Source organism: Streptomyces sp. NPDC004542 (genome assembly GCF_040610035.1).
Lineage (GTDB): Bacteria > Actinomycetota > Actinomycetes > Streptomycetales > Streptomycetaceae > Streptomyces.
This window is the reverse complement of record NZ_JBEXLP010000063.1, coordinates 1-43,538: the sequence shown is the minus strand read 5'-3', so window position 1 is coordinate 43,538 and position 43,538 is coordinate 1. Positions and strand designations below refer to the sequence as shown.

Genomic DNA, 43,538 nt, shown 5'->3' with positions numbered 1-43,538 from the left:
GGCCGCCCGGCGGCGGCCCCTGGCGCGCGGGTTCGGCCGAGAAGGTGCCTGCCGATGCCCGGTCAGCCGTCGATGCGGTGCGTGGACCAGAACGACGTCAGGTCCGTGGTGGTGGCCGCCTGTGCGGCGGCCTTGAACTCGGCGGTGGTCGAGACGCCGTACCAGTGCGAAGTGGCGTAGTCCTTCAGCAGTTTCGCCATGGCGGTGTCGCCGAGGACGCGCCGCAGGTCGTGCAGGGCGCACTTGCCGTAGCCGTAGACGACCGTGGAGTACCGGGAGGAGTGGGCGTCCCAGTAGGCCATCGAATTGGTGATCTTCTCCGCCGACGAGGCCCAGGACACGCTGTTCCAGCAGTTGGTGCCGGTCTTGCCCTGCGCCAGGTCGGTGGCGTAGTCGGTGAACGACTCGTCCAGCCATGGGTTGTTGTACTCGTCGTCACCGACGATGCCGTACCACCACTGGTGAGCGGTCTCGTGGGTGAGCGCGGTGGTGCTGACCAGGTCCAGGACGAAGCCGGGGTACTCCATGCCGCCGAACCAGAAGTTGTTGTCGAGCACCGCGTCCAGCTCGCCGTACGGGTAGGCGCCGAACCGTGCCGCGTGGGCGTCCACGGCGGACTCCGCGGTGGTGAGCATCGACTGCGCGCTGGAGGAACTGATCCCGGAGACGGAGTAGACGTTCACCGGGACACCGCTCGACGAGGTGCCGGAGATCTTGGTGAAGGGCCCGGCGGCCCAGGCGAAGTCACGGACCCTGGTGGCGGTCGCGGTGGTGACGGTGCGTCCGCTGGAGCCTGGGGTGTCGACCGAGGTGCCCGTGGCGGGCACCAGCAGGGTGGTGGGGTGGTCGAGGGTCACCTTGAAGTCGGCCGCCAGCGAGTAGAACGACTCGCCGTTGTTCGTGTACGGGTCCAGGTGCCAGCCGGCCCCGTCCTTGACGGCGAGCACGGGCAGGGCGTTGCCGATGAAGCTGAAGGCCCCGTCGTGGCCGAAGCGGTCGGCGCCGCTGGGGACGGTGATGCCCAGGTCGAAGCCGATCGTGGCGGTCTGCCCCTGCGCGAGGGGCGTCGGCAGGCTGATCTGGAGGGCGGTGCAGGAGACGGAGAGGGCGCCCGCGGTGCCGCCGGTGACATGGGTGACGGTGATCGGCGGGGCGGAGCAGGTGCCGTGGTAGTTGTCCCACAGCCGCAGGTACACCTCGCTGAGCGCGGTGGCCGAGGCGTTGGTGAAGGTCGCGCTCTCGTGCCCGGTCCAGACGGTGCCGGCGGTGTCGCTGCTCAGACTGACGGTGTACGAGGGCGCGGCCGGGGTGCGGGTGGAGTCCGCGGGCGGGGCCGTGTCGCCGGAGGTGTCGAGGGCGACGTCGTCGACGACGAAGCTGGTCTGCAGGCTGGAGTCCTCGGTGCCGGTGAAGGCGACGCTCACGGTCTGGCCCGCGAACGCCGACACGTCGAAGGACTTCTGGACGTAGCCGGTGTTCTTGTCGAGGTTGGAGTACGTCGCCAGCGTGGTGCTGCCGATCTTCGCCGTCAGCTTGTCGTACGCGGTGGAGGAGGTGGTCTCGGCGGTGTCGACGTGCAGCCAGAAGGTGAGGGTGGCGCTGCCGCACCCGGTCGGGATCGTGACGCTCTGGGTGAGCGTGTCGGTGTGCGTACTGCCGACACCGTCCAGCCAGGCGAAGGAGGTTCCGCCGTGGGCACTTTCGCCGGTGCGGCTGGTGATCACACTCGTCGAGGACTGGCTCCACGGCGAAGTGCCGTTCTCGAAGCCGCCGTTGGACACCACCTGCGCCGGGGTGCAGGTGGCGGCCGCCCCGGCGGCGGCCCGCCCGGCGGTGGCCGGCGCGGCTGTCGCCGGGGTGCCCGGCAGCGTGACGGCCGCGGTGGCGGCGACGGCGAGCGCGCCCGCGGCCAAGGCCTGGCGGACGGTTCTGCGGGGGGTCGGTCTCACGCGGAACTCCTTTGCGGCGGCCGGGATTCCGGCCTGCTCGGCGGCCGTCCGGCCGGCTGGGGTGCGCCGGGACGGCCGTGCGCTGCGTGTGTCGTTCGAAGCGTGACAGATTTGATGAGGACATGCCAGATGGCGCGGAGGGCGGCGGGCGGCACCAAACTGCGGGAGGTCGCGCAGCACGTGGTGCGGTCGGCCCATGAGGGCCGGCTGCCCGAGGACATCGACCACGCACTGCGCACCGTGCTCACCGCGGCGCGCCGGACCCGGGAGGATCAGCCGCCGCGGCGGGACGACCCCGACGCCCGGTACTGCGCCGGAGCCTGCTGAGACCGAGGAGACACGCACCCGGCGACGGCCGCCGGTGCTCGCCTCACCGGGCGGCGGCCGCCACCGCGGCGGGGTCCTCGCCGGTCAGTTCCACGACGCGGTTCAGGGGAACCCCGGCCGCCAGGGCCCGCCCCAGCAGGGCGTCCCGGCCGTCGGTGCAGTCACGGTAGGCCAGGAGCTCCTTCTCGACGCGGGCCACGGCCTCCGGGCCGGTGTGCTGCCGCAGCCGGCTCAGCTCCTCGTCCCCGAGCGGGACCGGCAGCCGCTCCGCGTCCTCGGGGATGGCCGCCGTTTCCTCGGGCGGCACCATCCGCAGCCGCGGGGACGTCGCCGTCACGCCCTGCGCGTCCAGCCACGCCCGCACCGCCGGAGTCTCCATGCAGGCCGGCTCACCGACGGCCGCGGGCGGTGCACCGAGCGGCGTGGCCGGTTCGGTGAGCAGGAACAGGTAGGCGTCGTCGGTCATCTCGAGCCTCCTCCGGGGTATGTGAACGACTGATCACTGCTTCCGATACCCCGTCGCGGCCGGATCACCGCACGCGGCGTATCTCGCCGCGGACACGGTAGAAGCCGCCGGCCGCCGCGTGGACGGCGTCGACCACGTAGCGCGCTCCCGGCTCCCGGATCTCGCGCGGGAACTGTACGTTCCAGCCCGGTTCGAAGCCCTCGGAGACGACGTGGACCCGCATCCGGCCGGCCTGCTGGACGCACTCGACGACCACTCCGCCGGCGGGCGGAGTGCTGACGGTCGCCAGGGCGGAAACGGAGGTCGCGGGGTCGTAGGTGGGCAGGGCGGCGGCCGACTTGACGTCGACGGCCACGGGCACCGAACCCTGCTGGGCGGCGGCGATGGCCGCCTCCGACGTGTCGACGCACACCAGCGCCCCGTCGGTGGTCACCAGGTACAGCCGCTCGTCGAAGTACTGCATGGACAGCGCCGAGCCGTTGCCCGTGCGCAGCTTCCACAGCCGGGTGCCCGAGGCGTCGAAGCAGTAGACGGAGGAGGCGTTGTCACCGGCGAAGACGTACCGGCCTTGTGGAGCCGTGGCGCACGAGTACACGACGTTGTCGCACGCGTAGACGCCCTCGACCCGCCCGCTCGCCTTCGACAGCCGCTGCACCACGTGGCGGTCCGTGCCCGCGTACACCGCCGTCGCCTCCTGCCACCCGAACAGCACGCCGCCGCGCGTGTCGGTGTGCCACAACTGACCGCTCCCGTCCGGCGCGTAGGCCGTCACACCGCCGCCGTGCCCGTGGTAGACCGCCCGGTCGTCGGCCCGCACCATCCAGCCCGACCGGCCGGACGACCGCCTGGACCACTGGTGCTCGTCCTCGTGGTCGATGACGGTGAGACCGCCCGACTCGTCGGAGACGTCGAGGACGCCCTCGTGGATGTCCAGCCAGAAGATGTCGACGTTCGCCGCTATCTCGTACGCCGCGAAGGGCAGCTTCGACGACAGGTCGTACACCCTGCCGTCGTCACACCCCGCGTAGATCCAGAAGTCGTCCGCCACCAGGCACTTGACGCCGTCGGGCAGCCGGTAACGGGCCAGCACCTCGCCGTCGTGGCCCAGCGTGTGGACGTCGCCCGCCTGATTGCCCACCCACACGCGCTCCTCGTCGACATGGATGCCGAACGCGGCGGAACCGGTGCGAAAGCGCCACAGCACCGGCGCCGTGGCACGCGCCGTGGACGGTGCGGAACCGACCTGGCGCCGGGTCACGGGGCGCGGTGCCCGGCCCCCGGGAACGGCCGTCGCGTAGCCCTTGCGCACCTTCTGGTCGATCTTCTTCTCCGCGGCCGTCCGCGCCTTGGCCGGTGTCGCGAACGACGACGTCTGCGCCTGGCCCGGCGTGCCGATGCGGCCGTAGCGCACCGTGACGGCGGTCCCGTCGACCGTCACTTCGTAGAACTTGTGCGCCCCGCCACCGTCCTCGGACAGCTCCAGATACGTCGTCTCCACCACGACAGGCCCCTCCCGTACGCATACGTCCCCACCAGCGGACCGGCGATATCCGGCCGTCCGCTCTCGATGACGGGACCATACGGGAGGGCACTGACAACCGGTCCGTGCGGCGGGGACGGGGGACCGGGTGCTCAGTGGTCGGCGAGGCGGCTCAGCAGGGTGGTGACCTCCTGGCGTACGACGTCCCGGGCTGCGGCGGGCAGCGCCCCGACGTCCGTGTGCCGCAGGGCGTCGAGGGCCTGCCCCGCACCGGTCCCGCACGGAACGCTCTCGCTGAGCACCTCGTGACCGTCACGGACGGCGACCCGGAGGCGGCGGGCCCCGTCGCCGGCGCCGTGCACGGCGCCGGCGACCACCAGCGGCGGCTGCCCGCCCGCGTCGCCGGACAGCTTGCGGTACCCGCTGACCAGCGGTTCGCGCCAGTGCAGGCTGAGCAGCAGGGGGCGCTTGGCCAGCACCTCGGCGAGGTCGGTCTCGTAGCGGCCGTGCGGCTCGAGCACCGTGCACCGGGCGTCCAGCACCAGCGCCGGGGGCAGCAGGCAGCGCAGCGTGCTGCCGACGAGGTTGCCGCCGACCGTGGCCGTGCGGCGTACGGCTCCCGTCCCCACCGAGCCGGCCGCGCGGCGCAGCACCTCCGGCACCGGGCCGGCCGCCACTTGGTTCAGGACCGCGGCCGCGCCCAGTGTCTCCCGTCCGACCACGTTGGCCTCCGGGAGGCCGCGCAGGGACAGCGCCAGCTCCGGAAAGCCGTCCCGCTGCCAGGTGGCCCACACCAGGGTCGCGCCGCCGATCGGCACCGCCCCTTCGGCCAGGCACTCCTGCGCTTCGGACACGGACGTGGGCAGTCGCAGGAGCACGGCGCCGACCTGCCTTCCTGGAGAGGGGCGACGGACCGGGGCATCCCGGCCGTCCGGCCGCTGACGTGGCGCATTCTCCCCAGGTACGCGGGGGCGCGTACAGGGCTCACCCCGGTATCCGGTGCGCCCCTCGTGACGAGGCCGGACCGGACGGGGCGAGGCATGGTGGAGGTGTGATCGTGCTCGCCGTGCTCTTCGCCGTCCTGGGTGCCGCCAGCAACGCCGTGGGTACGGCCTTCCAGCGCAAGGCCGCCTCCACGGTGTCCCGGGGCGGTGGTCTCCGTCTCCTGGCGGCCCTCGTACGGCGCCCCGCGTGGATGATCGGCATCGCCGGTGTCGCGGGCGCCGCGGTGTGCCAGGCTTTGGCCCTGGTGAACGGGCCCATGGCGCTGGTCCAGCCGCTGTTCATCCTGGAGCTGCCGTTCGCCCTGCTGATCGTCGCTCCGCTGCTGCACCGCCGGCTGCCGGGCGCCGCCTGGCGGGCGGTCGCGACAGTGGTCGCGGGGCTCGCGCTGGTCCTGGCCGCGGCGGATCCCTCGGGCACCAGGAACCAGGCGGCCATGGAGCGGTGGGTACCGGTGCTGGTGCTGTGTCCGGCGGTGATGGCCGCGGCCGTCGTCCTCGCCCGCCCCGCACGCTCCCCCCTGTTCCGGGCGGCCGCGCTGGCCTCGGCCGCCGCGATCGGCAACGCCCTGACCGCGGCCCTGATGAAGTCGGCCACGGACCGGCTCGCCGACGACGGTCTTCCCGCCTTCCTGACCACCTGGCAGACGTACGGCTTCGCGCTCGTCGGCATCGGCGCGGTCCTGCTGCTGGAGAACTCCCTGCAGGCCGGTCCGCTGGTCGCCTCGCAACCCGCGCTGACCATCGGTGACGCGACGGTGAGCCTCGCGCTGGGCGTGACGCTGTTCGACGAGGAGATCCGGACGGGCTGGTGGCTGCTGCCCGAGCTGGCCGGGGCCCTGCTCATCCTGTGGGGCGTCCTCCGCCTGACCCGCGTGGTGCCCCGGCTCGCCGATCTCGTCCACTGAGCGAGCCCGGGGCGCACACATGGGGCGTCCGGGCCGGTCGGCGGGGACCGGCCCGGACGCCCTCACGGGACTACGGCCCGATCAGACGAGGTCGAACCGGTCGAGGTCCATGACCTTGGCCCACGCGGCGACGAAGTCGCGCACGAACTTCTCCTTCGCGTCGTCGCTCGCGTAGACCTCGGCGAGCGCCCGCAGCTCGGAGTTCGAGCCGAAGACCAGGTCGGCACGGCTGCCGGCCCACTTGACCTCGCCCGTGGCGGCGTCGCGGCCCTCGAACGCGGTCTGGTCCTCCGAGGTCGCCGACCAGGTGGTGCCCAGGTCGAGCAGGTTGACGAAGAAGTCGTTCGTCAGCGCGCCGGGCGTCCTGGTGAGGACACCGAGCTGCGAACCCTGGTGGTTCGCGCCCAGGACGCGCAGGCCGCCGACGAGGACCGTCATCTCGGGGGCGGTCAGGGTGAGCAGGTTGGCCCTGTCGAGCAGCAGGAACTCGGCCGGCAGCCGGTTGCCCTTGCCCAGGTAGTTGCGGAAGCCGTCCGCGGTCGGCTCCAGCGCCTCGAACGACTCCACGTCCGTGTGCTCCTCGGCCGCGTCGACACGGCCCGGCGTGAAGGGCACCTCGACCGCGAAGCCGCCCTCCTTGGCGGCCCGCTCCACGGCGGCGGCACCGCCGAGGACGATCAGGTCGGCCAGGGAGACCTTCTTGGCGCCGGAGGAGGCGTTGAACTCCCGCTGTACGTTCTCGAGGGTGCGCAGCACCAGCGCGAGCTGGTCGGGGTCGTTGACCTCCCAGCCGCGCTGCGGCTCCAGGCGGATGCGCGCGCCGTTGGCACCGCCGCGCTTGTCACTGCCGCGGAAGGTGGACGCGGACGCCCACGCGGTGCTGACCAGCTGGGACACGGTGAGACCCGAGTCGAGCAGCTTGGCCTTGAGGGCCGCGATGTCGGCGTCGTCGATCAGCCCGCCCTCGCGCTCCGGCAGCGGGTCCTGCCACAGCAGGGTCTCCTCGGGGACCTCCGGGCCGAGGTACAGCGACTTCGGGCCCATGTCGCGGTGGGTCAGCTTGTACCAGGCGCGGGCGAAGGCGTCCGCGAACTCCTCGGGGTTCTCGTAGAAGCGGCGGGAGATCGGCTCGTAGATCGGGTCGAAGCGCAGCGACAGGTCGGTGGTGAGCATCCGCGGACGGTGCTTCTTCTCCGGGTCGAAGGCGTCCGGCACGATCTCCGGGGCGTCCTTGGCGATCCACTGGTGCGCGCCGGCCGGGCTCCGGTCGAGCTCGTACTCGTACTCGAAGAGGTTCTTGAAGAACCCGTTGCTCCACTGGGTCGGGGTCGCGGTCCAGATGACCTCCAGGCCACTGGTGATGGCGTCCTTGCCCACCCCCGTGCCGTAGGTGCTCTTCCAGCCCAGGCCCTGCTCGGCCATCGTGGCGGCCTCCGGGTCGGCGCCCACGTGGTCGGCGGGGCCGGCGCCGTGGGTCTTGCCGAAGGTGTGGCCACCGGCGATCAGCGCGACGGTCTCCTCGTCGTTCATCGCCATCCGGCGGAACGTCTCACGGATGTCGCGGGCCGCCGCGATCGGGTCCGGGTTGCCGTTCGGACCCTCGGGGTTGACGTAGATCAGACCCATCTGGACCGCGCCGAGCGGGTTCTCCAGCTCGCGGTCGCCGGTGTAGCGCTTGTCGTCGAGCCAGGTGGTCTCGGGGCCCCAGTAGACGTCCTCCTCGGCCTCCCAGACGTCCGCACGGCCGCCACCGAAGCCGAAGGTCGAAAAGCCCATCTGCTCCAGCGCGACGTTGCCGGTGAGGACCAGCAGGTCCGCCCAGGAGATGCTCTGGCCGTACTTCTTCTTCACCGGCCACAGCAGACGGCGGGCCTTGTCCAGGTTGCCGTTGTCCGGCCAGCTGTTGAGCGGGGCGAAGCGCTGCTGCCCGGCGCCGGCGCCGCCGCGGCCGTCGCTGATGCGGTAGGTGCCCGCGCTGTGCCACGCCATACGGATCATCAGCGGGCCGTAGTGGCCGAAGTCGGCCGGCCACCAGTCCTGCGAGGTGGTCAGAACCTCAGCGATGTCCTGTTTCACGGCCGCCAGGTCGAGGGCCTTGAAGGCCTCGGCGTAGTCGAAGTCCCCACCGAGGGGGTTGGCCTCGACGGGGTTCTTCGCGAGGATCTTCAGATTGAGCCGCTCCGGCCACCACTGGCGGTTGCCGCCGCCCTGAGTCGGGTGGAGGGCACGCCCGTGCGCGACGGGGCAGCCACCGGCCTCCTCCGGCTTGGGATCCGTGACGATCGCGTCGTGGTTCTCGGTCATGGGAGTGTCCTTCCGAACGGGGTGGATCGCAATGCTCAGGAACTACGGGCGGGGGGAACAGCCGGGGCACAGGCCCCAGTAGGTGACCTCGGCCTCGTCGATCGAGAAGCCGTGGTCGTCGGAGGCGGCCAGGCAGGGGGCGTCGCCGACCGCGCAGTCGACGTCGGCGACGGCACCGCACGACCGGCACACGACGTGGTGGTGGTTGTCCCCGACACGTCCCTCGAACCGGGCCGGGCTGCCGGCCGGCTCGATCCGGCGAATGAGACGCGCCGCCGTGAGCGCGTGGAGCGCCTCATAGACGGCTTGCAGGGAAATATGGCCCACGCGGTCGCGGACCCCGGACGCGATCGCCTCGACGTCGAGGTGGTCGCCGGCCCGGACGGTCTCGAGGAGCGCGACGCGGGCGGCCGTCACGCGGAGGCCGGCGCCGCGCAGCTCCTCGGCGGGCGTCGGAGTCCGGGGTGCGGTCATGACGCTCAACCTACCGCGACAAACACGAGCTGTGTAGTAAAACGAACCATTCAAGTTTGAGACGTCTCGTGCTCCGGGTGACGGCGGGGCTCAGGGGGGTGGACCCCGCCCGTTCCGGGGCGGGGTCCGGGCGGTGCCGGGCGGCCGGGCCCCCGGCGAAGGCGCGCGGGAGGTTCTCCGTCGTGCGGGTCACGAAGGTGCGGGTCCGGGCGCCCATGCCGTGGTCGCGGCCCCGTTCACCGGTGCCGGCCACCAGGGCCTCCACCCAGCGGGAGGTGACCGCCGTCGCCCGTGCGGGCCGACGGCGGGCGCGGGTGTGCTCGCAGGCCGCCGCGCCCAGGCCGGCGCCCGGGCACAGGCACAGGAAGCGGCGCCGGGACACATCGGATCCGCCGGGACGCACCGGGTGCCGAGCCGAAGCCACACCGCCTCCTCGCCCCCTCCGGTCCACCGCTCCGGCGTCGAGGCGCCCCCGCGACCGGTCTGGGCCGCCCGTCACCCGGCGGACATGCCCTCCCGCATCGCCTTCGCGGTGCCGGCCGCGTCGTACCCCTCGGGCACCCCCTGGACCAGGATGATGTCGCCCTCGATGTGCCGGTGGCGCAGTGGCGCGATCTCCTGGTACGCGGGCGAGTCCCACCAGGCCCGTGCCTCGGCGATGCCGGGGAAGCCGATCACCACGGCGTGCCCCGGCCAGCTGCCCTCCTTCACCTCGTGCTGGGCGGCGTGCACCAGGAAGCGGCCGCCGTACGGCTCGAAGGTGGCGGTGATGCGCTCGATGTACTCGGCGATCTCCGGGTGCGGCGCGGCGTCCCGGAGGTGGCCGATGACGTAGGCGCTCATGGTGTCCTTCCCCTTCGGTCGGGCGTTCGGATTCCGTACGCCGCCGATCTTGGCACGCGGACGTCGGAGGGCGCGATGACCCGGCAGGTAAGCGGCGGAGCGCTCCACCGGTCCTCCACCGCCCTCACGGCGTCGCGTGACCCGGATCACATGGCCGAAGTGCATCGCACAGCGGGGGCCAACGTCTTTCACAAGGCGTAGGGGGATGACCGAAGCGGGGGAAGGTGCGGATGGAGCAGAGCCGGGCCGACGGGTTCGACGGGTTCGTGGCAGCCCGTTGGTCGGCGTTGTTCCACCTCGCGCGGCTCCTCGTGGGAGGCGACCGGCACCGGGCCGAGGACCTGCTCCAGGAGGCGCTGGTCGGACTCTGGTTCGTCTGGCCCAGGATCGCGGACGAGGCGCCGGAGGCGTACGTACGCAGGACCCTGGCCCGCGCGGCGGCCCGCTCGGCTCGGCGGCGCTGGTGGGGAGAGCGCCCGGTCGAGCAGCTGCCGGACCGGGCGGAGGCGGGTGACGTGTCCGCCTCCGTCGCGGAGCGCTCGCGGCTGGAGGCCGCCCTCGCCCAACTGCCGCCCAGGCAGCGGGCCGCGGTGGTGCTGCGCTACTACCAGGACCTGTCGGAGAAACAGGTCGCGGAGGTGCTGGGGTGCCCGGTCGGCACCGCTCGGTCCCATGCGTCACGCGGCGTGGCACGGCTGCGCCGGATCCTGGCCGACGTCATCGAGCCGGTGGGGTGAAGGGGAGCTGATGGATCACTTCGAGCGGGAGCTCGCGCGCATGATGCGCGACACCCAGGAACACACCCCCTTCGAGGCCGAACAGCAGGTGCGCCTGCGGTGCAGGGTGCGCACCCGTCGGCGCACCCGCCTGGCACAGCGGGCCGTCGGCTCCGTCCTGGCCGTCGCCGGACTCGGCGTCGGCCTGTTCCTGCTGCCCCACGACCGTGTCGAGAACAGGCCGCAGGCTCCGCTGCCGAGGCCCGCGCTCAGCCCCGCGTCCGCCGGTCCGGCCTCCCCGGGCCCGGCACCGTCGCCGACGCCGGAGAACTCCCCCGTCGGGACCGTCACCGCGTCCCCGCCCGGGACCGCCGAGGAGACCTCCGCCCCGCCCGAGACGCCGCCCACCACCCGGAGTCCGGGCACGAAGTCCCCGCCCCCGACCGCGCCCTCCACGTCGCCGCCCTCTGCGTCGTGGACGCCGAGCCCGTCGGCCACGCCCTCGCGCACCGCATCGACCGTCGGACCGTCGGCGTCGACGGTCTCGGCGGACCCGGGGCAGTAGCAGCCCGCCAAGGACCTGCGACCGCCCATCCGTGACCCTGACCGCAGCACACCGTGACCGTGACCGCAGCACTGCCGCCTCACCTCGCACACCCTGCGGCAGGCCCGAACCTGGATACGTCTTGACAAACATAGGCCCGACAGCCATGACGGACCCTCTCGCCCCCGGCCGGCTGCCACTGCGCACCCCGGTGCCGGCGCACCAGCGGGAACCCGTCCTGGACGTGGTGGTCCCGGTGTTCAACGAGGAACGGGACCTGGAACCGAGCGTACGGCGCGTGCACGCGCACCTGCGCGAGACCTTCCCGTACCCGTTCCGGATCACCGTCGCGGACAACGCCAGCACCGACGAGACCCCCAGGATCGCGGCCAGGCTGGCCGGGGAACTGCCCGAGGTCCAGTGGCTGCGACTGGCCGAGAAGGGCCGGGGCCGGGCCCTGCGGACCGCGTGGTCGGCCTCGCCGGCGCCGGTGCTCGCCTACCTGGACGTGGACCTGTCGACCGATCTGACCGCACTGTTCCCCCTGGTGGCCCCGCTGATCTCCGGGCACTCCGACATCGCCATCGGCACGCGCCTGGCACGCGGTTCACGGGTGGTCCGCGGCCCCCAGCGGGAGGTCATCTCCCGCTGCTACAACGCCCTGTTGCGTTCCACGCTCGCCGTCGGGTTCTCCGACGCGCAATGCGGGTTCAAGGCCGTGCGGCGCGATGTCGCCGAGCGGCTGCTGCCCCTGGTGAAGGACTCGGGCTGGTTCTTCGACACCGAACTGCTGGTGATCGCCGAGCGGGCGGGACTGCGCATCCACGAGGTGCCGGTCGACTGGGTGGACGACCCCGACAGCCGGGTCGACATCCTGTCCACGGCCCTGGCCGATCTGCGCGGTGTCGCCAGGATCGGCCGGGCGCTGGCCCGGGGCGCGCTTCCGATGGCCGGACTGCGCCGGAGCGCCGACGGCGACCCGCCGGGCGGCCCCGGGCTGGCCGGCCAACTGCTGCGGTTCGCCGCGGTGGGAGCCGTGAGCACCCTCGGATACGTGCTCCTGTACGCCCTCGCGCGGCCTGCGGCGGGGCCACAGGCCGCCAACGCGCTGGCCCTGCTGATCTGTGCGGTCGCCAACACGGCCGCCAACCGGCGGCTCACCTTCGGGCTGCGCGGCCGCGGCGGTGCGATGCGCCACCAGGCCAAGGGCCTCCTGGTGTTCGCGATCGGCCTGGCGCTCACCAGCGGCGCGCTGGCCGCGCTCCACCGGGTGGCCCCCGATGCCGGGCGCCGTACGGAGCTGGCCGTGCTCGTCGCCGCCAACCTGGCGGCGACCCTCCTGCGGTTCCTGCTCCTGCGGGCCTGGGTGTTCCCCGCCCGTCGCCGCGGTACGGGAGGCACGGCCGCATGACCGACACGATCACCCCGGCCACCGGAGCGGGCACCGAGGTGCCCGGGACGCCGGCCCGCACCGGCGAACCCGACCGCGACCAGGGCTCACGGCTGCGCCGCACGGTCCGTCACCACGGTCCCGTGCTCGCGCTCTACGGCGTGCTGAAGCTCATCGGCTTCCTGGTCTTCATGTATCTGCTGGACTCCTCCGGGGACTTCCGGAAGAAGAACCCGCGCTTCGGCGGCGGCGCCCACGCCTGGGACGTCCTGGCCAGCTGGGACGGCTGGTGGTACCAGCAGATCGCCACCCACGGCTACCACCCCGCGCTGGTCCCCGTGCCCGGTGCGACCGGACTGATCACCCTCGAGGGCAACTCGGCCGCGTTCTTCCCCCTCTACCCCGCCACGATGCGGCTGGTCTCCGAGTGCACGGGCCTCGGCCTGTACGGCGCCGGCATGGTGGTCTCCGTCGTCGCCTCGTTCGTGGCCGCCCTCGGCGTCTACGCGGTCGCCGCCCGCTTCGGCGGCAGAGGGGCCGGGCTGGCCGCGGCCGGACTGTGGGCGGTGTGGCCGGGCTCCGGCCTGGAGTGGTCGGGCTACTCTGAGTCCCTCTACGTCGCGCTCGCCGTCTGGGCCTGCCACGCCGTGATGCGCCGCCGGTGGCTCACCGCGGGCATCCTCACCTTCCTGGCCGGCCTCAACCGCCCCACCGCCGCCGCGCTCGTCGCGGGCCTCGCCGTGGCCGCGCTGCTCGCCCTCAGGCGGCGCGAGGACGGTGTCGCACGCCCGCTGGCCGCGATCCTGACCGCCCCGCTCGGGCTCGCCGGCTACCTGCTGTGGGTCGGCCACCGGATGGGCGACCACGGCGGTTACTTCGCCCTCCAGAAGGGTGCCTGGGCCCACACCTTCGACTACGGGAAGCAGACCCTCGACGTCCTCACCTCGATCGCGGTGGGCCGCTTCGACTACCTCTTCGCGTTCCCCTTCGAGGACACCATCGGGGTGGGTGTCGTCCTGCTGGGCCTGGTCCTGATCCCGCTGCTGATCCAGCTGCGCCCTCCGGCCGTCCTGACCGTCTACACGCTCCTCACCTTCGCCCTGGTGCTGGGGAGCCAGCAGATCTTCGGCAACGTCTCCCGCTACCTGCTCCCCGCCTTCCCGCTGTTCATCCCCGTCGCCCTCGCACTGCGCCGGCTGCGGCTGCCCCTGCTGTGCACGGTGCTCGGCATCGCCGCGGTGGCCTCGGGCTCGTACGCGGGGTACGTGCTCTTCGAAGCGGGGGTCCCCTGACCGGCTCCGCCGGCCGGGGCGCCTGATTCTTCCTCCGATTCTTCCTGGTCCGCCCGGCGCCGCGGTGATGGGATCGTCCCGTGTCCCAGACGCTGTCCACGGCGCCGCTGGCCGCCTCCGAGCGGGAGGAGTGCTGGCACGACGTCGTCTCCCGCACCTTCGTGCCGCTCGATGTCACCCTGCTCGAGAAGGAGCCGTCGCCCGGCACGATCGTCAGCGAGCGGCTCGGAGAGCTGCGGATCGTCCAGGTGCGGGCGGGTCCCCAGGCGGTGACGCGGAGCAGGCGGCTCATCGCCCGGGACGACCACGAGTACCTCACCCTCAGCATTCAGCAGCGGGGCACGGCGGTGACGGAACAGGACGGACGGCGAGCCCGGCTCCACCCGGGTGACTTCGCCCTCTCCGACACCTCCCGCCCGTTCCGGAAGTTACTCGAGGGCGAGTTCGCCTTCACCGCCTTCCACTTCCCCCGGCGGGAGTTGCACGTCGGTGACGAGGACCTGCGCGCGGTGACGGCGACCGCCTTCAACGGTGACAGGGGGAGCGCCGCACTGGTCGCCACCTACTTCATGGGCATGGCGCGCGGGGCGGCGGGCTTCGACGACGCGGTGCGCCGGCGCGTCGCCGTCACCGCGCTGGACCTGCTGGCCGTGCTGATCGAGGAGCACCGCGGGCGTGGCGGCTCACGGGCCCCGGAGACCGCCGAGGAGGGCCTGGCGCGGGTGAAGGACCACATCATGCGCCACCTGGCCGACCCCGGTCTGTCGCCCGCCACGATCGCCGCGGCGACCTTCATGTCGGTCCGCCGCCTGCACAAACTGTTCGAGTTGGAGGGGGCCACGGTGGCCGGCTGGATCCGGACGCAGCGTCTGGAACGCTGCCGCCGCGACCTGCTGAGGCCCACGGCCCTGGAGATCGGGGTGGCGGGCATCGCCCGGCGCTGGGGTTTCGTCAGCCCCAGCCACTTCAGCCGGGCGTTCCGCGCGGCGTACGGGATGAGCCCTCGTGAGTGGCAGGGGAGCCCCGACACGCGCGGGTCTCTTCCCGCAGATCACCCGGGACTCCGTCTTCCCTCGCGAGCACGGCGCGGTGGCCCCTTCCCTGCTGCCCCTTCCGCGGTACCCGGGCGGCCAAGCCCGTGAGGGCCATGGGCGGCGGGGACGGGGTGTCCGGCGGCGCAGCGTCTGTATGACCGGGTTCGTTACCCCCGGGAGCCCCCGGCACCGGGTCCGCGCCCGCGGCCCTCGACGTGCGCCGCGTCACCGGTCCGCGCCTGTACGGACGACCTCCCGCTCACCCCCTCCTGACGCACGGGCTCGCGGGGGGCGGTCCGGTCACCTCCACGTGGGCGGGGCGCAGCAACTGGTCGCCGAGGCGGTAGCCGGGGCGGAGCACCGCCGTGCACACCAGCCGGTCGACGTCCTCGCGGACGTGGTGGGCCAGGGCCTCGTGGCGGGCGGGATCGAACGTGTCGCCCGCCTCCCCGAAGGCCACCAGCCCCAGGGCGCCGGCCTGGCTCTCCAGCGTGTCGGCGATGTCCTTCAGCCCCGGGGTCAGCGGCTCGTGCGCACACGCGCGGTCGACGGCGTCCAGCACCGGCAGCAGACCGGTGAGCACGTTGGCGGCCGCGATCTGCCGCACGGCCAGACGGTCCCGGCGCACCCGCTTGCGGTAGTTGTCGTACTCGGCCTTGACCCGCTGCAGATCGGCGGTGCGCTCCTGGAGCAGGCGCTCGAGTTCCGCCGTGCTCCGCGGCCGGCTCTGGGTCATCTCAGCCCGCCTCGTCGTCCTTCTCGCCCTGGTTCGCCGACGGTCCCGGTGTCCACCCCGTCTTCGTCCGCGGCGCCTCCCCGCTCGGCGCAGGGGTGCGCTGCCCTCATTCTTCCGCCGCACCGGCGCCCGCTGCGAGCCGGGACGTCCGGCCGGGTTCCGTCCGGGCGCCCCGGCCCGGCCCGGACGCGCCGTCGAGTTCGTCGACTTCGTCGACCAGACGGCGCAGGAGCGGCGCGTACCGGGGGTGGGCGAGGGCGAAGGCCATCTGGGCGACCAGGTAGTCGGCGGGGTTGCCGGTGTCGTACCAGCGGCCCTGGATGACCTGCCCGTACACCGCCCGGGTGGCGGCGTAGGCGTTGATGGCGTCGGTCAGGTAGACCTCGCCGGTCCGGTGCTCGTACCAGCGGCGGGTCTGCTCACGCAGTTCGTCGATGATGCCGGGGGTGACGACGTAGCCGCCGATGGCCGCGTACGAGGAGGGCGCGGCCGCGGGCTCCGGCTTCTCGACCAGGCCCGTGATGCGCAGCGTGCCGCCCCCGAGGTCCTCCTTGACGAGGGGCACGCCGTACCGCTGGGAGTCGCCCGGGTCCATCGGCATCAGGGCCAGCACCGGGCAGCCGGTCTGCTCGTGGGCGCGGATCAGCTGCTGGGCCCGGGGCACCTCGGCCACGAACACGTCGTCCGGCCAGAGCACCAGCACGGGTTCGTCGCCGATGTTGCGGGCGGCGTTCAGCACCGGGGTGCCGTTGCCGTACGGGCCGTGCTGGTCGAGGTAGGTGATGTGGCCCTTGTGGGCCAGCTCGGCGACCTCCTCCACGGCGTCGGCGTAGGCCGTCTTGCCGTCGGCCCGCAGTTGGGCGACGAGTGCGGGGTTGGGCCGGAAGTGGTCCTGGATCAGCGACTTGCCACCGGAGACCACGATGGTGATGTCGGTGATGCCGGAGTCCACGAGTTCGCGCACCGTGTGCTCGATGACCGGCTTGTCGCCGACCGGCAGCATCTCCTTCGGGGTGGCCTTGGTCAGGGGCAGCAGCCGGGAGCCGAGGCCGGCGGCGGGGATCACGGCCCTGCGGATCGTCGGGGGCATCGGATCTTCCTCGGTCGGACGGCCACCGTGCCGGGCGGCACGGCTCACCCCGACGCTACCAACGCACGTTCCCGCACCCCGGGCGGCGCCGGTGGCCGGCGCCGTCGCCCCCGGGCCACGCCCGGCCGGGCCCGCTCAGGACTGGTGGGGCTGCTGCTGCGGCTGCCCGTACGGCTGACCGGCGTGGGCGCCCGCGGCCTGCGCCTGCAACTGCTCCGCCTGTTCCTTGGCCAGTCGCTGCTCGGCGCCGCAGAAGGTGCACTGGGTGGTGTACTTCGTCGCGATCGGGAACAGCGGCACGAAGAACAGCGTGAACTTCGTGACACGCTTGCGGAGGGTGTGCGCGGCGGGATTGCCGCAACGGCCGCACACCAGCGTGAGTATCGCGAGCTGGTACAGGTATCCCCTGGTGCCGAAGATGATCACGTCGTTGGTCCTTCCCGGGTCGGTGCTGTCCGTACAGTACCGGCGGGCGTCGCGGTGCGGTCAGGGGTGGCGGGAATCGGGGGAGCGCGGGGGAGCCCCGACGATCAGTTTCCCAGTGCCTGACGCAGGTCCGGGTAGCAGGGGATGAGCCGGTCGATCCCGACCAGCCGCATGATGCGCACGACGGATTCCCGGGGACCGGCCAGACGCAGCCAGCCGTCGGCGTCCACGGTGGCGTGATGGGCGTTGATCAGGGCGTTGATGCCGCTGGAGTCCATGAAGGTCACACCGCTGAGGTCGATGACGGTACGCGGGCGCGCGGCGTCGTCCGGCGGCAGCAGGGCACGGCCGAGGCGGTCGCGGACGGTGTGGTCGATCTCCCCGCTGAGGGTGACCACACGGATGCCGTCGACGGTGGAGTGACCGATCGCCGGCCGGCCGGAGTGCGCTGCGTCGTGGGTGTCTGTCACCGTCTCCTCACCAACCTGCTCGCTGACATCGACTCGGTCCGTACGTGCGTCGGTAGCCTGCCCCGATGCCACGCGGCCATACCTGCCTGTGGCCTGCCTGCGTCGCGTGAGGCATATGACGCGGTCCGCCGGGTAGACGCACGCGCGTGAACGGGGGAACAGCTATGGAACCACTGGAGTCGGCCCCTGGCGGTGAAGGCGTGCGAGACGCCGACCTGCAGGAGATCATCGCCCTTGGCGAAGACGGCAGCTGCATCGCGGAGGCCCGCCACCGGGCGGCCGGCTTCCTCGCCCGGGTCCGGACCGAGTACGGGCTGCCGGTGTCCGACCGCGCCGTGGACCTGACCCAGCTGGTGGTCAGCGAGCTGGTGACCAACGCCCGCAAGTACGCTCCCGGCCCGCTGCTGATGGAGCTGCGCATCGCCGGTGACCTGGTGGAGGTGCAGGTGTGGGACAGCGACCCGGTCCTGCCGGTGGCGCGGGCCGCCGACCCGGGCCGGGTGGGCCAGCACGGGCTGGAGATCGTCATGGCCGTCGCCCAGGGCTTCGAGGTGCAGCGGGAGCCGGTCGGCAAGCGCGTCACCGCCCGCATCGCCCTGTCCGACGAGCCCGGTCGGTGATCCGGTCGAGGATCCCGGCCGGCAGCCGGACGCGTGGGGGCGACGCCCCGGGCCTCCTGCCGGTCGCCGCCGCCCGGCAGGTGTGCCGCCGCGCGGTCGGGCCCGGCCGGGTGCCTCCTGCGAGCGTCGTGACAGGGAGTCGATGACCACCGCGGCGAACAGGACCCCGCCCGTGATCACGAGCTGGACGGCGGTGGGGGTGCCGGTGAGCGCCATGCCCGACGCGATCGACTGGATGACCAGGATGCCCAGCACCGCGGACCAGGTCGTTCCGCGGCCGCGTCCGGTCGTCGTCGGTGGTCATGGCCCAACGGTGCCACATGGTGCGGCGGCCAGGCTCGGCCGGCCGGAACAGCCCGTGTGCGCCGACGAGTTGGGGGCATCCGGGACGGGACCGCACGCACCGCCTCGCGTTGCGGCGACTTCCTCCCGGCGAAGGGACGCATCTCATGCTGGCCATCATCTCGGCGGTTCTGTTCTTCATCTCCTTCCTGATCAACGCGGCCGACATATCCACCAACGACACCTTCACCTCGACCAACGTCATGCTTCTCGGCCTCACCCTGCTGGCGCTGCACCTCGCGGGCATCGGCAGCGCCTGGACCGTGCGCGGCAGACGGTGACACCCCGCCGGTGATTCCGGCGTGCTCACCTCTGCGGCCCGGCAGCCGCACAACCCAACGGGCGGGCCGGACGTCAAAGAGGTGACGCATCGCGGGATGCACCACAGCAAGGGGGAACACCATGCGCAAGGGACGACGGGCGGCGGCTGCGGCGGCCGTCCTGGCGGCAGTGGGATCTCTGGCCCTGGCGGCCCCGGCGGCATCCGCCGCCGGGGCCGCCACCGCGGCCACGACCACGTGCCCGGCGGGCTGGGGCAGCCTGCCCGAGCAGAGCACGGCCGACGTGGCGCCGCACTCGCTGACCGACATCCGCACCGGGCAGCACGACTGCTACGACCGCATCGTCTTCGACGTCGGCTCGGGCACCGCGCCGCTGAGCTACTCCGTCGCGTACGTCGACGCGTTCCGTCAGGATCCGTCCGGCGCGGTGATCCCGGTCTCCGGCGGGGCGATCCTCGACATCCACGTCGGCGCCACCGCGTACGACCCCGAGACGGGCGGGGCGACCTATCCCGGCCGGCCCGGCAAGGCGCTGCCCGGCGTCGACCTGACGGGCTACCGCACCTTCCGCGACACCAAGTTCGGCTCCAGCTTCGAGGGGGTCACGCAGGTGGGGCTCGGAGTGCGGGCGCGGCTGCCGTTCCGGGTGCTGACGCTGCCCGGTCACCTGGTGGTGGACGTCGCCCACACCTGGTGAACCGTACGGCTCCGGCCGCGGCGAGCCCTCAGTGACCCCTCGGCGCGGACAGGGCCGGCCGGAAGCAGGCGTGGACCGTCTTCCCGTCCGGGCAGGGACGGGCCTGCCAGGTTTCCGCCAACGCCTCCACCAGGAGCATGCCCCGTCCGCCCGTGCGCTCGGCGTCGGGCGGACGGGGGGTCGGCAGCCGGGGCGAGGTGTCGTGGACGCTCACGTGCAGGCACCGGCTGTCCCAGGCCAGTACCAGGTGGGCGGCGCTGTGCGCGTGCACGTGGGCGTTGGTGACCAGTTCCGAGATGGTCAGCAGCACGTCGTCCACGGTGTCGGGCGCCGACTCCGTCCAGCCCAGCGAACGCAAGTGACCGCGCGCCCAGTCACGTGCCGTCTTGACGCTGCTGTCGAGCGGCAGGGACCGCGCCCAGCCCACCGCCCTCAGTGAAGATTCGCTCACACCTGTCGCCTCCCTGCTGTGGCTGTGTCAGCGCGTCTACCCGCCCGGCACGCTTTGACGCGAGGGCGCCGTCGGGTCCGGACTCCCGGACGAACGCCCAGTCCATCCGGGGTTCCACCGCGAAGCGGAAGACCCGGCGTACCGGAGCGGTGCACAGCGTGGTGACCACCAGGCCCGCGACGAGGGTGGCGGTGATCTCGCCGAGGGGCTCATGGGCCCAGCCGGGCCGGGACCAGTGCCAGTGGTTCGCGGCCTGGACGACGAAGCCGTGCAGCAGATAGCCGTAGAGGGTGCCCGCGCCCAGCGTGGTGAACCAGGTGCGACGGCCGGGCACCCAGGCGAGGAAGCAGGCGGCCAGGGTCAGGGAGCAGCCGAAGACGGCCAGGGTCATGACCGGCCCGTACCAGGCGGGCACGCCCAGTTCCACGGCGCTGTCGCGGTGGAAGAACCAGGCGTAGTCGAACCGTGGGGCCGCCCAGTAGGCCAGCGCGAGCGCCCCCGCGAGGACCACGGCCGCCGGGACGCGCACCGCCCGGCGGCGGACCAGCCGGAAGTGCTCGGGCCGCAGACACAGACCCAGCACGAAGTAGGGCAGGAACTGCACGGCCCGCTGCAGGTCGAGGTCGTTGCCGATGGACGGCGACAGCGTCGCGAGCATCGCGAGGGCGAGCGCGAGCGGCAGCGGACGGCGCACCCGCAGCCACAGCGGCGTGGTCAGCCGCCAGAGGAACAGCGCGGCCAGGAACCAGGTCAGGTACAGCGGGTCGAGCAGGCTGACCGGCCGGTCCGGGACCCCGTCGCTCCACCGGGTGAAGAGGGTGTACGCCGTCTCGAAGACGACGTAGGGCACGACCACCCCGGTGACCAGGCGCCTGATCTTCGCCGGACTCGCGTCGAAACCCCGTGAGAAGAAGCCGGAGACGACGATGAACGCCGGCATGTGAAAGGCGTAGACGACCGTGTAGAGCGCGGTGACGGCCCGGCTGCCGGAGCGCAGCGGCTCCCAGGCGTGGCCCATCGCCACCAGCACGATCGCCAGGTACTTGGCGTTGTCGAAGAACGCGTCGCGCCCCCGTGCGGCGGCCGGTGCGGTCTCGCTCACCGGACCGCCTGCGCAGGATGCATGCCGACCGTCTCACCGCTCGCGGACGGCGCAAACGTCCCCCGGGAGCCCTCCCACGGATGTGATTCCGGACAGGTCTGGATAAATGCATGAGAAGGGCATACGTTGGTGCTCACCTCTGCCGGACCCGTCCATCCGTGCCACCAGATGGAGGGCACCGTGAACTGGCGTACCTGGGCTGCCTGTCGCTCCGAGGACCCCGAACTCTTCTTCCCGGTCAGTGAGGAAGGCGCGTCGCTGACGCAGATCGAGCGGGCCAGAGACATCTGCCGCCGCTGCCCCGTGCTGCACGAATGCCGGGCCTGGGCCCTGCGCAACCGGGAGTACGAGGGGGTGTGGGGCGGACTGACCGCAGGGCAGCGGCGCGCACTGTCACCGGCGAGGGACACCGCCCGGCCCGCCGAGGTGCGGTGACCGGCCGACTTCAGCGCGTCGCGTGTCCCGGCGGCCCCGCCGCGGCGGGCGCGGTCACCACATCCACGTCGCTCGCCCGGACGTAGGCGAGCCGGTGGCCGAACTGGATCTCGTAGTACTGCTCCCGGCCGTTGATCACCGGGCTCGGTGTCTCCACGAAGGACGACCTGTCGACGTCGGTGCCGGTCACGCTGGACTGCGTCACGTACCGCTGGCCGGCCAGGAGGCTGTACGGCAGCGGGGACTCGGTCTGCTCCGGGAACCCCTCCGGGTAGGCCTCCTCCTCCGGGAGGGCACGCCCGAACACCGGGATCTCGCTCAGCCCCTGCTTGGGGGTCACCATCCGGCCGCTCGCGCCGACGGCCGTCGGGTGCTTCTTCGGGTTCTTGAACCAGGCCTTGTGGCCCAGGTACCAGATCGCCGTCCAGTCGCCGCTGCGGCCGGCGACCGCGTAGGTCTGGCCGGTGGAGATCCGGGAGCCCAGGTCGCTGACGTCCTCCGTGGAGGGCTCGCCGTCCGGGCGCCTGCCGGGGTCCTGGATCAGCGGGGCGTCCTCGCGCGGCTCGGTGTGCAGACGGACGGCGCTCGAGCCGTGCGGCGCGCACGGCACGCCGTCACCCTTGCACCCCGTGTACCGCGGCTTGTAGGCGGCGTAGTCCGGCAGCACCATCACCATGGGGCTGTCCGGCCCGGCCGTGGCCCGCAGCGGCGCGCCGAGGAGGTCGAAGTAGTGCCGCCAGTCCCAGTAGGGGCCGGGGTCCTCGTGCATGTCGGGGATGCTCGAAGCGGTTGGCGCCGGCACGTTGTCGTGACCGAAGATGTGCTGCCGGTCGAGCGGGATCGCGTACTTCTTCGCCAGGTACCGCACCAGGCGGGCCGAGGCCCGGTACATCTTCTCCGAGTACCAGGCGTCGGGCTGCGTGAGGAACCCCTCGTGCTCGATGCCGATCGAGTGGCCGTTCACGAACTGGCTGCCCGAGTGCCAGGCCGAGTCCTTGGTCCTGACGTGCTGGGTGACGTGGCCGTCGCTGGAGCGGACCGAGTAGTGCCACGACGCCTCGGTCGGATCCTGCACCGTCTGGAACATGGACTTCAGGGACGCCTCGGTGTCGTGGATGACGATGTACTCGATCTTCTCGTCCCAGGGCCGGTCGGCCAGGTCGTGGTTGCCGTAGGCGTCGTCGGTCCGCTCGTACGGCGCGCTGAGCCAGGAGCAGGCCAGCTCCGGCGGGCACTCGACCTCCTTCGGCCGGCTGCCCGCCGGGCGGGTGGCGCGCGGCCGCACCTCGGGATCGGCGGGGAGCGTGACGTTCTGCGCCGCGTCGGTGATGCGGTGCGCACCCTTGCGGATCACCTCGAACACGTCGTTGGCGTAGGTCGCCGCCGCGTCCGCGTCGCTGGTGCCGGAGAAGCGTGCCACCGCGTCCCACCAGTCCGCCGGCCGGTCGCTGAGGGGTTTGCCGAGCTGTCGCTGGGTCGCCGCCAGGAGGGCGGCCCCGCCGCGCACGTTGGCGGCGTCGTCCGTGCGCAGCCGCTTCGCCGGGACCCCGATCAGGTCGGCGGCGCGGCGCAGTTCGGCCGGCGGCTGGGCGCGGCCCGTGCCGGGCTGTCCCGCGGGCGGCCCCGCCTCGCCGTGGCTCTGCGGCGCCCGGGGCGGGGCGGCGCCGGGGTCCACCAGGTGCATCGGTCCGTAGCCGCCGCTGACGCTCGGGACGCCGGGATGGGAGTCCCAGCGCGACTGCAGGTACGACACACCCATCAACACGCCGCGTGGCACGTGGAACTCGTCCGCGGCGGCCGTAAAGTCGTTCTGGAGACGTTGGTCGGCCGCCTCCTCCGCCGCATCGGTCGGTGGGAAGGCCAGTACCGGGATCAGCAGCGCCGCCGACGCTGCCACGCAGGCCGTCAGACGGTGCTCGCGTACGGCGATGCGGACACGGGGGGCGACGCGTCTTCTCATTGCAATGTCTCCAAGGGCTCGTCGCAACAGGACAAGCGCAAGCAGGACAAGGGAGTTGCCCTTCACGCCACCCCTTGTACGTTTCCGTGCCCCGGGCGCCGCGTCGCGCCGAGCGTCAACCACGTGGACCAGCCGCCCGGCACACGCCACTCGGTCGGCGGCAGTACGAGGGCCGTGGCGGCCGGGTGGCTCAGTCCTCGACCGGGTCGGTCCGCCAGCCGGGATGACGGGGCATCGGCGGGGTGCGGTCCCCGTACAGCCACGGCGTCAGAAACCGTGTCAGATCCCTGCCCGCGACCGCGGAGGCGAGCGCGACGAAGTCCGCGGTGCCGGCCGCCCGGCCCCGGTACCTCGTCACCCAGGAGCGCTCGATCCGGCCGAAGGTCTCCTCACCGACCTCCTCGCGCAGGGCGTAGAGCACCAGGGCCGAGCCGTCGTACCGCATCTGCCGGAACAGGGTCGGCCCGGTGGGTTCGGCGGGCGCCCCGTCGTCGTGCCGCCACTGGTCGTGCCGCTCGTACGCCGCCCGCATCGCGGCCTCCATGCTGTCGCCGCCGTGCGCGTCGGAGTAGAGGCGTTCGTAGAACTGGGCGTGCCCCTCGCTCAGCCACAGGTCGGACCACCGCCGGATGGCGACGCTGTCCCCCGTCCAGTGGTGGGTCAGTTCGTGCACGAGGTTGCGTTCGGCGTGCACCCGGTCGCCCAGCAGATCGGCGCTCGGCAGGACGGACAACGACTGCGTCTCCAGGGCCACCGGCAGGTCGGTGTCCCCGATCAGGACCCCGTACCGGCTGAAGGGGTACCGGCCCAGCCGCTGTTCCAGCCAGGCCAGGTGCCCGGGGGTGAGCGAGCGGTAGTCCTCGGTGCCGGTCACCAGGTCTTCGGGGACCACGTCGCGCACGGGCAGCCCGTGCGGGCCGGTGGTGTCGACGACCGTGAACTTCCCGATCGCCATCTGGACCAGTTGCGCCGCGACGGGCTGCTCGGAGTCGTACGTCCACCGGGTGCGTCCGCCGGGCCGCCGGACGCGTTCGACGAGCCGGCCGCTCGCGACGGCGCTGACACCCGGGGGAGTGGTGATGCGGAAGGTGACCGGTGCGCGCAGGCTCGGGTGGTCGTCGGCAGGGAAGATCATTTTGGCGCCGTCGGGCTGTGGACACAGCACGGTTCCGTCGGGCGTGGGCACCCAGCCGTAGTCCGCGATGGCGTCGCCGCGGTGGCGTTGCTGCGTGGGGTCGGCCGTGTAGGCGACCCGCACGGTGAAGCCGGCACCCCGGGGGATCGGCCTGGCAGGGGTGATGACGAGTTCGTCGCCCTGGCGCACGGCGCTCGCCGGCCCGTCGTCGACGGTGACGGTGCGCAGGGTGTTGCCCGCGAAGTCGAGGTCGAAGCGGGACAGGTCCTGGGTGGCGGTGGCGCTGATGGTGGTGACGGCGTCGAAGGGGGTCCGCGGTGCCCGCCAGTCGAAGCCCAGGACGTAGCGGCGGACGCGGTAGCCGCCGTTGCCGTCGAGCGGCGCGAGCGGGTCGCCGATGCCGGGGGCGCCGGGGGAGGGGGCCGCGCCGGGCGAGGCGGCCCGGGGGCCGGGGGCCGGAGGGCGGCGGCCCCCGGGCGTGAGGATGCCGAGGGCGACGGCGACACCGGTGATCCCGACGGCGCCGGCGACGGCCAGGGCGAGAACCCGGCGCCTGGTGGAGGAGGTGCCGGCGAGCGCGATCTGCATAGCCGCACTATCGGCCGCGCGGCCGTCGGCGACGGCGATTCGGGAGACGCGCCGCGCCAGTTCTCACACATATGGTCATAAAACGTGTCTTATTCATTCATGCAGACACACACACGGCGCACAGTGCTCGGTGCCTCGATCGCGGCCGCCGGCTCGGGGATCCTGGCCGCATGCTCCGGGTCCGCACCCCGCACGGAGTCCGGCTCCCACCCGGCGGGCAGCCCCCACGCCGGCACGGCCCCCCGCCCGGCTCCGGGTTCCGGTCCCGGCTCCGGGACCGGACGGGGGAGCCACCACGGCGAGGTGTTCGTCCCCAAGGGGCCCGAGGGGTACGTGAACCCGTCCGATCCGGAAGTCCTCGCGGTCGAACGGGAACGCGGGTCGGGACCGGTGCGCCGGTTCCGGTTCACCGCCGACGAGACGTTCCTCGACCTGGGCGGGCGGACGGTGAGGTCATGGGCGTACGACGACAGACTCCCCGGCCGGGAGGTACGCATCCACGCGGGTGATGTCCTCGACCTCACCCTCGCCAACCGCCTGCCCCAGTCGACCACGCTGCACTCGCACGGGGTGCGCATGCGCAACGACATGGACGGCGTACCGGGTCTGACCCAGTACTCCATCGAGCCCCGCACGGACTTCAACTACCGCTTCACCGTGTCCCACCCGGGCACCTACTGGCTGCACTCCCACTCGGGGATGCAACTGGACCGCGGCCTGTACGCGCCGCTCATCGTCGAGGACCCCCAGGAACCCCTGTCCTACGACAAGGAATGGGTGGTGGTCCTGGACGACTGGCTGGACGGCGTGCAGGGCTCCACCCCGGACGGAGTCCTCACCGAACTGCGCCACGGCAAGCGCGCGTCGATGGACATGGACATGGGAGAGGGAGAACACGACGGTTCCGGTCACGACCCGCAGGACGGATCGCGTGCGGGGGCGCCCGGCAAGTCCAAGGGCCCCTCCCGCCTCCTGCACGGCTCCCACAGCCGCATGCTGCACAGCGAGGGCGGCAGCGTCGCCTTCCCGTACTACCTGGTCAACGGGCGCATCGCACAGGAGCCTTCGGTCTTCCGGGCCCGCCCCGGGGACCGTATCCGGCTGCGGATCATCAACGCCGGCGCCGAGACGGCCTTCCGGGTCGCCCTCGGCGACCACGAGATGACGATCACGCACACGGACGGCTACCCGGTCGAGCACAAGCGGACGGACGCGCTGCTGCTCGGGATGGCCGAGCGCTACGACGTGCTGATCACCGCCAAGGACGGGGTGTTCCCGCTGGTGGCGCTGGCGGAGGGCAAGAACGACAGGGCTCTGGCGGTGCTGCGTACCGGCAGCGGGAGCATGCCCAGGGCCTCCGTGCATCCGCGGGAGCTCGAGGGGATGGTCGTGCCGGCCAGACGGCTCGTGCCGGACGAGTCGGTCGCCCTGTGCGACCGCGAGCCGGACCGTGAGATGCGCCTGAGGCTGACCGGCAACATGAAGGCCTTCAACTGGGGCTTCGACCACCACCCCTACTCCGTCCGGCGACGTCACCCGGTCCGGCAGGGCGAGCGGGTCCGGGTGACCCTCATCAACGCGACCAGCATGTGGCATCCCGTCCACCTGCACGGCCACACGTTCGCCCTCCGCGGCCTCAACGCGGTCGGTGCCCGCAAGGACACCTCCATCCTGCTGCCGCACCGCAAGATGGTCATCGACTTCAACGCCGACAACCCGGGCCTGTGGATGCTCCACTGCCACAACCAGTACCACTCCGAGTCCGGCATGATGACCCTCCTCGGCTACCGCAAGTGACCGTGATGCCGGCCGCTCGGCGGGCGGCCGGCCGGAGCCGCCTCAGGCGGAGGCACCGGCCGCTGACGCGACGTCAGCGCACCGGCGGCCCACGGGCGGCGCGGGGCCCGGCCGGCTCAGGCCCGCGCGCCGCCGTCGACGGGGAGGACCGCGCCGGTCCTCGTCCGGGTCGGCCGAACGGCGCGGCGGCCGGCCGTACGGGTCCACGGCGCGCCGTGTCCCCGCCGGCCGGCCCCGTCACCGTCGACGGCGACGTCCTGTCCCTCACGGACCGGGACCAGCGGGTCGTGATCTGCACGGCGGAACCCGGCTCACCGTCCGAGGAGGCGCTGCGGCTGCCGTGGGTCACCGGCACCCGGCGCACGGCGGTCACCGAGGGGTGGGGCGGCCCCTGTGGACGTGCGGGGTCCTGGGCCGGGTGCTGCAATGGCTTCAGGGACCGTCCGCCGCCGAGGAGTGGCCATGACCGATGACCTCGAGGAAATGGGACCCGTCGACTATCTGATCGTCGAGTTCCCCGGCAACCGCAGGACGGGGGAGGGCCTCCCCCTCCTCGTCGACCTGGTGGAACGCGGCATCATCCGGATCATCGACCTCGTCTTCGTCCGCAAGGAAACCGATGGGACGGTCGCCGCGCTGGAACTGCGGGAGATCGGGGACGAGATCGACCTCACGGCGTTCGAGGGAGTCTCCTGCGGGGTGCTGGACCAGAGCGACCTGGACGACGCGGGTGCCGCGCTGGAGCCGGGCAGCACCGCCGCGATCCTCGTGTACGAGAACGTGTGGGCCGCGCCGCTGGCCCGTGCCCTCCGGCGGGGCGGCGCCCAGTTGGTGGCGAGCGGCCGCATTCCCGTGCAGGCGCTGCTGACGGCGCTGGACGCGACCGAACCGACGACGCCGAGCGGGCCCGTGGCCGCCTGATGCCCGAGAGGAGATGAGTGAGCATGCCGGGACTCCTTCGGGGTGCCGCCCGCACGGCGGTGGTCGCGGGTACGGCCACCGCGGTGTCCAACCGTGTCTCCCGACGCCAGAGCGGCCGGTGGGCCGAGCAGGACTACGAGCGGCAGCTCGCGGCCCAGCAGGCCGCGGCCCCTCCTCCCGCCGCCCCGCCGCCCGCCGCCGCGCCGTCGGCCGCCGACGACATGACCAGCAAGATCGACCAGCTGAAGCAGCTCGCCGACCTGAAGGCCCAGGGAGCGCTCACCGAGGAGGAGTTCGAGGCCCAGAAGCGCCGGGTGCTCGGCTGACACGCCGTACCCGCGGAGAAGGCCCCGCCCGGCCGCCCTGCGCGTGCCCGCAACGGGCGTATCCACCGGGCGCGCGCGCCGTCCACGACGGATAGTGGTGGGGGGACGACGCCCCAGCCAGCCCTCACCCCGGCACAGGAGGCCCGATGCCCGTTCCACGGTCGCTGGCCGCGCTCACCGGCATCGCACTGCTCGGGCTCGCGTCGACGGCCTGCGACGAGCAGGCGCTCGGCACGATCGACGCGCGCAACGGGGTCAGGCCCGTCGAGACGATCTCCAACCCGTCGGTCGACGGCTGCCACCGGTTCCGCGCGGGGGTGACCCACGTCGCCAACTACTCGCAGAACGACATCATCCTGTACCCGACGGCCGACTGCACCGAGCCGCCGGGCGCGGCGAGTGTCTACCTGCCCACGCAGACCTCGGACCAGGTGGTCCGCTCCACGGGGCTGTGGCGCAGCTTCACCATCGTCCACTGAGCGCCGGGAGACCTGTCACCGCGATGACCGTTCACCATGACGGGCCCCAGGAGGGCCCCGACGCGGACCACCGGCGGCCCGAGCGGCTGTCCGACGAGACGGTCGAGGCGCTGGGGGCGCTGTCGAAGGCGCTGGAGACGACCGAGCGCGCCCGCGGCCACCTGTACTCCTTCCACCAGCTCACCGGCAGCGCCGACTTCGAGCTGGACCGCGCGGTGGAGCTGCTGCGCGCGGCCGGCCACCACGACTGGGCGGACCGGGTGCGGCGGGAGATCCTCGGCCGCAACGTCATCCCGGGGCACTGGACGTTCCAGCTCGTCGAGGCGTACAACGCCACCTACTACCGGCCGTTCGCCGCACTGGAGGCCCGGGCGCGTGAGGAACTGGCCGACGGCAAGGACCACCTCTTCGAGGCGGAGCTGAAGGAACGCCGCCGCACGTCCGGCCACCCGGACCACACCGCACGCCCCGGACAGGTCGACCCGCGGGCGCGGGACGGGGAGTGAGCCGGCGCGGTGGCTAGTGAGCCGGCGCGGTGGCTGTTCGGCCCTCGTGACGGGCAGTCGTGCTCTCTCCCCGGTGCCCGCAACCCGTCGGCCGGACCGTAGGGAACAGGGAGCGTGATCCCGCCCCGCAGAGCGGGACATCCCATGAATGACACCTCCGCGGCGAAGGCAGGTGGGAACCGCTCCCGCCCGGACACCGCGGGCCGCTCAGGGCCGCTCTCCGGGCGGGTGAGGGCCGAAGGGCCCTGACCAGGTCCCCGGTCGCGGCAGACGATGGAGCAATAACGCCGAACCAGGTGAAAGACGGACCGGCCATGTATGCCAATGACGGATTCCGCGAACTCGACCGGCAGGAGTGCCTCTGTCTGCTGACGCAGGTGCCGGTCGGCCGCATCGTGCACACGCGCCACGCACTGCCCGCCGTGCTACCGGTCAACTTCTCCCTGGACGGCGACGGCGCGGTGCTGCTGCGCACCTCGGCGGCCTCGGAACTGGCCCACGCGGTCGACGGCGCCGTGGTCGCCTTCGAGGCGGACGAGGTCGACGCGGCCAGGAGGGCGGGATGGAGCGTCGTCGTCACCGGCCGGGCCGCCGTCGTGAGCGACCCCGCCGAACAGCGGCGGCTCACCCGGATCGGCCCGCGCTCCTGGGCCCCGTCCCCCGAGGAGGTGTTCGTACGCATCCACCCGGAGCTGGTCACCGGGCGCGAGCTCACCGGCGGGCGGACGCTGTACGGGCTGGGCCCCGGGCCCTGAGCCGGACCCGTACGGGCGGCTCGGCCCGTGGAGGTGGACCGAACGGCCCTGTCGGGTACCCGCCGGTCCACCGGAGGGTGGGTCTCGTGCCGGATCCGGCACGCGCCACGCCCCGACCGCCGTCCGACCCGGAAGGAACCCCGATGTCCGCCGACACGCAGCAGGCGTCCACCGAGCTCACGGACGAGGAGCTCGCCACCCTGGACGCCCACTGGCGCGCCGCGAACTACCTCTCCGTGGGCCAGATCTACCTCATGGCCAACCCCCTGCTGACCGAACCGCTGCGCCCGGAGCACGTCAAGCCGCGCCTGCTCGGCCACTGGGGCACCTCACCGGGCCTCAACCTGGTGCACACCCACCTCAACCGCCTCATCAAGGCCCGTGATCTGAACGCCCTGTGCATCTGGGGGCCCGGCCACGGCGGACCCGCCGTCCTGGCCAACTCCTGGCTGGAGGGGTCGTACACCGAGACCTACCCGGACATCACCCGGGACGCGGCCGGCATGGCGCGGCTGTTCAAGCAGTTCTCCTTCCCCGGCGGGGTGCCCAGCCACGTGGCCCCGGAGACGCCGGGCTCGATCCACGAGGGGGGCGAGCTGGGCTACTCCCTCTCGCACGCCTACGGCGCCGCCCTCGACAACCCGGATCTGCTGGTCACCTGCGTGATCGGCGACGGCGAGGCGGAGACCGGGCCGCTGGCCGCCTCCTGGCACGCGAACAAGTTCCTCGACCCGGTGCACGACGGCGCCGTCCTGCCCGTCCTCCACCTGAACGGCTACAAGATCGCCAACCCGACGGTGCTGGCCCGGCTGCCCGAGAGCGAACTCGACGACCTCCTGCGGGGCTACGGCCACGAACCGATCCACGTCACCGGCGACGACCCGGCGGCCGTGCACCGCGCGATGGCCGCCGCCATGGACACCGCCGCCGACCGGATCGCCGCCTTCCAGCACGCCGCCCGCGTCGACGGGGTCACGGACCGGCCCCGCTGGCCGGTGATCGTGCTGCGCACCCCGAAGGGCTGGACCGGCCCGGCCGAGGTCGACGGACTGCCCGTGGAGGGCACCTGGCGCGCCCACCAGGTGCCGCTGGCCGCCGTCCGGGACAACCCGGAACACCTGCGGCAGCTGGAGCAGTGGCTGCGCTCGTACCACCCCGAGGAACTGTTCGACGAACACGGCGCCCCGCGCCCGGACGTCCTCGCCTGCGTCCCGCAGGGCACCCGGCGGCTGGGCGCCACCCCGCACGCCAATGGCGGCCTGCTGCTGCGCGCACTGCCCCTGCCGCCCCTCGAGCGCTACGCCGTCGCGGTCGACAAGCACGGCGCGACCCTGCACGAACCGACCCGCGTACTCGGTGACATGCTCCAGGATGTCATGGCCGCCTCCGCCGACCGCCGCGACTTCCGCCTCGTCGGCCCCGACGAGACCGCCTCCAACCGCCTCCAGGCCGTCTACGCGGCCAGTGGCAAGGCCTGGCAGGCCGGCACCCTGCCGGTGGACGAACACCTCGACCCGCACGGGCGCGTGATGGAGATCCTCTCCGAACACACCTGCCAGGGCTGGCTGGAGGGCTACCTCCTCACCGGCCGGCACGGGCTGTTCTCCTGCTACGAGGCCTTCGTCCACATCGTCGACTCCATGGTCAACCAGCACATCAAGTGGCTGCGCACCACCCGTCGCCTGCCCTGGCGCGCCCCCGTCGCCTCGCTCAACTACCTGCTCACCTCGCACGTGTGGCGCCAGGACCACAACGGCTTCTCCCACCAGGACCCCGGCTTCGTCGACCACATCCTGAACAAGAGCCCGGAAGCGGTGCGGGTCTACTTCCCGCCGGACGCCAACACCCTGCTGTCGGTGGCCGACCACGTGCTGCGCAGCCGCGACTACGTCAACGTCGTCGTGGCCGGCAAACAGCCCTGCTTCGACTGGCTGTCGATGGAGGAGGCCAAGGCCCACTGCGCGCGCGGCGCCGGTATCTGGGAGTGGGCCGGCAACGAGGACGGCTCCCGGGAACCGGACGTGGTACTGGGCTGCGCGGGCGACGTCCCGACCCAGGAAGTGCTGGCCGCCGCCCAGTTGCTGCGCCGGCACCTGCCCGGACTGGCCGTGCGGGTGGTCAACGTCGTGGACATCGCCCGGCTGCTGCCGCGTGAGGAACATCCGCACGGGATGAGCGACTTCGAGTACGACGGGCTGTTCACCGCCGACAAGCCGGTCATCTTCGCGTACCACGGCTACCCGTGGCTGATCCACCGCCTGGCCTACCGGCGCACCGGCCACCCCCATCTGCACGTGCGCGGCTACAAGGAGATCGGCACCACGACCACGCCGTTCGACATGGTGGTCCGCAACGACCTTGACCGCTACCGCCTGGTGATGGACGTCATCGACCGCGTCCCCGGCCTGGCGGTGCGGGCCGCGGGCGTACGCCAGCTCATGGAGGACACCCGGCAGCGCCACCACCTGTGGATCCGAGAGCACGGCACGGACCTGCCCGAGGTGGCCGACTGGTCCTGGAACGGCTGAACGGGTCCGCCGGACGAAGACCGGTCCGGGGCACCACCACGCGGCCGGCGGTGCCCCGGCGAACAGGGCCGTCCGGCCCTGGCGCCGGGGCACCGCGGCGGGAAGGATGCCACTGGGCGGCGAACACATCACAAGGAGCGACCGATGGCGGAGCGTGAGCAGGCCGGCCCCGGCACCCCGATCACAGTCTTCCTCCTCGACGACCACGAGGTGGTGCGGCGCGGGGTGCACGACCTGCTGAACGACGAACCGGACCTCACGGTCGTCGGCGAGGCCGGCACCGTCGAGCAGGCCCTGGTACGCGTTCCCGCGCTGCGCCCGGACGTGGCCGTCCTCGACGTCCGCCTGCCCGACGGCGACGGCGTGACCGTGTGCCGGGAGCTGCGCTCGCGCATGCCGGGGCTGGCCTGTCTGATGCTGACCTCCTTCGACGACGAGGAGGCACTGCTCGACTCGATCATGGCCGGCGCGTCCGGGTACGTGCTGAAGCAGATCCAGGGCTCGGACCTGGTGTCGGCCGTGCGCACCGTGGCCCGGGGCCAGTCGCTGCTCGACCCGAGTGCCACGACCAGACTGATGGCCAGGCTGCGGGGCGGACAGCAGCAGGAGACACCGGACGCCCTGCCCGGTCTGACCGAGCGGGAGCGGGAGATCCTCGCCCTGATCGGCGAGGGCCTGACCAACCGTCAGATCGGCCGGCGGCTGTACCTGGCCGAGAAGACGGTGAAGAACCACATCTCCCGCCTGCTGGCCAAGCTCGGCGTCGAACGCCGCATCCAGGCCGCCGTCATCGCCACCCAGGCCCAGGACCGGCAGCGCACCGAGGGCCGCTGAGCCCGCTCTGCCCGCGCAGCCGGGCACCGGGTCAGGCCAGGGGCGGCCGCGGTCCCGTGACGCCGCGCCGTGCCGGGACCGGAGTGCGCGGCGTGGTCCGGTCAGGTTCCCGTCAACTCGCGTCCGGTGACCACCTCGGACACGATCCGCACCAGCACGCCGTCCCGGACGGGCATCCAGGAGTCGGGTCCGCCCCGCGAGAGCCGTTCGTGCTCCGCCGGATCGGTCACCAGGGTGGCGCGGCCGGTCACGACCACGCTCCAGCCGGAACGGGTCACCGCGTCGAACTCGTCCGCCTCGAAGGCCACCACGGCACCGTCGACCGCGCGCACGAGGTCCGAGCCGGCCGAGGTCCGCAGCAGTACCGAGGAGTCCTCGTCGAGGCAGAAGTTCACCGGGAGCACCGCGGGCAGCGCCTGCTGGGTGTACACGACGCGGCCCACCGGCACCTTGGCCAGCAGGCGCAGGCACGTCTGCCTGTCGAGCGCGCGAAAGCCGTTGTTCTGGAGCACCAGGCCATCGTCCGGGAGGGGGCCCGCCGCGGATAGGGCCGGTCGGCCCTTCTCGGTCCCGCCGCCCCCGTCCGGCCCGCTACCGTGACACCTGCGTCGAACGACCACGGAAGGTCGGCAAGGGGCTGGGAGGATCGCCGGTGGGAAGCGCCGAGGAGGCCCGGGAAGCACGGGTACGGCTGCCGCTGCTGAGGCTGGACGAGCTGCTGGAGGAGGTGCAGGCCCGGCTGGACGCCGCCCGCGGCACCCGCGACCGGGTGCACAGCCTGCTGGAGGCGGTGCTCTCCGTCGGCCGGGACCTGGACCTCGAGCACGCGCTGCGCAGCATCGTGGAGGCCGCGGCCGCGCTGGTCGACGCCGAGTACGCGGCGCTCGGCGTCATCGGTTCCGACGGCCGGCGGCTGTCGGCGTTCATCACGGTCGGGGTCGGTGAGGAGCAGATCTCCCGGATCGGGCCGTTCCCGGAGGGCCACGGCATCCTCGGCGAGCTGATCCGTCATCCCGAGCCGCTGCGGCTGGCCAAGCTCTCCGAGCACTCCTCCTCCTACGGCTTCCCGGCCCACCACCCGCCGATGAACTCCTTCCTCGGGGTGCCCATCCGGGTACGGGGCCAGGTCTTCGGCAACCTGTACCTCACCGAGAAGCGCGGCGGGCAGCAGTTCGACGAGGACGACGAGTCCGTGCTGTCGACCCTGGCCGTGGCGGCGGGCGTGGCGATCGACAACGCCCGTCTGTACGAGGAGTCCCGGCTGCGCGAGCGTTGGCTGCAGGTCAACGCGGAGATCACCAGCAGCCTGATGTCCGGCGCCGGTCAGCAGGAGGCCCTCGCACTGATCGCCGAGCGGGCGCGGGAGATCACCCGGGCCGCCCTCGCCGCGGTGGCGATCCCGGTGAAGGACACCGACACCCTCACGGTGGAGCTGGCCATCGGCCGGGAGGCGGAGGCGCACCAGGGTCTGGTGCTGCCCCTTGAGGGCTCGCTCACGGGACGGGCCTTCGCCCTGGGCACCCCCGTGCGCAGCCCGCACGTCGCGCGCGACGAGCGGATCTCCGCCGGGCCGCCGAGGTTCGACGGCCTGGGCCCGGCCGTGGCGGTTCCGATCGGCCTGAGCGAACGGGCCCGGGGAGTGGTCCTGCTGGCCCGGGAGGAGGGCGCGGCCGACTTCTCCGAGAACGAGACGGACCTCCTCAAGGGGTTCGCCGCGCAGGCCGCCGTCGCCATGGAGCTCGCCGAGCGCCGCCGCGACGCCGAACAGATCGCGTTGCTGGAGGACCGCGACCGGATCGCCCGTGACCTGCACGACCTGGCGATCCAGCGGCTGTTCGCCACCGGTATGACGCTGCAGAGCGCGGGGAGGTTCATCCAGCACGCGGAGGCCTCCGAGCGGGTGCTGCGCGCCGTGGACGACCTCGACGAGACCATCAAGATCATCAGATCGACCATCTTCGGCCTGCGCACCCGTGACGACACCGAGTCACCCGGCCTGCGGGCCCGGGCGGTGCGCCTGGCCGGAGAGGCCGCGCCGGTGCTGGGCTACGCGCCGAGCATGCGGATGGAGGGCCTGCTCGACACCCATGTGCCGCAGGAGACCGCCGACCACGTGGTGGCCGTGCTCTCCGAGTCCCTCACCAACATCGCCCGGCACGCCCGTGCGGACCGCGCGGAGGTGGTGCTGGAGACCGACGGGAGCGAGGTGCGGCTCACCGTCACCGACAACGGCGTCGGCATCCCGCCGCAGGGCCGCCGCAGCGGCCTCGCCAACATGACGGAGCGGGCCCGGAAGCTGGGCGGCGACATGGAGATCACCACCCCGGAGGGCGGCGGGACCAGGCTGGTGTGGCACGTGCCCCTGAGGTGACTCACAGCCTCGGGGTGCACCAGGTCGTCCTGCCCTCGTCCTCCGCGGCGGTGCGGGGCCGCCAGGCCGGGCCGGGCGACCTGGGGCAGGCCCGAGGGGACGGCACCGATCACCGCGACGCCGTAGCGCTCGTCGAGGCCGAACGCGGCCACGGCCGCCGTGCCGAGCGCCACCACCGCCAGCGGTGCGGGCACGCCCGGGACCACCCGCGGCAGCGCGAACAGCAGGACCACCGCCACGGCGGAGAGCAGGAGCGTGGCCGGGTGGACGTCCGGCAGCCGGCCGAGGAAGGACCACAGCTGCGGGAAGAACTCCGTTCCCGTCGTCGGCACCCTGGCCAGCCGGGGCAGCCGGTCCACGACCATGATCAGGGCCAGACCGGCCAGATAACCCGTCAGAACCGGCCGGGACAGCAGATCCGCGACGAAGCCGAGCCGTGCCGCCCAGTCCACCAGGCACAGCAGCCCGACGGTGACCGCGAGCGCGGCCGCCAGCGTGGCGTACCGGCCCGCGTCCCCGCCCGCGAGCGGACCCACGACGGTGGCCGTCATCAGCGTGGTCGTCGACTCGGGACCCGTGGACAGCAGCCGGGCCGAGCCCAGCGGGGCGTACACGGCGAGCGCGGGCAGGATCGCCCACAGTCCGGCCACCGGCGGCAGTCCGGCCACCGCGTACGCCATCACCTGCGGCACCAGATACGCGGCGACGGTCACACCGGCCAGCGGGTCACCCCGCAGCCACGCCCGGCGGTAGTGGGCCAGACCGCCGTCCCGGGCGCCAGGCGGCGCAGGCGGGCGGCACGCCCGTCCGTGCTCGGGGCCATGGGTCCCCCCTCCTCGTGTCCGCTTCGGCATCCGCCGGTTCCGGTCCCCGCACCGTAGGGCCGTTCGGGCCCACCCGGGGACCTGCGGGCCCTGCCCGCCGGCCGCCGCCGGCCGGGAGGCTGTGGGCGACCCCGAGAACAGGAGGTGGCCACCATGTCCCGCTCCATCACCGTCGGCCTCGACGGCTCCCCGGAGAGCCGCGCCGCCGCCGAGTGGGCGGCCCGCGAGGCCCGGCTGCGCGATCTGCCGCTGCGGCTCGTGCACGTCGGCGAGCCGGTGCCGGAGCCCATGGCACACGCTCCGCGGACCGGTGCCGAGACGTACCGGCACTGGACCGAGCGGGTCGCGCGCGAGACCGCCGAGGGGCTGCGGCTGCGCCACCCCGGAGTGGAGGTCACCGCGCAGCAGCGCGCCGGCAGCCCGCAGGAGGTGCTCACCGCGGAGGCCCGCGAGGCCGAACTGCTCGTGCTCGGCTCCCGGGGACTGAGCGGGGTCGGCGGCTTCCTGGTCGGCTCCGTCGGGCAGGCGGTCCTCGCGCACGCCGAGCGGCCCGTGGTGGTGGTGCGGGCCGGGGAACAGGCCGCCGACGAGCACGACAAGGACGCGGTCGGCATTCCGTCCGCCGCCACCCCGTACCGGCCCGTCGTGCTCGGGGTGGACACCGCGGCTGCGGACGACACGGTGCTCGCGTTCGCCTTCGAGGAGGCCGCCCGGCGCGGCACGGCCGTGCGGGCCGTGCACGCCTGGGACCTGCCGGCGTACTACGCCTACGGACTCGCCGTGGATCCCGTCTTCGACGAGGAGTACTCCGACCAGATCAAGGCCGAGCTGGTCGAGGTGCTGCGGCCCTGGCGGCACAAGCACCCCTGCGTCGAGGTCGTCGCGGACTGCGGGTCCGGAAGCGCCTCGGCGCGCCTGGTCGACGCCGCGCGCGACGCCTCCCTGGTCGTCGTGGGCCGCCGCACCCGCCGGGCCCCGTTCGGCCCGCACATCGGCCCCGTCACACACGCCGTCCTGCACCACGCCGCCACACCCGTCGCCGTCGTCCCCCACGGCTGATCCCGGTCACAGGTGCGCCGAGTGGTCCGGGACGTAGGTCTGCAGATCGCGCGGCGGACGCTCGTACCCGGTCGACGCCGGCCGCTCCGGCAGCTCCAGCACCGGCGGCGGCACCTCGTGGTACGGGACGGACGCCAGCAGGTGGGCCATCATGTTCAGCCGTGCCCGGCGCTTGTCGTCGCTCTCGACGACGTACCAGGGGGCTTCGGCGATGTCGGTGTGCACCATCATCTCGTCCTTGGCCCGCGAGTACGCCTCCCAGTGGGTGATCGACTCCAAGTCCATCGGCGACAGCTTCCAGCGCCGCAGCGGATCCGTCAGCCGGCGCCGGAACCGCTCCTGCTGCACCTCGTCGCTCACCGAGAACCAGTACTTGCGCAGCAGGATCCCGTCCTCCACCAGCATCCGCTCGAAGAGGGGGCACTGGCGCAGGAAGAGCTGGTGCTCCTCCTTGGTGCAGAAGCCCATGACGTGCTCGACACCGGCCCGGTTGTACCAGGACCGGTCGAACAGCACGATCTCCCCGGCGGCCGGCAGGTGCTCGACGTACCGCTGGAAGTACCACTGGGTGCGCTCCCGCTCGGTCGGCTTGGGCAGTGCGGCGATACGGGCGAGACGGGGGTTGAGGTACTGGGTGACCCGTTGGATCGTGCCGCCCTTGCCGGCCGCGTCCCGTCCCTCGAAGACCACGACCAGCCGAGCGCCCTCGGCCCGCACCCACTCCTGAAGTTTCACCAGCTCCGTCTGCAGACGCAGCAGTTCGCGCTCGTACGTCTTGCGGGGCAGCGCCGCCGCCTTCTTGTCGGCCATGGGCTCATTGTCTCCTCGCCCCCGCGTCCCGGCCCACGCCCCGGCACCCGGCAGATCAGCGCGGCCCGCTCCGTACCGAGCCGGCGGTCAGGTCGCACTCGACGTCGACCACGCCCTCGACGGCACGCACCATGCGGACGGCCACCGGCACCAGCGAGGCGTCCCGGATCCGGCCGGTGAGCGTGACGACGCCGTCGTGCACCCCGACCCGGACCGGTTCGAGGGGGGCGGGGAAGAGCAGGGCGACGACCTCGCGGCGCACCTCGTCGGCGATGTCCTCCTCGCTGCGCAGGAAGACCTTCAGCAGGTCGGAGCGGCTGACGATGCCTTCGAGCAGGCCCTGGCCGTCGACGACGGGCAGCCGCTTGACCCGGTGCTGGGCCATGACGCGGGCGGCCTCGGCGACCGGGGCGCCGGCGTGCACGGTGACGGCGGGGGCGGACATCAGCTCGCCCGCGCTCAGGGCTCCGGCCTTCGCGAGGTCGTCGAGGCGCCGGCGCCGGGCCAGGCGGTCGGGGCTGCTGTCGCGGAACTCCTCCTTGGGCAGCAGATCGGCCTCGGACACGACGCCGACGACGCGGCCCTCGCCCTCCAGTACGGGCAGGGCGCTGACCTTCCACTCCTCCATGAGCTGGACGACCTCCCTGAACGGGGCCTCACGGCCCACCGAGACGACGGTGTGCGTCATCACGTCGCTGACGGTGCGCGGGCTGCCGGGCATGGTCTCCTCCGGGATGCTGGGGAAGGCGCCGGGCGGGCGGTCAGGACCGGCCGCCGCTGCCGTAGGGGGCGTAGAGGTCGAGGAGCCGGATACGGGCCGCCTGCAGGCGCTGGGCCACCACACGGCCGACCCATACGGCGATGGCGCGACCGAAGTCGGCGTCGGCCGCGCACAGCGTCCGCACGGACTCCGCGTCGAACTCCCAGGCGCGGACCGGGCTGGTGGCCTCGGCGCCGAGCTGCCAGACGTAGGGCGGGAAGTGCCAGGACCAGCCGACGAGTTCGCCGTGGCCGAGGGACTCGATGACGGCGGCCCGCCGGCCGGGTACGTGCAGGTCGAGGGCGACGGTCCCGGTCCGGACGATCCAGAACCTGTCGGCGCGCCGGCCTTCCTCGAACAGGCGGGTGCCGACGGGGAAGGACACCTCGTGGGCGAAGTGCATCAGCCGCTCGCGGTGGCCGGCCGGGAGGGCCGAGGCCAGGGTGGTGGAAGTCATCGCTCCGGCTCCTTTCGTTCCTGTTCCGTGCCTGCGGACTGCGTGCCTGCGGACACGGCCGGAGGCGGGGCGTCCCGGGCTGCTGAGTCCAGCCTCCGCGCGGGCGGCGCCGGGCACCACGGGCCGCCCGGTCCCGGCCCTGGGCCGGTCGGCCCCCACCGCGGGGCGGGGCACGAACGGCACGGTGGGGCGGAGGGTGTGCACCCCGCCCGCCGCGCCGGGCACCGGGTCCGGAGACCTCGTGGGTCTCGGCGAGGCCCGCCCGACACGGCCCATGGGCTGAGCGGGCACGCGGCCGGGGCCGAGTGGCCCTCACCTCCGGGCGCCCGCGCGTGCGACGGTGGCAGTGGAATCCCGTGCTGCACGCCGTGGCAGCCCGGCGGAAGGTGGTGAGCGGCGATGATGGAACTGCCCCTGGTCGTGGGCGTGGACGGATCGGAGTGCAGCCTGACGGCGGTCGACTGGGCGGTGGGAGAGGCCGCGCGCCGTGGACTGCCGTTGCGGCTGGTGTACGCCTCCCTCTGGGAGCGCTACGAGGGCGGCGTGCCGTCGGGCAGCCTGGAACGCCCCTCCGAGCAGGTGATGGCCGAGCACATCGTGGCCTCGGCGGCGGAGCGGGCGCGGCGGCGCAACCCGGACGTCAAGACGACCACCGACATCCTCCCCCAGGAGGCGGCGGACGCCCTCGTGCACGAGGGCGACGAAGCCTTCGCGCTGGTGACCGGGACACGGGGCCGGGGTGGCATCAAGGGGCTGCTGCTCGGTTCGGTCGGTCTGACCGTGGCCGCCCGCGCCCCCTGCCCGGTGATCGTCGTCCGCGGGGACCGGGCCGGCCTGGCCGGTACCCATGAGCGTGTCCTGCTCGGCGCCGGCTCTCCGGCGACCTGCGGCGATGCCGTGCGCTTCGCTGTCCAGGAGGCCGAGGCACGCGGCTGCGTGCTGGACGTCGTACGCGCCTGGCGCCGGCCGGCGCACCGCGGCACCGACCACCCCCTGCTCGCGGGGAACCCCGCGCACGAGTTCGAGGAGCAGGCCTCCGAGCTGCTCGACACGCTGCTCGGCGACGCGACCGCGGGCCACCCGGACCTCCAGGTACGCCGCACGACGGTGGAGGGACCGGCCCGGCAGGTGCTCGTGGACCGCTCGGCCGCCGCCGACCTCGTCGTGGTCGGCGCCCGGCGCCGGCCCGGCCGCTTCGGGCTCCAGCTCGGCCGGATCGCGCACACACTGCTGCACCACGCCCGGTGTCCGGTGGCGGTCGTACCGCAACAGGTCCCCGTGACGGAAACGCCGCGGTACAGCCCCGAGGAGTGAGTGACCATGGCCGAACGGCCGACGCCGGAACACACCACGCCGACTGCGGACCACCCTCCCCAGGGCGACCTGGGACGCCGTATCGAGCGGCGGCGCACGGAACTGGGGCTCACCCGGGAGGAGGTCGCCTTCCGGGCGGGCATGGCGCCCGGCTACCTCGCGCACCTGGAGGAACACAGCACCGCCGCACCGGATTCGGGCACCCTGCTCAGGCTGGCCGGGGCGCTGCGGACGAGCCTGACGGAACTCGGCGGCGGTCACGTCGACCTGCCGCCCGGCATCGGGCACGCCGCCCGTGCCCCGCGGCTGAGCGAACTGGGCGGGCAGGAGTGCCGCCGGCTGCTGTCGACGCACGGCGTGGGCAGGCTCGCGGTGTCGACCGGGCAGGCACCCGTCGTCGTCCCCGTCAACTACAGCGTCGTCGACGACGCCATCGTCTTCCGTACCCGACCGGACTCGGTGCCCGCCCGGGGAGCCGGTCACGAGGTGGCCTTCGAGGTCGACCGGGTGGACGACGCGCTGAGCCAGGGCTGGAGCGTCCTGGTGCGCGGCCCCGCCACGACGGTGACCGACCCCGACGCCGTACGCCGCCTCGCCGAACGCGCCCACAGCGCGCCGTGGGCCGGAGGCGAGCGTGACGTCTGGGTGCGCATCGAGATCGCCGCCGTCACGGGCCGCCGTATCGACGTGTGGTGACGAGCCCGGCGGCCGGGACGAAGGGCCGGGTGGACAACCGGCGGGGCCCACCCGGCCCTCGTGCCGCCGGCCGGCCGGTGGTTCCATGAAGGCGGCGGAAAGGACCTCCACCGGACGCGGAGGAGCGGCATCCGTGCCGCGCACCGCGCAATCAGGATCCGCGAGAAGCGGATGGTCCTTTCCGCCGCTCCCGTTTCCCCTCGCCGGGGTCACGCCGCGGATGCCGCCGCGGTCGCGGTGCGAAGGACCCCGGCCGGCCGTCCGGCGGGGGCCGACCGGCCCAAGCGGAGCCGCACACCGCCGCACAGACTGGATCCGTGGGCAATCCGCTCGAGAGGGTGAGGATCCGGCATGAAAGGCTACGTCTTCCACGGCCCCGGCGAGTCCGCCTGGGAGGAGGTGCCCGACCCCGTCGTCAAGGACCCCACCGACGCGATCGTGCGGGTCGGCACCGTCACGATCTGCGGGACGGACCTGCACATCCTCAAGGGCGACGTGCCCGAGGTCCGCCCGGGTACGGTGCTCGGGCACGAGGCGGTCGGCGAGATCGTCGAGGTCGGCAGCGACGTACGCACCGTACGGCCCGGAGACCGGGTGCTGGTGTCCTGCATCACCGCCTGCGGGCGGTGCCGCTTTTGCCGGGAGGCCGCTTACGGCCAGTGCAGGGGCGGCGGGGGCTGGATCCTCGGGCACCTCATCGACGGCACCCAGGCCGAGTACGTACGTGTTCCCCACGCCGACCTGTCCGTGTACCCGCTGCCCAGCGCGGTGGCCGGCGAGGACGCCGTGCTGCTGGCCGACATCTTCCCGACCGCCTACGAGGTCGGCGTCCTGAGCGGAAGGGTGCGGCCGGGTGACACCGTCGCCGTCGTCGGGGCCGGCCCCATCGGCCTGGCCGCGATCACCACCGCCCGGCTGTTCGCGCCCGAACGCGTCATCGCCGTCGACCTGGTCCCCGCCCGGCTGGAGGCCGCCAGGCGGCTGGGCGCCGACGCCGTGGCCGACGCCCGCGAAGCCCCCGAGCAACTGATCAGCGACCTGACCGAGGGACTCGGCGCGGACGTCGTCATGGAGGCGGTCGGCGTGCCGGAGACCTTCGAGCTGTGCACCCGGATGGTGCGGCCCGCAGGACACGTCGCCAACATCGGTGTGCACGGCAGGCCGGCGACGCTGCACCTGGAAGACCTCTGGGCCAGGAACGTGACCATCACGACCGGACTCGTCGACACCCACTCCACCCCGACCCTGCTGCGGATGGCGGCCGCCGGCCGGCTGCCCACCTCGCAGCTGGTCACCCACACCTTCCCGCTGGACGAGATGCAGGAGGCGTACGACGTCTTCGCCCAGGCCGGTGAGACCGGAGCCCTCAAGGTCGTGCTCGGCGAGCCGCAGCACAAGGAGGTCGCCGTCCGGTGAGCGCGCGGTCCGGCCCGGGGTGGCCGGCCGCGGCGTGGCGACCGGTGGCAGCGGGCCGGTCGTGGCGGGCCGCCGTACCGGCGCAGGCGGGCCCGGGTCACGCAGCGGTCCCGTCGCCGACGCCGTCCCGCACCACGCCGGCCGCCCCGTGTCCGTCGTACCGCACGCCTGATCCGAAGGACCGAGACCGATGCGCATCGTCATCACCCTCGGCGGCAACGCCCTGCTGTGGAGGGGCGAGGGCCCCGACGCGGAGCTCCAGCGGGCGAACGTCGTCCGGGTGGCCACCGCGCTCGCCCCGCTCGCCCACGACCACGACCTCGTGCTCACCCACGGCAACGGGCCCCAGCTCGGGCTGCTCGCCGGGGAGAGCGCGGCCGACCCCGCGCTCCGCGCCCCGTATCCGCTGGACCTGCTCGGCGCCCAGACACAGGGCCTGATCGGCTCCCTGCTCGCCCGCGCCCTGGGGGACGCGCTGCCGGACCGGAGGGTCACGGCACTGGTCACGCACACCCTCGTCCGTGCCGACGACCCGGCGTTCCACCGGCCCACCAAACCGGTCGGCCGGCCCCGGCCCGGCAGGCCGGGCCGGGCGGGCGCCCGCGGCCGCCGGCGCGGCCCGGG

General features: G+C 73.1%; 43 protein-coding genes and 5 pseudogenes. 26 read left to right on the top strand and 22 right to left on the bottom strand.

Going from position 1 to position 43,538, the window contains the following annotated elements:
- Nucleotides 1–62: 62 nt before the first annotated feature.
- The gene (locus tag ABZX30_RS27430) at nucleotides 63–1,949 is read right to left on the bottom strand and encodes a M1 family aminopeptidase (protein WP_355938030.1); all 1,887 of its coding nucleotides are present in this window, start codon (nucleotides 1,947–1,949) and stop codon (nucleotides 63–65) included.
- Between the two features lie 129 nt (nucleotides 1,950–2,078).
- Here ABZX30_RS27430 and ABZX30_RS27425 point away from each other — a divergent pair, with 129 nt between their 5' ends.
- Nucleotides 2,079–2,276: a hypothetical protein gene (locus ABZX30_RS27425; protein WP_355938028.1), complete on the top strand. Its 198-nt coding sequence runs from the start codon at nucleotides 2,079–2,081 to the stop codon at nucleotides 2,274–2,276.
- 43 nt (nucleotides 2,277–2,319) lie between these two features.
- Here the strand turns inward: ABZX30_RS27425 and ABZX30_RS27420 are convergent, their stop codons facing one another.
- The 3 genes from ABZX30_RS27420 to ABZX30_RS27410 form a co-directional block, all read right to left on the bottom strand.
- Entirely contained in the window at nucleotides 2,320–2,742 is a 423-nt protein-coding gene (locus ABZX30_RS27420) for a DUF6003 family protein (protein ID WP_355938026.1), read from the bottom strand.
- A 64-nt stretch (nucleotides 2,743–2,806) separates the two neighbouring features.
- Nucleotides 2,807–4,240 (bottom strand): WGR domain-containing protein, encoded by a 1,434-nt coding sequence (locus ABZX30_RS27415; protein ID WP_355938034.1) that lies wholly within the window; start codon nucleotides 4,238–4,240, stop codon nucleotides 2,807–2,809.
- 134 nt (nucleotides 4,241–4,374) lie between these two features.
- A complete protein-coding gene (locus ABZX30_RS27410; protein ID WP_355938024.1) occupies nucleotides 4,375–5,100 on the bottom strand; it encodes an FAD binding domain-containing protein in 726 nt (241 codons plus the stop codon).
- Between the two features lie 173 nt (nucleotides 5,101–5,273).
- Between ABZX30_RS27410 and ABZX30_RS27405 the strand changes: the two genes are divergently transcribed.
- Nucleotides 5,274–6,131 (top strand): DMT family transporter, encoded by an 858-nt coding sequence (locus ABZX30_RS27405; RefSeq protein ID WP_355938022.1) that lies wholly within the window; start codon nucleotides 5,274–5,276, stop codon nucleotides 6,129–6,131.
- 81 nt (nucleotides 6,132–6,212) lie between these two features.
- Here ABZX30_RS27405 and katG read toward each other — a convergent pair whose 3' ends face one another.
- The 4 genes and pseudogenes from katG to ABZX30_RS27385 form a co-directional block, all read right to left on the bottom strand.
- Nucleotides 6,213–8,435, bottom strand: a complete 2,223-nt coding sequence (gene katG, locus ABZX30_RS27400; RefSeq protein WP_355938020.1) for a catalase/peroxidase HPI — start codon at nucleotides 8,433–8,435, stop codon at nucleotides 6,213–6,215.
- A gap of 42 nt (nucleotides 8,436–8,477) precedes the next feature.
- On the bottom strand, nucleotides 8,478–8,909 hold the full coding sequence (locus ABZX30_RS27395) for a Fur family transcriptional regulator (RefSeq protein WP_355938018.1): 432 nt from the start codon (nucleotides 8,907–8,909) through the stop codon (nucleotides 8,478–8,480).
- A gap of 10 nt (nucleotides 8,910–8,919) precedes the next feature.
- Nucleotides 8,920–9,186, bottom strand: a pseudogene (locus tag ABZX30_RS27390) (hypothetical protein); the annotation flags it as partial.
- Nucleotides 9,187–9,404: 218 nt separating this feature from the next.
- Nucleotides 9,405–9,752, bottom strand: coding sequence for a DUF1330 domain-containing protein (locus ABZX30_RS27385; RefSeq protein ID WP_355938016.1), 348 nt, complete (start codon nucleotides 9,750–9,752; stop codon nucleotides 9,405–9,407).
- A 230-nt stretch (nucleotides 9,753–9,982) separates the two neighbouring features.
- Here ABZX30_RS27385 and ABZX30_RS27380 point away from each other — a divergent pair, with 230 nt between their 5' ends.
- From ABZX30_RS27380 to ABZX30_RS27360, 5 genes are all read left to right on the top strand, one after another.
- A complete protein-coding gene (locus ABZX30_RS27380; protein WP_355938014.1) occupies nucleotides 9,983–10,489 on the top strand; it encodes a SigE family RNA polymerase sigma factor in 507 nt (168 codons plus the stop codon).
- A gap of 10 nt (nucleotides 10,490–10,499) precedes the next feature.
- Entirely contained in the window at nucleotides 10,500–11,033 is a 534-nt protein-coding gene (locus ABZX30_RS27375; RefSeq protein WP_355938012.1) for a hypothetical protein, read from the top strand.
- 145 nt (nucleotides 11,034–11,178) lie between these two features.
- Nucleotides 11,179–12,423 carry a bifunctional glycosyltransferase family 2/GtrA family protein gene (locus ABZX30_RS27370; protein ID WP_355938010.1) on the top strand — a complete coding sequence of 415 codons (1,245 nt, stop codon included), beginning with the start codon at nucleotides 11,179–11,181 and terminating at the stop codon, nucleotides 12,421–12,423.
- Complete coding sequence (locus ABZX30_RS27365; RefSeq protein ID WP_355938008.1) at nucleotides 12,420–13,694, top strand: hypothetical protein; 1,275 nt, start codon at nucleotides 12,420–12,422, stop codon at nucleotides 13,692–13,694. The genes ABZX30_RS27370 and ABZX30_RS27365 overlap by 4 nt, the downstream gene beginning before the upstream one ends.
- An 80-nt stretch (nucleotides 13,695–13,774) precedes the next feature.
- Entirely contained in the window at nucleotides 13,775–14,836 is a 1,062-nt protein-coding gene (locus tag ABZX30_RS27360) for a helix-turn-helix domain-containing protein (RefSeq protein WP_355938006.1), read from the top strand.
- Nucleotides 14,837–14,987: 151 nt separating this feature from the next.
- Here the strand turns inward: ABZX30_RS27360 and grpE are convergent, their stop codons facing one another.
- The 4 genes from grpE to ABZX30_RS27340 form a co-directional block, all read right to left on the bottom strand.
- Complete coding sequence (gene grpE / locus ABZX30_RS27355; RefSeq protein WP_355938004.1) at nucleotides 14,988–15,464, bottom strand: nucleotide exchange factor GrpE; 477 nt, start codon at nucleotides 15,462–15,464, stop codon at nucleotides 14,988–14,990.
- Between the two features lie 106 nt (nucleotides 15,465–15,570).
- Complete coding sequence (locus tag ABZX30_RS27350) at nucleotides 15,571–16,554, bottom strand: UTP--glucose-1-phosphate uridylyltransferase (protein WP_355938002.1); 984 nt, start codon at nucleotides 16,552–16,554, stop codon at nucleotides 15,571–15,573.
- Between the two features lie 135 nt (nucleotides 16,555–16,689).
- Nucleotides 16,690–16,980: a zinc-ribbon domain-containing protein gene (locus ABZX30_RS27345; RefSeq protein ID WP_355938000.1), complete on the bottom strand. Its 291-nt coding sequence runs from the start codon at nucleotides 16,978–16,980 to the stop codon at nucleotides 16,690–16,692.
- A gap of 104 nt (nucleotides 16,981–17,084) precedes the next feature.
- Nucleotides 17,085–17,450: an STAS domain-containing protein gene (locus tag ABZX30_RS27340; protein ID WP_355937998.1), complete on the bottom strand. Its 366-nt coding sequence runs from the start codon at nucleotides 17,448–17,450 to the stop codon at nucleotides 17,085–17,087.
- Between the two features lie 164 nt (nucleotides 17,451–17,614).
- Between ABZX30_RS27340 and ABZX30_RS27335 the strand changes: the two genes are divergently transcribed.
- Nucleotides 17,615–18,070: an ATP-binding protein gene (locus ABZX30_RS27335; RefSeq protein WP_355937996.1), complete on the top strand. Its 456-nt coding sequence runs from the start codon at nucleotides 17,615–17,617 to the stop codon at nucleotides 18,068–18,070.
- Nucleotides 18,071–18,169: 99 nt separating this feature from the next.
- On the opposite strand, the pseudogene ABZX30_RS27330 reads toward ABZX30_RS27335, so the two are convergent.
- Nucleotides 18,170–18,349, bottom strand: a pseudogene (locus tag ABZX30_RS27330) (sugar ABC transporter permease); the annotation flags it as partial.
- A gap of 170 nt (nucleotides 18,350–18,519) precedes the next feature.
- On the opposite strand from ABZX30_RS27330, the gene ABZX30_RS27325 reads away from it, so the two are divergent.
- Both ABZX30_RS27325 and ABZX30_RS27320 read left to right on the top strand, forming a co-directional pair.
- Nucleotides 18,520–18,693 carry a hypothetical protein gene (locus tag ABZX30_RS27325; protein ID WP_355937995.1) on the top strand — a complete coding sequence of 58 codons (174 nt, stop codon included), beginning with the start codon at nucleotides 18,520–18,522 and terminating at the stop codon, nucleotides 18,691–18,693.
- Nucleotides 18,694–18,814: 121 nt separating this feature from the next.
- On the top strand, nucleotides 18,815–19,390 hold the full coding sequence (locus tag ABZX30_RS27320) for a hypothetical protein (protein ID WP_355937993.1): 576 nt from the start codon (nucleotides 18,815–18,817) through the stop codon (nucleotides 19,388–19,390).
- Between the two features lie 28 nt (nucleotides 19,391–19,418).
- On the opposite strand, the gene ABZX30_RS27315 is transcribed toward ABZX30_RS27320, so the two are convergent.
- Both ABZX30_RS27315 and ABZX30_RS27310 read right to left on the bottom strand, forming a co-directional pair.
- Nucleotides 19,419–19,841, bottom strand: coding sequence for an ATP-binding protein (locus tag ABZX30_RS27315; protein ID WP_355937991.1), 423 nt, complete (start codon nucleotides 19,839–19,841; stop codon nucleotides 19,419–19,421).
- Nucleotides 19,765–20,943: an acyltransferase family protein gene (locus ABZX30_RS27310; RefSeq protein WP_355937989.1), complete on the bottom strand. Its 1,179-nt coding sequence runs from the start codon at nucleotides 20,941–20,943 to the stop codon at nucleotides 19,765–19,767. Before ABZX30_RS27310 ends, ABZX30_RS27315 begins: the two co-directional genes overlap by 77 nt.
- A 180-nt stretch (nucleotides 20,944–21,123) precedes the next feature.
- Between ABZX30_RS27310 and ABZX30_RS27305 the strand changes: the two genes are divergently transcribed.
- Nucleotides 21,124–21,378, top strand: a complete 255-nt coding sequence (locus ABZX30_RS27305) for a WhiB family transcriptional regulator (protein ID WP_355937987.1) — start codon at nucleotides 21,124–21,126, stop codon at nucleotides 21,376–21,378.
- A gap of 10 nt (nucleotides 21,379–21,388) precedes the next feature.
- On the opposite strand, the gene ABZX30_RS27300 is transcribed toward ABZX30_RS27305, so the two are convergent.
- On the bottom strand, nucleotides 21,389–23,338 hold the full coding sequence (locus tag ABZX30_RS27300) for a peptidoglycan recognition family protein (protein WP_355937985.1): 1,950 nt from the start codon (nucleotides 23,336–23,338) through the stop codon (nucleotides 21,389–21,391).
- Nucleotides 23,339–23,528: 190 nt separating this feature from the next.
- Nucleotides 23,529–25,061 carry a M1 family metallopeptidase gene (locus ABZX30_RS27295; protein ID WP_355937983.1) on the bottom strand — a complete coding sequence of 511 codons (1,533 nt, stop codon included), beginning with the start codon at nucleotides 25,059–25,061 and terminating at the stop codon, nucleotides 23,529–23,531.
- 99 nt (nucleotides 25,062–25,160) lie between these two features.
- On the opposite strand from ABZX30_RS27295, the gene ABZX30_RS27290 reads away from it, so the two are divergent.
- From ABZX30_RS27290 to ABZX30_RS27250, 9 genes and pseudogenes are all read left to right on the top strand, one after another.
- Nucleotides 25,161–26,858, top strand: a complete 1,698-nt coding sequence (locus tag ABZX30_RS27290) for a multicopper oxidase family protein (RefSeq protein ID WP_355937981.1) — start codon at nucleotides 25,161–25,163, stop codon at nucleotides 26,856–26,858.
- A gap of 5 nt (nucleotides 26,859–26,863) precedes the next feature.
- Nucleotides 26,864–27,220: pseudogene (locus ABZX30_RS27285) on the top strand (transcriptional regulator); the annotation flags it as partial.
- A 100-nt stretch (nucleotides 27,221–27,320) separates the two neighbouring features.
- Entirely contained in the window at nucleotides 27,321–27,779 is a 459-nt protein-coding gene (locus tag ABZX30_RS27280; RefSeq protein ID WP_355937979.1) for a DUF6325 family protein, read from the top strand.
- 23 nt (nucleotides 27,780–27,802) lie between these two features.
- Nucleotides 27,803–28,105 carry an SHOCT domain-containing protein gene (locus ABZX30_RS27275; protein WP_355937978.1) on the top strand — a complete coding sequence of 101 codons (303 nt, stop codon included), beginning with the start codon at nucleotides 27,803–27,805 and terminating at the stop codon, nucleotides 28,103–28,105.
- A 146-nt stretch (nucleotides 28,106–28,251) separates the two neighbouring features.
- On the top strand, nucleotides 28,252–28,584 hold the full coding sequence (locus tag ABZX30_RS27270; RefSeq protein ID WP_355937976.1) for a hypothetical protein: 333 nt from the start codon (nucleotides 28,252–28,254) through the stop codon (nucleotides 28,582–28,584).
- Between the two features lie 23 nt (nucleotides 28,585–28,607).
- On the top strand, nucleotides 28,608–29,090 hold the full coding sequence (locus tag ABZX30_RS27265) for a hypothetical protein (protein ID WP_355937974.1): 483 nt from the start codon (nucleotides 28,608–28,610) through the stop codon (nucleotides 29,088–29,090).
- Between the two features lie 314 nt (nucleotides 29,091–29,404).
- Complete coding sequence (locus ABZX30_RS27260; protein ID WP_355937972.1) at nucleotides 29,405–29,845, top strand: pyridoxamine 5'-phosphate oxidase family protein; 441 nt, start codon at nucleotides 29,405–29,407, stop codon at nucleotides 29,843–29,845.
- Between the two features lie 143 nt (nucleotides 29,846–29,988).
- Nucleotides 29,989–32,373, top strand: a complete 2,385-nt coding sequence (locus ABZX30_RS27255; protein ID WP_355937970.1) for a phosphoketolase family protein — start codon at nucleotides 29,989–29,991, stop codon at nucleotides 32,371–32,373.
- A 144-nt stretch (nucleotides 32,374–32,517) separates the two neighbouring features.
- Nucleotides 32,518–33,207 carry a response regulator transcription factor gene (locus ABZX30_RS27250; protein WP_355937968.1) on the top strand — a complete coding sequence of 230 codons (690 nt, stop codon included), beginning with the start codon at nucleotides 32,518–32,520 and terminating at the stop codon, nucleotides 33,205–33,207.
- A gap of 101 nt (nucleotides 33,208–33,308) precedes the next feature.
- On the opposite strand, the gene ABZX30_RS27245 is transcribed toward ABZX30_RS27250, so the two are convergent.
- Nucleotides 33,309–33,719: a pyridoxamine 5'-phosphate oxidase family protein gene (locus ABZX30_RS27245; RefSeq protein WP_355937966.1), complete on the bottom strand. Its 411-nt coding sequence runs from the start codon at nucleotides 33,717–33,719 to the stop codon at nucleotides 33,309–33,311.
- 140 nt (nucleotides 33,720–33,859) lie between these two features.
- Between ABZX30_RS27245 and ABZX30_RS27240 the strand changes: the two genes are divergently transcribed.
- Nucleotides 33,860–35,578, top strand: a complete 1,719-nt coding sequence (locus tag ABZX30_RS27240) for a GAF domain-containing sensor histidine kinase (RefSeq protein ID WP_355937964.1) — start codon at nucleotides 33,860–33,862, stop codon at nucleotides 35,576–35,578.
- Between the two features lie 68 nt (nucleotides 35,579–35,646).
- On the opposite strand, the pseudogene ABZX30_RS27235 reads toward ABZX30_RS27240, so the two are convergent.
- Nucleotides 35,647–36,401 (bottom strand): annotated as a pseudogene (locus ABZX30_RS27235) (SulP family inorganic anion transporter); the annotation flags it as partial.
- A gap of 154 nt (nucleotides 36,402–36,555) precedes the next feature.
- Between ABZX30_RS27235 and ABZX30_RS27230 the strand changes: the two are divergent.
- The gene (locus ABZX30_RS27230; RefSeq protein WP_355937962.1) at nucleotides 36,556–37,461 is read left to right on the top strand and encodes a universal stress protein; all 906 of its coding nucleotides are present in this window, start codon (nucleotides 36,556–36,558) and stop codon (nucleotides 37,459–37,461) included.
- Nucleotides 37,462–37,467: 6 nt separating this feature from the next.
- Here the strand turns inward: ABZX30_RS27230 and ppk2 are convergent, their stop codons facing one another.
- Genes ppk2 through ABZX30_RS27215 form a run of 3 tightly spaced genes read right to left on the bottom strand, consistent with a single transcriptional unit; the run spans nucleotide 37,468 to nucleotide 39,488 of the window.
- Nucleotides 37,468–38,271, bottom strand: coding sequence for a polyphosphate kinase 2 (gene ppk2 / locus ABZX30_RS27225; RefSeq protein ID WP_355937960.1), 804 nt, complete (start codon nucleotides 38,269–38,271; stop codon nucleotides 37,468–37,470).
- 55 nt (nucleotides 38,272–38,326) lie between these two features.
- Nucleotides 38,327–38,992: a CBS domain-containing protein gene (locus ABZX30_RS27220; RefSeq protein ID WP_355937958.1), complete on the bottom strand. Its 666-nt coding sequence runs from the start codon at nucleotides 38,990–38,992 to the stop codon at nucleotides 38,327–38,329.
- 40 nt (nucleotides 38,993–39,032) lie between these two features.
- Nucleotides 39,033–39,488 (bottom strand): cyclic nucleotide-binding domain-containing protein, encoded by a 456-nt coding sequence (locus tag ABZX30_RS27215; RefSeq protein WP_355937956.1) that lies wholly within the window; start codon nucleotides 39,486–39,488, stop codon nucleotides 39,033–39,035.
- Nucleotides 39,489–39,890: 402 nt separating this feature from the next.
- Between ABZX30_RS27215 and ABZX30_RS27210 the strand changes: the two genes are divergently transcribed.
- The 4 genes and pseudogenes from ABZX30_RS27210 to ABZX30_RS27195 all read left to right on the top strand — a co-directional run.
- On the top strand, nucleotides 39,891–40,802 hold the full coding sequence (locus tag ABZX30_RS27210) for a universal stress protein (protein ID WP_355938032.1): 912 nt from the start codon (nucleotides 39,891–39,893) through the stop codon (nucleotides 40,800–40,802).
- 6 nt (nucleotides 40,803–40,808) lie between these two features.
- The gene (locus ABZX30_RS27205; protein WP_355937954.1) at nucleotides 40,809–41,498 is read left to right on the top strand and encodes a pyridoxamine 5'-phosphate oxidase family protein; all 690 of its coding nucleotides are present in this window, start codon (nucleotides 40,809–40,811) and stop codon (nucleotides 41,496–41,498) included.
- Between the two features lie 351 nt (nucleotides 41,499–41,849).
- A complete protein-coding gene (locus tag ABZX30_RS27200; RefSeq protein WP_355937952.1) occupies nucleotides 41,850–42,914 on the top strand; it encodes a zinc-dependent alcohol dehydrogenase family protein in 1,065 nt (354 codons plus the stop codon).
- 190 nt (nucleotides 42,915–43,104) lie between these two features.
- Nucleotides 43,105–43,538: pseudogene (locus ABZX30_RS27195) on the top strand (carbamate kinase); the annotation flags it as partial.

Excerpts from the sequence above, each read along its gene's own strand:
- ABZX30_RS27205 (WP_355937954.1), top strand. The coding sequence starts at position 40,809 with ATGGCCGAACGGCCGACGCCGGAACACACCACGCCGACTGCGGACCAC.
- katG (WP_355938020.1), bottom strand. The coding sequence starts at position 8,435 with ATGACCGAGAACCACGACGCGATCGTCACGGATCCCAAGCCGGAGGAG.
- ABZX30_RS27220 (WP_355937958.1), bottom strand. The coding sequence starts at position 38,992 with ATGCCCGGCAGCCCGCGCACCGTCAGCGACGTGATGACGCACACCGTC.
- ABZX30_RS27200 (WP_355937952.1), top strand. The coding sequence starts at position 41,850 with ATGAAAGGCTACGTCTTCCACGGCCCCGGCGAGTCCGCCTGGGAGGAG.
- ABZX30_RS27215 (WP_355937956.1), bottom strand. The coding sequence starts at position 39,488 with ATGACTTCCACCACCCTGGCCTCGGCCCTCCCGGCCGGCCACCGCGAG.
- ABZX30_RS27385 (WP_355938016.1), bottom strand. The coding sequence starts at position 9,752 with ATGAGCGCCTACGTCATCGGCCACCTCCGGGACGCCGCGCCGCACCCG.
- ABZX30_RS27210 (WP_355938032.1), top strand. The coding sequence starts at position 39,891 with ATGGAACTGCCCCTGGTCGTGGGCGTGGACGGATCGGAGTGCAGCCTG.
- ABZX30_RS27350 (WP_355938002.1), bottom strand. The coding sequence starts at position 16,554 with ATGCCCCCGACGATCCGCAGGGCCGTGATCCCCGCCGCCGGCCTCGGC.
- ABZX30_RS27295 (WP_355937983.1), bottom strand. The coding sequence starts at position 25,061 with ATGCAGATCGCGCTCGCCGGCACCTCCTCCACCAGGCGCCGGGTTCTC.
- ABZX30_RS27265 (WP_355937974.1), top strand. The coding sequence starts at position 28,608 with ATGACCGTTCACCATGACGGGCCCCAGGAGGGCCCCGACGCGGACCAC.
- ABZX30_RS27365 (WP_355938008.1), top strand. The coding sequence starts at position 12,420 with ATGACCGACACGATCACCCCGGCCACCGGAGCGGGCACCGAGGTGCCC.
- ABZX30_RS27300 (WP_355937985.1), bottom strand. The coding sequence starts at position 23,338 with ATGAGAAGACGCGTCGCCCCCCGTGTCCGCATCGCCGTACGCGAGCAC.
- ABZX30_RS27420 (WP_355938026.1), bottom strand. The coding sequence starts at position 2,742 with ATGACCGACGACGCCTACCTGTTCCTGCTCACCGAACCGGCCACGCCG.
- ppk2 (WP_355937960.1), bottom strand. The coding sequence starts at position 38,271 with ATGGCCGACAAGAAGGCGGCGGCGCTGCCCCGCAAGACGTACGAGCGC.
- ABZX30_RS27370 (WP_355938010.1), top strand. The coding sequence starts at position 11,179 with ATGACGGACCCTCTCGCCCCCGGCCGGCTGCCACTGCGCACCCCGGTG.
- ABZX30_RS27395 (WP_355938018.1), bottom strand. The coding sequence starts at position 8,909 with ATGACCGCACCCCGGACTCCGACGCCCGCCGAGGAGCTGCGCGGCGCC.
- ABZX30_RS27260 (WP_355937972.1), top strand. The coding sequence starts at position 29,405 with ATGTATGCCAATGACGGATTCCGCGAACTCGACCGGCAGGAGTGCCTC.
- ABZX30_RS27255 (WP_355937970.1), top strand. The coding sequence starts at position 29,989 with ATGTCCGCCGACACGCAGCAGGCGTCCACCGAGCTCACGGACGAGGAG.
- ABZX30_RS27230 (WP_355937962.1), top strand. The coding sequence starts at position 36,556 with ATGTCCCGCTCCATCACCGTCGGCCTCGACGGCTCCCCGGAGAGCCGC.
- ABZX30_RS27275 (WP_355937978.1), top strand. The coding sequence starts at position 27,803 with ATGCCGGGACTCCTTCGGGGTGCCGCCCGCACGGCGGTGGTCGCGGGT.
- ABZX30_RS27280 (WP_355937979.1), top strand. The coding sequence starts at position 27,321 with ATGACCGATGACCTCGAGGAAATGGGACCCGTCGACTATCTGATCGTC.
- ABZX30_RS27425 (WP_355938028.1), top strand. The coding sequence starts at position 2,079 with ATGGCGCGGAGGGCGGCGGGCGGCACCAAACTGCGGGAGGTCGCGCAG.
- ABZX30_RS27375 (WP_355938012.1), top strand. The coding sequence starts at position 10,500 with ATGGATCACTTCGAGCGGGAGCTCGCGCGCATGATGCGCGACACCCAG.
- ABZX30_RS27250 (WP_355937968.1), top strand. The coding sequence starts at position 32,518 with ATGGCGGAGCGTGAGCAGGCCGGCCCCGGCACCCCGATCACAGTCTTC.
- ABZX30_RS27335 (WP_355937996.1), top strand. The coding sequence starts at position 17,615 with ATGGAACCACTGGAGTCGGCCCCTGGCGGTGAAGGCGTGCGAGACGCC.
- ABZX30_RS27270 (WP_355937976.1), top strand. The coding sequence starts at position 28,252 with ATGCCCGTTCCACGGTCGCTGGCCGCGCTCACCGGCATCGCACTGCTC.
- ABZX30_RS27380 (WP_355938014.1), top strand. The coding sequence starts at position 9,983 with ATGGAGCAGAGCCGGGCCGACGGGTTCGACGGGTTCGTGGCAGCCCGT.
- ABZX30_RS27325 (WP_355937995.1), top strand. The coding sequence starts at position 18,520 with ATGCTGGCCATCATCTCGGCGGTTCTGTTCTTCATCTCCTTCCTGATC.
- ABZX30_RS27320 (WP_355937993.1), top strand. The coding sequence starts at position 18,815 with ATGCGCAAGGGACGACGGGCGGCGGCTGCGGCGGCCGTCCTGGCGGCA.
- ABZX30_RS27290 (WP_355937981.1), top strand. The coding sequence starts at position 25,161 with ATGCAGACACACACACGGCGCACAGTGCTCGGTGCCTCGATCGCGGCC.
- grpE (WP_355938004.1), bottom strand. The coding sequence starts at position 15,464 with ATGACCCAGAGCCGGCCGCGGAGCACGGCGGAACTCGAGCGCCTGCTC.